Source organism: Chitinophaga horti (assembly GCF_022867795.2).
GTDB classification, from domain to species: domain Bacteria; phylum Bacteroidota; class Bacteroidia; order Chitinophagales; family Chitinophagaceae; genus Chitinophaga; species Chitinophaga horti.
The window spans coordinates 4,612,917-4,670,587 of sequence record NZ_CP107006.1; the positions used below are offsets into that span (position 1 = coordinate 4,612,917).

The 57,671-nt window shown below is 50.8% G+C and carries 39 protein-coding genes (2 of these 39 cut by a window edge); 16 read left to right on the plus strand and 23 right to left on the minus strand.

Features of this window, described 5'->3' with window-relative positions; translation table 11 throughout:
• The 3 genes in view from MKQ68_RS18525 to MKQ68_RS18535 are tightly spaced (at most 21 nt apart) and all read right to left on the minus strand, a layout consistent with a single transcriptional unit that may run on beyond the window.
• Nucleotides 1-208, minus strand: the 5' portion of a protein-coding gene (locus MKQ68_RS18525; protein ID WP_244842318.1) for a DUF5017 domain-containing protein. The gene continues 704 nt to the left of window position 1, outside the view; the window shows 208 of its 912 coding nt (coding positions 1-208); its start codon is at nucleotides 206-208; the stop codon falls past the left edge of the window.
• A gap of 21 nt (nucleotides 209-229) precedes the next feature.
• Nucleotides 230-2,257: a RagB/SusD family nutrient uptake outer membrane protein gene (locus MKQ68_RS18530; protein ID WP_244842319.1), complete on the minus strand. Its 2,028-nt coding sequence runs from the start codon at nucleotides 2,255-2,257 to the stop codon at nucleotides 230-232.
• A 10-nt stretch (nucleotides 2,258-2,267) separates the two neighbouring features.
• Entirely contained in the window at nucleotides 2,268-5,339 is a 3,072-nt protein-coding gene (locus MKQ68_RS18535; RefSeq protein ID WP_264280413.1) for a SusC/RagA family TonB-linked outer membrane protein, read from the minus strand.
• A gap of 322 nt (nucleotides 5,340-5,661) precedes the next feature.
• On the opposite strand from MKQ68_RS18535, the gene MKQ68_RS18540 reads away from it, so the two are divergent.
• Together MKQ68_RS18540 and MKQ68_RS18545 are read left to right on the plus strand one after the other, a co-directional pair.
• Entirely contained in the window at nucleotides 5,662-9,639 is a 3,978-nt protein-coding gene (locus MKQ68_RS18540; protein ID WP_264280414.1) for a hybrid sensor histidine kinase/response regulator transcription factor, read from the plus strand.
• Between the two features lie 76 nt (nucleotides 9,640-9,715).
• On the plus strand, nucleotides 9,716-11,725 hold the full coding sequence (locus tag MKQ68_RS18545; protein ID WP_264280415.1) for a polysaccharide lyase 8 family protein: 2,010 nt from the start codon (nucleotides 9,716-9,718) through the stop codon (nucleotides 11,723-11,725).
• Nucleotides 11,726-12,054: 329 nt separating this feature from the next.
• Here the strand turns inward: MKQ68_RS18545 and MKQ68_RS18550 are convergent, their stop codons facing one another.
• The 7 genes from MKQ68_RS18550 to MKQ68_RS18580 form a co-directional block, all read right to left on the minus strand.
• Nucleotides 12,055-15,471 carry a ThuA domain-containing protein gene (locus MKQ68_RS18550; protein WP_264280416.1) on the minus strand — a complete coding sequence of 1,139 codons (3,417 nt, stop codon included), beginning with the start codon at nucleotides 15,469-15,471 and terminating at the stop codon, nucleotides 12,055-12,057.
• A gap of 25 nt (nucleotides 15,472-15,496) precedes the next feature.
• Nucleotides 15,497-16,240 carry a ThuA domain-containing protein gene (locus tag MKQ68_RS18555; RefSeq protein ID WP_264280417.1) on the minus strand — a complete coding sequence of 248 codons (744 nt, stop codon included), beginning with the start codon at nucleotides 16,238-16,240 and terminating at the stop codon, nucleotides 15,497-15,499.
• Nucleotides 16,241-16,352: 112 nt separating this feature from the next.
• On the minus strand, nucleotides 16,353-17,075 hold the full coding sequence (locus tag MKQ68_RS18560) for a 3-keto-disaccharide hydrolase (RefSeq protein ID WP_264280418.1): 723 nt from the start codon (nucleotides 17,073-17,075) through the stop codon (nucleotides 16,353-16,355).
• 119 nt (nucleotides 17,076-17,194) lie between these two features.
• Nucleotides 17,195-17,590: a c-type cytochrome gene (locus tag MKQ68_RS18565; protein ID WP_264280419.1), complete on the minus strand. Its 396-nt coding sequence runs from the start codon at nucleotides 17,588-17,590 to the stop codon at nucleotides 17,195-17,197.
• A 102-nt stretch (nucleotides 17,591-17,692) separates the two neighbouring features.
• A complete protein-coding gene (locus tag MKQ68_RS18570; RefSeq protein WP_244842335.1) occupies nucleotides 17,693-18,751 on the minus strand; it encodes a sugar phosphate isomerase/epimerase family protein in 1,059 nt (352 codons plus the stop codon).
• Nucleotides 18,752-18,769: 18 nt separating this feature from the next.
• Nucleotides 18,770-19,930 (minus strand): Gfo/Idh/MocA family protein, encoded by a 1,161-nt coding sequence (locus tag MKQ68_RS18575; protein ID WP_264280420.1) that lies wholly within the window; start codon nucleotides 19,928-19,930, stop codon nucleotides 18,770-18,772.
• Nucleotides 19,931-19,949: 19 nt separating this feature from the next.
• Complete coding sequence (locus MKQ68_RS18580; protein WP_264280421.1) at nucleotides 19,950-21,227, minus strand: MFS transporter; 1,278 nt, start codon at nucleotides 21,225-21,227, stop codon at nucleotides 19,950-19,952.
• Between the two features lie 479 nt (nucleotides 21,228-21,706).
• Between MKQ68_RS18580 and MKQ68_RS18585 the strand changes: the two genes are divergently transcribed.
• The 5 genes from MKQ68_RS18585 (at nucleotide 21,707) to MKQ68_RS18605 (ending at nucleotide 27,966) form a co-directional block, all read left to right on the plus strand.
• The gene (locus MKQ68_RS18585; protein WP_264280422.1) at nucleotides 21,707-22,141 is read left to right on the plus strand and encodes a hypothetical protein; all 435 of its coding nucleotides are present in this window, start codon (nucleotides 21,707-21,709) and stop codon (nucleotides 22,139-22,141) included.
• Between the two features lie 204 nt (nucleotides 22,142-22,345).
• Nucleotides 22,346-25,681, plus strand: coding sequence for a preprotein translocase subunit SecA (gene secA / locus MKQ68_RS18590; protein ID WP_264280423.1), 3,336 nt, complete (start codon nucleotides 22,346-22,348; stop codon nucleotides 25,679-25,681).
• An 8-nt stretch (nucleotides 25,682-25,689) separates the two neighbouring features.
• The gene (gene deoC / locus MKQ68_RS18595) at nucleotides 25,690-26,349 is read left to right on the plus strand and encodes a deoxyribose-phosphate aldolase (protein WP_244842341.1); all 660 of its coding nucleotides are present in this window, start codon (nucleotides 25,690-25,692) and stop codon (nucleotides 26,347-26,349) included.
• Between the two features lie 11 nt (nucleotides 26,350-26,360).
• Complete coding sequence (locus MKQ68_RS18600; protein WP_264280424.1) at nucleotides 26,361-26,801, plus strand: SPOR domain-containing protein; 441 nt, start codon at nucleotides 26,361-26,363, stop codon at nucleotides 26,799-26,801.
• Nucleotides 26,791-27,966: a M20 metallopeptidase family protein gene (locus MKQ68_RS18605; RefSeq protein WP_264280425.1), complete on the plus strand. Its 1,176-nt coding sequence runs from the start codon at nucleotides 26,791-26,793 to the stop codon at nucleotides 27,964-27,966. Before MKQ68_RS18600 ends, MKQ68_RS18605 begins: the two co-directional genes overlap by 11 nt.
• A 136-nt stretch (nucleotides 27,967-28,102) precedes the next feature.
• Here MKQ68_RS18605 and MKQ68_RS18610 read toward each other — a convergent pair whose 3' ends face one another.
• From MKQ68_RS18610 to glyA, 6 genes are all read right to left on the minus strand, one after another.
• Nucleotides 28,103-29,578, minus strand: coding sequence for a TlpA family protein disulfide reductase (locus tag MKQ68_RS18610; protein ID WP_244842344.1), 1,476 nt, complete (start codon nucleotides 29,576-29,578; stop codon nucleotides 28,103-28,105).
• 12 nt (nucleotides 29,579-29,590) lie between these two features.
• Complete coding sequence (locus tag MKQ68_RS18615) at nucleotides 29,591-30,349, minus strand: hypothetical protein (RefSeq protein WP_264280426.1); 759 nt, start codon at nucleotides 30,347-30,349, stop codon at nucleotides 29,591-29,593.
• A gap of 8 nt (nucleotides 30,350-30,357) precedes the next feature.
• The gene (locus MKQ68_RS18620; protein WP_264280427.1) at nucleotides 30,358-30,732 is read right to left on the minus strand and encodes a GntR family transcriptional regulator; all 375 of its coding nucleotides are present in this window, start codon (nucleotides 30,730-30,732) and stop codon (nucleotides 30,358-30,360) included.
• A gap of 18 nt (nucleotides 30,733-30,750) precedes the next feature.
• Entirely contained in the window at nucleotides 30,751-31,602 is an 852-nt protein-coding gene (locus MKQ68_RS18625) for a hypothetical protein (protein ID WP_264280428.1), read from the minus strand.
• Between the two features lie 12 nt (nucleotides 31,603-31,614).
• Nucleotides 31,615-32,451, minus strand: coding sequence for an ABC transporter ATP-binding protein (locus MKQ68_RS18630; protein ID WP_264280429.1), 837 nt, complete (start codon nucleotides 32,449-32,451; stop codon nucleotides 31,615-31,617).
• A gap of 375 nt (nucleotides 32,452-32,826) precedes the next feature.
• Nucleotides 32,827-34,104: a serine hydroxymethyltransferase gene (glyA, locus tag MKQ68_RS18635; RefSeq protein ID WP_264280430.1), complete on the minus strand. Its 1,278-nt coding sequence runs from the start codon at nucleotides 34,102-34,104 to the stop codon at nucleotides 32,827-32,829.
• 139 nt (nucleotides 34,105-34,243) lie between these two features.
• On the opposite strand from glyA, the gene MKQ68_RS18640 reads away from it, so the two are divergent.
• The gene (locus tag MKQ68_RS18640; protein WP_244842350.1) at nucleotides 34,244-35,236 is read left to right on the plus strand and encodes a sugar phosphate nucleotidyltransferase; all 993 of its coding nucleotides are present in this window, start codon (nucleotides 34,244-34,246) and stop codon (nucleotides 35,234-35,236) included.
• A gap of 81 nt (nucleotides 35,237-35,317) precedes the next feature.
• Nucleotides 35,318-36,259, plus strand: a complete 942-nt coding sequence (locus MKQ68_RS18645) for an NAD(P)H-dependent flavin oxidoreductase (protein WP_244842351.1) — start codon at nucleotides 35,318-35,320, stop codon at nucleotides 36,257-36,259.
• A gap of 206 nt (nucleotides 36,260-36,465) precedes the next feature.
• Here the strand turns inward: MKQ68_RS18645 and MKQ68_RS18650 are convergent, their stop codons facing one another.
• From MKQ68_RS18650 to MKQ68_RS18680, 7 genes are all read right to left on the minus strand, one after another.
• Nucleotides 36,466-37,605, minus strand: coding sequence for a TlpA disulfide reductase family protein (locus MKQ68_RS18650; RefSeq protein WP_264280431.1), 1,140 nt, complete (start codon nucleotides 37,603-37,605; stop codon nucleotides 36,466-36,468).
• A 28-nt stretch (nucleotides 37,606-37,633) separates the two neighbouring features.
• A complete protein-coding gene (locus tag MKQ68_RS18655; RefSeq protein ID WP_244842354.1) occupies nucleotides 37,634-39,043 on the minus strand; it encodes a PKD-like family lipoprotein in 1,410 nt (469 codons plus the stop codon).
• A gap of 18 nt (nucleotides 39,044-39,061) precedes the next feature.
• Nucleotides 39,062-39,907, minus strand: coding sequence for a DUF4843 domain-containing protein (locus MKQ68_RS18660; RefSeq protein WP_264280432.1), 846 nt, complete (start codon nucleotides 39,905-39,907; stop codon nucleotides 39,062-39,064).
• A 14-nt stretch (nucleotides 39,908-39,921) separates the two neighbouring features.
• Nucleotides 39,922-41,397 carry a RagB/SusD family nutrient uptake outer membrane protein gene (locus tag MKQ68_RS18665; RefSeq protein ID WP_264280433.1) on the minus strand — a complete coding sequence of 492 codons (1,476 nt, stop codon included), beginning with the start codon at nucleotides 41,395-41,397 and terminating at the stop codon, nucleotides 39,922-39,924.
• Nucleotides 41,398-41,408: 11 nt separating this feature from the next.
• The gene (locus tag MKQ68_RS18670) at nucleotides 41,409-44,900 is read right to left on the minus strand and encodes a SusC/RagA family TonB-linked outer membrane protein (RefSeq protein ID WP_264280434.1); all 3,492 of its coding nucleotides are present in this window, start codon (nucleotides 44,898-44,900) and stop codon (nucleotides 41,409-41,411) included.
• A gap of 176 nt (nucleotides 44,901-45,076) precedes the next feature.
• Entirely contained in the window at nucleotides 45,077-46,114 is a 1,038-nt protein-coding gene (locus tag MKQ68_RS18675) for a FecR domain-containing protein (protein ID WP_264280435.1), read from the minus strand.
• Nucleotides 46,115-46,257: 143 nt separating this feature from the next.
• Entirely contained in the window at nucleotides 46,258-46,851 is a 594-nt protein-coding gene (locus MKQ68_RS18680; RefSeq protein ID WP_264280436.1) for an RNA polymerase sigma factor, read from the minus strand.
• A 228-nt stretch (nucleotides 46,852-47,079) separates the two neighbouring features.
• On the opposite strand from MKQ68_RS18680, the gene MKQ68_RS18685 reads away from it, so the two are divergent.
• The 7 genes from MKQ68_RS18685 to MKQ68_RS18715 form a co-directional block, all read left to right on the plus strand.
• Nucleotides 47,080-47,613: an RNA polymerase sigma factor gene (locus MKQ68_RS18685; RefSeq protein ID WP_264280437.1), complete on the plus strand. Its 534-nt coding sequence runs from the start codon at nucleotides 47,080-47,082 to the stop codon at nucleotides 47,611-47,613.
• 46 nt (nucleotides 47,614-47,659) lie between these two features.
• Nucleotides 47,660-48,781, plus strand: a complete 1,122-nt coding sequence (locus MKQ68_RS18690) for a FecR domain-containing protein (protein WP_264280438.1) — start codon at nucleotides 47,660-47,662, stop codon at nucleotides 48,779-48,781.
• Nucleotides 48,782-48,894: 113 nt separating this feature from the next.
• Nucleotides 48,895-52,317, plus strand: coding sequence for a TonB-dependent receptor (locus tag MKQ68_RS18695; protein ID WP_264280439.1), 3,423 nt, complete (start codon nucleotides 48,895-48,897; stop codon nucleotides 52,315-52,317).
• A gap of 27 nt (nucleotides 52,318-52,344) precedes the next feature.
• On the plus strand, nucleotides 52,345-54,180 hold the full coding sequence (locus MKQ68_RS18700; RefSeq protein WP_264280440.1) for a RagB/SusD family nutrient uptake outer membrane protein: 1,836 nt from the start codon (nucleotides 52,345-52,347) through the stop codon (nucleotides 54,178-54,180).
• Nucleotides 54,181-54,207: 27 nt separating this feature from the next.
• On the plus strand, nucleotides 54,208-55,500 hold the full coding sequence (locus tag MKQ68_RS18705; RefSeq protein ID WP_264280441.1) for an IPT/TIG domain-containing protein: 1,293 nt from the start codon (nucleotides 54,208-54,210) through the stop codon (nucleotides 55,498-55,500).
• Nucleotides 55,501-55,738: 238 nt separating this feature from the next.
• Entirely contained in the window at nucleotides 55,739-57,193 is a 1,455-nt protein-coding gene (locus tag MKQ68_RS18710) for a Gfo/Idh/MocA family protein (protein WP_264280442.1), read from the plus strand.
• Between the two features lie 9 nt (nucleotides 57,194-57,202).
• Nucleotides 57,203-57,671: the 5' portion of an alpha-N-acetylglucosaminidase gene (locus tag MKQ68_RS18715; protein ID WP_264280443.1), read on the plus strand. The gene runs 1,643 nt beyond the window's last position; only the first 469 of its 2,112 coding nucleotides appear in the window; its start codon is at nucleotides 57,203-57,205; the stop codon falls past the right edge of the window.

Sequence of the window (57,671 nt, forward strand, 5' to 3'; positions counted from 1 at the left end):
GCTTACCCGGTTCGCCGGAATAGAAAGCCAGGTTGCCGGTGCTGCCCGTAAAGACAAACCGCGTGGTATCACCCAGCTTGTACGTAAAGGTATCAGCTACCAGTTTCGACGGATCAAGGGTGGCGTTGAAGGACGGCGCATCGACTTTCATTTCCTTTGAACAGGAGACAGCGAACAATGCGGATATTAAGAAGCAGTAACGTTTCATCTCTAACAGTTTTGTGGTGGATTACCAGCCTGGATTTTGCACCAGATCTTTGTTCAGGTTCAGTTCATAAGTAGGTTTCGGAAGCAGCACGTGCCTGGCTGAAACGGCGCGCACACCGGCCAGGCCGTTCACATTACCGGTGGCGGTTACACTCGCACCATTACCTGTTGCATACGCCGCAAATTCAGCCATATCGTTGACGAAGTTGCCCCAACGGATCAGGTCTGCTTTTCGTACGGCTTCAAAACATAACTCACGCATACGCTCATCCCGGATCGCGAGCTGAAAACCCGCCTGATCCAAGCCGGCTGTAAGCTCATACTCATTACCACTGGTGATCGTCGCAGTAGCCGTTGCCGCCACACCTGCGTAGGTAAACACGGCGCCTGTCAACGCTGCGCTGGACGCACCGGTTGTATGGGTTGGCGGTGTATTGGTAGATGTACCTGCTGTTGTTACGGTGTACAGTCTGCCACCGTTGGTTACCTGTGTATTGGCTGCATACGTAACACCCGGCGTCCAGAAGGTGCCGATTACCACAGTTGGTGCTGCACTGTAGTAAGAGCCGGCAGTTAACGCGCCCGGACTGCTCAGGTAAATACCCGTTACCCGGTTGCTTGTAATCACCGACGTTGCCGTTGCACCGTTGCCGCCACCACCGGAAATCACGATAGCAGGTGCCGTCGTATAGCCTGATCCCTGGTTTGTGATGGTAAAGGATTTCACCACGTTGCCATTCATTAAACCGTATGCTCTTTTCCGCACTTCATTAATGTATGGATAAGCCGCACCCGGACCGTTTTCATGATTCTCTGCCTCTGCACGCATCAGCAACACATCCGAATAACGGATCACCGGCCAGTTGATGTTATAAGTACCGCCCACGCCATTGATGTTACGGACAGATTGCGGTGCCAGCTCACGACGGAACTTACCGGCGCACATCATCCATGGCGAAGTACGCGCTGCTTTCACGCGCGGATTACCGCTGTAGATATAATTCGCACAATTCCAGTCACGGCGGATGTCGAGCGACGATTTATTAGGTGTCGCGGTACTGGCCGGATCTACCTGGTAGGCATCGAACAACTTGCGTGTTACCCATACCCAGGCAGCAGATGAATAGGAGCTGGTGTCGGTAGCGACGATGGCAGATTGTATGCCTACGAAGTTGCCGATATCGTTACCGCTTTTATTCGGCACGCCCGGCGCAGCGCCTTGTGAGCCCAGTTCCCAGATGCTTTCTTTGATGTCGTACTGATCGCGCGACAGGTTCGTAAATACCTGGCGATAGTCCGGGTTCAACGCGTGCAGGCTGGAGTTGATCACCTTATCACAATAAGTAATTACATCTTTATATTTTGATGCGTCATGCTGCGGGTAACCGGCCCAGTATAAATATACACGTGCCAGCACGGATTGTACCGCAGTAAGCGTAACCACATCGTTGTAACCCAGCTTTGCGGAGGTATAATCTTTCAGCAACACTTCCGCTTCTTTCATATCCTTTTCGATCTGTTCGTACACTTGTTTCTGCGGCGCAGCCGGTATGTTCACTTCATTGATCGCAAGCGTTCTTAATACAAGCGGCACATCACCATAGTTGTGCGTCAGCAGGAAATAATAATAACCGCGTAAAAAAATCGCCTGCCCTTTAATGATATTGCGGCGGGTGGAATCCATTTCGGGTTTGTTGATATTTTCCAGCAACGAATTGATGTTGCGGATGCCTACATAACAGTACCGCCATATGCCGGCCACATACACCTGCGAAGCGTCATAATTGTAACGCAAGCCGCGTGTGTCGCCGTCCGCCGTGCGGTTCGACATTACTTCGTCCGTCGTGGTGGTAAAGTTGAAGCCCATTACCTGGCCATATAATTCAGAACGGATAAGGTTGCTGTAAATCGCGTTGAGCGACTGTTGCAGCTGCGCCTCCGTTTCGTAATAGTTCGTATTGCCGTAAAAGTCGGTTGGTTTTGTATCGAGGAATTTATTACAGGAGCTGAAACCTGCCAAAGCGATTGCTAATATCCAAATGCGTTTCATGTTCATCAGTTTAGAAGGTGACGTTTAATCCGGCTACATAGGAAAGGGCGTGAGGATACACGGCGTAGTCGAAACCGGGCGTGAGGTTGCCGTCCCTGCCGGACACTTCCGGATCGGTACCGGAGTAATTAGACCAGGTGTACAGGTTTTGTGCAGATGCATACAAGCGGACGTTTTTGATCTTCGCACGTTTCAACACAGCAGGAGGCACCGTGTAACCCAGCGATACGGTACGCAGCTTCAGGTAAGAACCATCTTCTATCACACGGGAAGAGTAAGCGGCGTTACCCATACCACCGGCACGGAACAACGTGTTGCTCGGGTTTGTCGGCGTCCAGCGGTTGGCGTAGGTGGCCAGCTGGTTCAGGTTCGGGTTGTTCACGATACCACCTTCAAACACATAACGGTTGGCATTCACCACATCGTTACCGTACGACCATTGTAACAATACGTTCAGGTCGAAATTACCGTACTGGAAATCATTACTGAAACCACCCGCGTGTTTAGGCAGGCCGCTGCCGATAATGGTGTAGTCCTGGTTGTTCACGTTGAGGTCACCATTCAGGTCGCGGTATTTGATATCACCCGGACGAATGGCCGTACGTGCGGAACCGTTAGTTGCGACATCTGACTTTAAAAGATAAGTCCCATTCGGCATCAGGTCGAAATCGCTGTATTGATATACGCCGTCGAATACCAGTCCGTACATCTCTCCCATCGGCCTGCCAATGGCAGAAATATACGGGAACAGGCTGGAGTAGGTTGTATTGAAGAACGTACCGTTGCCTGAAAGGATAGACGTTTGTCCTTCCGTGAGTTCCAGGATTTTATTTCTGTTGAAACTGATGTTAAAGTTGCTGCTCCAGGTGAATTTCTTTTGTTCTATAATGACGCCGGCCACGGTGAATTCCAGCCCCCTGTTTTGCAGTTTGCCGATATTTTTGAATCCAAGACCATTCTCTACACCAATACTGTAAGGCAATGCCGCGTTCAGCAGCAGATCGCGCGTAGTGCGGTGGTAAGCGTCGATCGTAACGGACAGGCGGCTGTTGCGGAAGAACGACAGGTCGAGGCCGATGTTGGTTTGTTCGTTCGTTTCCCACTTCAGGCTCGGGTTACCGGCAGAGCTGATAAACGCGCCGATAGCAAGCGGATTGTTGCCTGCAGCATACCAGAAGTTACGGTTGCTCAGCGTCAGTTGCGGCATGTAAGCGAAGTCGCCCACACGGTTGTTACCGGACGCACCATAACCGATCCTCAGTTTCGCATCAGAGATCACACGCAGCGGTTTCATAAACTCCTCGCTGCTGAAACGCCAGGCGGCAGATGCTGCGGGAAAGTAACCCCAACGTCCTCCCGGTGCAAACTTGGAAGAACCATCGGCACGAACAGAGGCGGAGAATAAATACCTGGATTGATAATCGTAATTCACACGGGCCACTGCCGACGCCATTGTCCAGGAGGATGCAGAAGAGGTGAGCGAAGTATTGGCGGGCGGCGCCAGGTCGATGGCATCCAGGCCGAGTTCTTCGTTTGGTATTTGTGTGGCAGACAAGCGCCTGATGGCAGATTTGTTCCCCTGCGCTTCAAACACTGCCAGCGCGGTAAAATTGTGTACTTTGTTCCAGCGTTTCCGATAATTCAGGCCCGCTTCACTTCTCCATGTGGAGGATGGACGAAACTCGATAGAACCATTCACGCCATTAGAACTCCATTTACTGCCCGATTGCGTTTTCGAGTTATTGAACACATCTATCTCACGGTTCCAAACGTTCATACCGCCCGCAACCCGCAGCGTAAGGTCTTTTATAAGTTTGTATTCTGCATAAGCATTCGCGTTCAGTACATGCTCTTTATTAAGTGTAAGCTGATTGCTGATGTGCTGGTACGGGTTTACACGGTAGTCCTGGTTATTCGCCAGTTCGTTACCCGGATCATAAAACTCATCGATCAGGTTTACACCACTGTCGCGGCCAGATATGCTCGTGGTCGGACGAAAGCCCCATACCGAATACAAGGTGGTAGCCGATGCATAAAAGTTAGCAGCGGAAATGGGCACACCAAAAGCTTCGCTGTAGGCATAGTTCGCATTAAGCCCCACCTTCAGCCGGTCGCTCACGGTTTGGTCCAGTGAGAAGCGGCCCTGGTAACGTTTAAAACCACTGTTGATGATAATCCCTTTCTGGTTATTGAAGTTGCCGGAGAGTGAGTACTTCGTTTTATCCGTACCACCGCGTACCGCAATATCATGGTTCTGGTTCTGACCCACCTGGTAAACATAATCCTGCATGTCCAGCGACTCCACATTGCGATAATCCTCCAGCGTGACGCCCTTGGCCAGGTAAACAGAATCATAAATAGCGGGATTGATATCGCCTACATAGCGTACAAACTCGTAGGCATCCATCATTTTTTGTTTCTGCGGATTCTGTTGCCAGCCGTAATAGGCGTTGTAAGTCACCTGCGGGGCGCCTGTTTTACCTTTTTTGGTGGTGATGAGGATAACCCCGTTAGAACCACGCGCACCGTAGATAGCGGTGGCGGAAGCATCTTTCAGGATGTCGATCGACTCGATGTCGGCCGGGCTGATCGCATTGGCATTCGCGTTTTCGGTCGGGAAGCCGTCAATTACATACAACGGCGAGTTATCCTGCGAAATAGACCCTGCCCCGCGGATGGTGATGTTGGCCACCGAACCGGGCTGACCGTCGTTACTCGCTACGGTTACACCCGCTACGCGACCGGCCAGCGCCTCGTCGAACGATTTTACCGGGGCCTTTGAAAAATCTTTCATGTTTACGCTGCCCACGGCGCCGGTAAGATCTTTACGGGCCTGGGTGGCATAACCTACTACCACCACGTCGCTCAGACTGCCCACCTTTTCCTTCAGGCGAACGGCGTATTCGGTTTTATTATCCACCTTTACTTCGGTGGTTTCGAAGCCCACGTAAGAAAATACGAGTGTGGCGCCGGAGGCTACCGAAATGGTAAACCGGCCTTGTTCGTTCGTATTGGCTCCTGCTTTGTCATTTTTAACGGAGATGGTTACGCCTGGTAACAGCTCGCCATTTCCATCCCGCACCGTTCCTGAAATCGTTTTTTTCTGTCCAAATAAAATAAGAGGAAATAGTAGCATCCATAAACTCCCCCAAAAAACCTTCGCGGCATACCGGGACGTTGGTACAACAATTTTTGTGTTCATCATAATTTGTGGAATTTATGACCTGGTTGATTTTTTCACTTACCTGCAATTATGTAAATCCCCGGCACACAGCGGGGCGAGAATCGTAAATGAATAGGGTGAATTTTATAAACACACCACAACAATTTGATTATCAAACCGATAAAATACGACTTCTGTCGAAAAAACTCCCTTTTTTCCCGCCATTGCTTATATTAGGGGCATGATTTTCCGGCGAATGTTCCTGGTATACCTGCTGATCGCGGTCGCTTTTTCCACAAAAAGCCGGGCGCAAACAGCCAGTTTCCAGCACCTCACCGTGGAGGACGGGCTGTCGCACAACGCCGTTTTAGCCATCACGCAGGACAGCCAGGGCTTCCTTTGGCTGGGTACCCGGTATGGCCTCAGCCGGTACGACGGGCAACGTTTTAAGATTTACAGGACCAACCCGGAAGACAGTACCTCCCTGCCGGACAACCAGGTGGTGTCCTTATATATAGATAAGCAGCAGCAAATGTGGGTGGGCACCACGGCCGGCGTTTCGAGGTTTAACCCGGTTACCGGTAAATTTACCCGGGTGTCCCTTTACAGCGGGCGACAAACAAACATCAACTGTATTTACCAGGATACGAAGGGGCAGTATTGGTTCGGCGGCAATAACGGGCTGTACGTGTCCAACGGCACATCCATCCGCAAACTGGAACCGCCGCAACTCGCGGGCTGGGTCATCCGCGCAATTTACGAAGACCGGAGCGGCAGCATCTGGATCGCGACCAATACCGGGCTGTCCAAAATTACCGGCGAGCAGGTGCAAACCTTTCATCCCGGCGAGGGCGCTCTGGCCGGATTGTCCATGAACTTTATTACCGCCATTGCCGAAGATCCTTCGGGTAAATTATGGATAGGCACCCAGACTGCCGGCATCGATATTTATGATCCTGCTACCGGTAAGATGACGCATCTTGGTCACCCGGGCATCGTGAACAACATCGTGCGCCGCATTGTACGCGACCGTGAAGGTAAAATGTGGGTGGGCACGCAGGAAGGGCTGAGTATTATTGATCCGGCCACCATGCAACAGCAATCCTATCAGCATGAGGCAGGAAACATCGCCAGCATCAGCCAGAACTCTATTCACAGCATGTACGAGGACGGTAACGGCTCTATGTGGCTGGGCACCTACTTCGGCGGCGTGAATATGTCGCACCGGTACGGAACGGCGTTTACCGCCTGGCAGAACACACCGCGGCTGAACGGCGTGAGTAACAACGTGATCAGCAACATGCTGGAAGATGCGCAACATAACCTGTGGATCGGCACCGAAGGCGGCGGTTTAAACTACCTCGACCGCAAAACGGGTAAGTTCACCTGGTACAAACACGATCCTACCGATCCGCAAAGCCTGGGCTCCAACCTGGTGAAAGTGGTGTATGAAGATAAAGACCATCATATATGGATAGGCACCCACGGCGGCGGGCTTAACCTGTTACTACCCAACGGCCGGTTCCGGCGCAGCTTTTACAGCGCCGGCGATCCAAGTTCTTTTTCGCGGGAGATCACGGCGATGCTGGAAGATAGTAAAGGGCGTTTCTGGGCCGGCGCCAACGACCGGTTACATTTATTACACCGGCGCGGCGAGGAGCTCGTAAAAGAAAAGGACTCATCACTCATCAGCGATATCGAACGTACTTCCATCCGCGCCTTGCTCGAAGATGCAAAGGGGCGCATCTGGATTGGAACTATTTCCGGTATTTATATACTGAACGGCGACTCGCTGCAACGCCTGCAGCCCGGTTATGTAAATGCCATTCAACAGGATTCGCGTCATAATATATGGATCAGCATGTATTACGGCGGGCTTATCCGCTATAACAAAAACCTGCAAGAGCAGCGCCATTATACCGAGAAGGACGGACTGCCCAACAGCAATGTGCTCGGCCTGCTTGAAGATGCGCAACACCTGCTCTGGATCAGCACCGACAATGGCCTGGTAAAATTCGATCCTGATAAAAACACGTTCCAGACTTATACGGTAAGCGATGGGATTGCGGGCAATGTATTTAACTACAACTCCTTTTTAAAAGACAGCCGTGGCGAATTACTTTTCGGGGGATACAATGGCATTACCAGTTTTTACCCCGAACGGCTAACCGTCAATAACCACAAGGCTCCCATCCGGTTTACCGGGCTTAAGTTGTTCAACAACCCCGTGGGCATCGGGGATGCCAGTAAGTTGCTGGAGCAGGATATAGCCTTCACCAAAGAGCTACGCTTTCGTCCCAACCAGGAAGTTTTTACGCTCGACTTTGCGCTGCTGAACTTTGTAAAAAGCAACAAGAACCGTTACGCTTACCGCCTCGAAGGGGCCGACCGTGACTGGATAGAAACCGCTGTTCCTTCGGTTACGTACACGAACCTATCTTCCGGCCAATATACGTTTTGGGTAAAGGCCGCGAACAACGATGGCGTGTGGAGTGAGCCGGTTAGCATTGATATTACCGTACTGCCGCCCTTCTGGCGTACCTGGTGGGCGTACAGCCTGTACGCGATCGTGGTGGCGTTGCTGGTCTTCGGTATTTCCCGCTTCTTCTTCCTGCGGGCGTTGCTGCGTAAAGAAGAAGAACTGCACCAGGTGAAACTGAACTTTTTTACGCACATCTCCCACGAAATTCGCACGCACCTTACCTTACTGATGGCGCCTGTTGAAAAGATGCTGGACGATAATAACACCACCGCCCTTTCCCAGATGCGCAGTAACGCCGACCGGTTATTAAAACTGGTGAGTGAGCTGATGGACTTCCGCAAAGCAGAAAGCGGCCATCTCACTTTACGCGTGCAGGAGCAAGACCTGATCAGCTTCCTGGACGGTATATACACCAGTTACCGCGAATTGTCGCTGGAGCGGAACATCAGTATCAGTTTTACACATGATATTGAAAATGTACCCTTGTACTTCGACCCCGGTCAGCTCGAAAAAGTGTTCTTTAACCTGCTCGGTAATGCGTTTAAGTTTACGCCTGCCGGCGGACGTATTCAGCTGCATGTGGCCACTGCCCGTAACAGTGTGACCGTTACCGTTACCGACAACGGCCGTGGCATTGCCGCCGATCATCTCGATAATATATTTTCCAACTTCTTCCAGGTGCAGGACCATGGCGTGCAGAACACCGGTTACGGCATTGGGCTGGCACTGTCGCGGCACATTGTGGAGCAGCACAAAGGCCGCCTGGAAGTAAGCAGCGAACCGCCCACCACAGACAAAGAAGGCCGCACCACCTTTACCGTTACCCTGCTGCAGGGCAAACGCCACTTCGAAGGCACCCAGCACGTAATCGGCGAAACCGTGCAGCATGAACATGTAGCACCGATAGCCACCACTGACTTTAACGATACAGATGTAGCTCCGGCAGCACCCGGTGATGCTACGTTCACTATTCACATCGTGGAAGACAACCCGGAACTGCGCGCACTGGTCCGCGATATCTTCCGGGACCAATACCATATACTGGAAAGTGCCAATGGTGCCGATGGCCTGCAACTGGCTGGCACCCACATCCCCGACCTGGTGATCAGCGACGTGATGATGCCCGATATGGACGGGCTGCAACTTTGCCAGGCGCTAAAAACCGATGAACGCACCAGCCACATCCCGGTGGTACTGCTCACCGCCAAAAGTTCGCAGGCCGATCATGTAAGCGGCCTGGAAACCGGCGCAGACCTATATCTCACCAAACCTTTCAGTGCTCAGGTATTATCGCTCAACGTACGCAACCTGCTTGCCTCCCGCGAAAAGATGCGCGAACGCTTCAGCCATCAGTTACAGGCAGCCGAACCCGCACCCATCGCCGTGGCCGAAGCGGTGCCCAACAGCGTCGATACGGCTTTCCTCGAAAAGGTAATGGCGCTGGTGGAGGAATACATGGATGATCCGGACTTTGGGGTAGACATGCTTGCGAAAAAGGTGGCCATGAGTCAGCCAGTGTTATATAAGAAGCTGAAGGCCGTGACCAACATGTCGGTAAACGACTTTATCAAATCCCTGCGATTAAAAAAAGCGGCGGAGCTCATCCGCACGAAAAAACATACCGTGTACCAGGTGGCCTACATGGTGGGATATAGCGACAGCAAATACTTCAGCCGCGAGTTCCGGAAACAGTTCGGCAAAACGCCTACCGAGTACGCCGGTCAGCCCGAATTATAATTTTCTCCCCTTTTATTTTGAAAAATCACCCTGCCTGCGAAGTGCCGTGGGTTATTTTTGTGGCACATCGAACGTTATGAAAAAACTATTCATTTTCCTGTTGATACCACTGCTCGCCGCCAGTACCTTGCTGGCCCAGTCGGAGTATACCACTATTTTAGATCGCATCCGTAAAGACATGATCCCCGACGCGGCCAACACGGCCCGCCAGGATAAGATCATCACCAGCGTATTAATGACCCTGCAGAAGGATGGTTCCTGGGCCGACATCGACTACGGCCGCGACACCCGCGACTTCTCTGCCGGCACCCACCTGAACCGGGTACAAACATTCGCGCAGGCGTATATCAATACGGCCAGTACCTATCACCGGCAGGCGGCCCTGCTGAACGGCATCACCAGCGCGCTCACCTACTGGGACGAAAAAGACCCGCAAAGCTGGAACTGGTATCACAACCAGATATTCAGCCCGCAGCACCTGGGCGAAATCCTCATCCTGCTGGAAGGCACCAGTTTCCCGAAAGAGCTGCGTGGCCGACTGTTACAACAGATGGAACGTGGCGACCCGCGCAAATGGACCGGCGCCAACAAACTCGACATCGCGACTCACTATATTTACCGCGCCTGCCTTACCGCTAATGACACCCTCATGCAGCTGGGCGTATCCGAAGCATTTTATCCCATCCGGCTCACTACCGAAGAAGGTATTCAGCACGACTACTCGTACCAGCAACACGGTGCGCAGTTATACGTATATGGCTACGGCGCGGTGTTCGTGGAGGGCGAAACCCGCATCGCTTACTACCTCCGTGGCACCTCTTACGCGTTATCCGGGGAGCAGCTGGATATATTCAGCAACTTCGTCCGCAATACGTTCTTAAAAGTTAGGCGCGGCAAAACCGTGGACTATGGCACCGCTGGCCGCAGCATCAGCCGACTGAACGCTTTAGCTCCCGGCGGTACCGCCAACCTGCAAAAGCTGAAGGAGCTGGACCCGGGCCATGCGCAGGAATATGAAGCCGCCATTGGGCGCAACTTCGGCAAACAACCCGCCTCTTACGGCGTGAAAGCTAACCATACGCAATACTGGCGATCAGATTATGCTACACATACCCGCCCGGGCTACTTCATCGGTGTACACGGCACCTCGCCGCGCACGGCTAAGCAGGAAAACGGCAACGATGAAAACCTGAAAGGATATTACTTATCGGATGGTTCGTACAGTCTTAACACCACCGGCGGCGAATACCTTAATATTTTTCCCGTGTGGGACTGGAGTATGATTCCCGGCACTACCGTTCCCTATATTACCAACATCCCCATCCGCAAAGCCTGGGGCTTCAACTTTGGCACTACGCCTTTTTGCGGAGGAGTATCCGACTCGCTGTACGGTGCAGCCGCCCTGGACTTTTCTGATTACAACACACAGGCGCGTAAAGCCTGGTTCTTCTTCGATGAGGAAGTGGTTTGTTTAGGTGCAGGTATCACCTCCACCGCCAGGGAAAATATATACACTACCGTTAACCAATGCCTGCTGGCGGGCAAAGTGCAAAAGGGCAAACAATGGTTCACGCACAACGGCATCAGTTATTACTTTCCTTCGGCTGCCAATGTGCAGCTGAGTACCGCGACGCAAACAGGCGACTGGTACTCGATCAATAAAAATGGTATTAAAGATCCACAACGTAAGGAAGTATTTAAACTCTGGATCGATCATGGCCAGCAACCGAAAGACGCCTCTTATGTATACTACATCCTACCCGGCCAGGATATGGCATCTTACAATGCCAAAGCCGTAAGCGTGTTACAAAACACGGCGGATATACAGGCGGTATATCACAACAGTTTAAAGATATGGCAGGTAGTATTTTACAAAGCCGGCACCTTCAACAACCAAATTACCGTCGATCGTCCCTGCGTGCTGATGATACGCGACAACAAGTTATCCATTGCCGACCCTACCCAATCAGATTCGCCGGTGCAAGTAAGTATTCAACTGCCCGGCATGCAGCAACCACGTCATATTACCTGCAACATGCCGTCGGGGGCGTTTGCAGGAGGAACGATGAAGTACGATATCCGTTAAAAAAAGAGAGGCTGCCTGTACGGGCAGCCTCTCTTTTTATTGTTATTTACTTAGAAACGCGAAGACTGCACACAAAGTTTGCTTCCCTTCGGTTGCAATGACGGCGCGAGATAGGCGTCAGTTAAATCGTCATTGCGAATGAAATGAAGCAAACCTCCCCTCTTATCTTTGCGCGAAGACTACACACGAAGTTTGCTTCGCCCTGCTCGCAATGACGGTGAGGAGACGGTCGTTCCCTCCCCGTCATTGCGAATGAAATGAAGCAAACCTCCGCTCTTATCTTCACGCTCGCAATAGCGGCGAGAAGACGACGAAACTACGCACTAAAATCACTTCGACACCAACTTAAAACTATACAACAACACCGCCGACTGTATCGCCGGATCCTGCGCTTTCACGACCAGGTACAAGCTGCGTGGCTTGTTACCCGTCAACGTCGCAAAATTGACAGCTGCGATATTCAGCTTACCGGCCGATGCGCCGGGGCCTAACACCGTTTCGCCGAGTTGCTGGCCGGTGGGGCTATCGAGGTGCGCGGTCACTACGTAACCGGTGGTCATCGTAGAATCCTGCACGGCGTAGTTAAACTCGATGCCGTTCACTTCTGCAAAGTCAATGTCTTTGTATGACAACCAGCCTTGTTTAGACGGCAACACGAAACGTTTACCTTCCACTTCCATAGACGACATCCCATCTGCACCATCGTAATGATCGGCGATGAAGATCGGGTTGCGCAGTTCTACGTTGGCGGTGCCGGTAATCGGACGAATGCCTGCGGCGCCTTTATCGGTATAGCTGGCCACAAGGTAGAAAATACCCTTTTCTTTCCATTCGCCACCGTTCAGCGGGTCTACGCTGCCTGTAAGCGGCAACGACGGTGATTGCTGCACGCCACCTGCCAAAGAAAGCACCCACTCAGCGATCTGTTTCGCTTCGCCGGTGGTGATCGTAGGATGCGCCGACATGGCTACTTCGCCCCATACGCCTGCGCCGCCGCGAATGATTTTTTGTGCGAGGTAATCCATCGCCTTCGGATCATTTTTATACTTCTCGCTCACTTGTTTAAAGGAAGGCCCGATTGACTTTTCATCTACTTTATGACATGATTTACAATCGCCGGATTCCACCATGTTTTTACCGGCAATGGCACCGGATATTACCTGGTGGCCTTGCGGCATGGCCGCTTTATCCCGGCCTTCCACATACATCGGTTTGATGTACACGTTTGCCATATCAAGTGTACTGTTCGCAGAGTTGCCATCTTCCTTATCGGTAATGGCCACGGTATAATTTACCTTCTTACCGGGGAAGTAGAACATACTATTACCACTCACGTTCACTTTTACATCCGGCGTTTCATTGCCCGCGTACACCGCGACAACGTTACTTTGGGTATGTGCCCCTTTATCGTCGAACACTTCTACGGATATCAGGTACTCACCCGGTTGGCTAAACGTAAATTCAGCCTGCGGATCTTTCGTTTCTTTCCTGTTGCCGTCGCCGAAATGCCAAACGTACGTGATCGGATCGCCGTCCGTGTCTTTGGAACCTTCGGCGTTCACTTTCACTTTAAACGGCAGGCCGCCGGTAATTTTATCCACCTTCAACTTCGCTACCGGTGCCCGGTTGCCGCCGTTGTAATCGATGCGGGTGAGCGCTGCGTCCGGGTTTTTCGAGAACCATCCGCTGCCGTATTCTAATACGTACAGGCGGCCGTCCGGACCCATTTCCATATCGATCGGTGCATGGAATTTAGTGCCTGGCATGAAGCGCTCCATCTTCACATAGTTGCCATCTTTATCCATCGTTACCGCCATGATCCAGTTACGGATCCAGTCGTAAATAAACAGCTTGCCATCGTAGTAATCGGGCAGGCGTGTTTCTTTCGGATACAGGTCGCTGTAATAAACAGGACCCGCTTCCGCATTACGGCCACCCGCGCCTACGAGCGGGAACTCTTCCGACTTACCGTAAGGGTACCAGATGAATGCCGGGCGTGCTGGCGGCAGGTCTTTTAAACCTGTATTATTGCGGGATATGTTCACTGGCTTTGCAGGGTCCCAGGCCGGGCCGCTTTCGCCGGTTTCATAATTAAACTGGCGATAAGGTTTGTTGTTACCAATGAACAGCGGGTAACCATAGTTGCCGGGCGTTTTAGCCTGGTTTACTTCATCGTAACCACGCGGGCCACGCTCTTCAATGTCGTTTGCCGCATCCGGACCTACCTCGCCCCAATAGAGATAACCGGTTTTCTGGTCAACGGAAATACGGTACGGGTTGCGGGTACCCATTACATAGATCTCCGGTTTGGTGTTAGCGGTGCCGGGTTTGTACAGGTTGCCATCCGGAATTTCATAAGAACCATCTTCTTTCACACGGATGCGCAGCACTTTACCACGCAGGTCGTTCGTATTGGCAGAGGTCCTGCGGCCGTCGTATTGCAAGTGACCCGGACGATCGTCGATCGGGCCGAAGCTCTTTGTCGTGTAAGGCTGATTGGGTTCATCGAACGGTGTGGTATTATCGCCGGTGGAGAGGTACAACAGTTTGTCCGGACCAAACGCGATAGACCCGCCCGTATGGCAACAAATCTGGCGTTGGGAATAAAACTGCAATACCACCTTTTCAGAAGCGAGATCAAGCTGGTTGTTTTCGAACTTAAAGCGCGACAAACGGTTTACAGAGGTATCTGCCGGTGAGTAAAAGATGAACACGTAATGGTTCTTCTCAAAATCCGGGTCGGCCTGTATGCCCAATACACCTTCTTCCGCATTCACACCTTCTACGTTCGTTTTGTGATATACATTCAGAAAACCCACCTGCGACAATGTTTTCGTACCGTTGTTGTACATCAGTATCTCGCCACGGCGTTGTGCTACGAGGATGTCGAGGTTGGGTAGTATAGTCATTTCCGTTGGTTCGAAAAACTCGCCGCCGGCCAGCACCTGGCGGCTAAAGCGATCTTCCTGTGGTACGCGAACGGCGCTGGCTTTAGAATAATCCAGCACTTTATTATCACCGATCGCGTATTCAATACCACCTAACAGGTGTTTCAGGAAAGCGGCTTCCGTGTAAGATTCTTCTGTGTGACCAAGACCCGTGTAAAACGCGCGGCCACCATCAAAGTCATGGTACCAGCTGATGGGATGTTCCGCCCCCATTTTACCGCCGGTATAACTCTTCTCGTCCAGGTTCATCAGCACCTTTACCTCTTTGTTGAAGTTTTTATAGTTATACCATTCGTCGGTGTGCTCCCATACTTCGGGCAAGTCTTTGGTCGCCGCAAAATTCTTTACCAGTACATTGATCTTTGCCTTGTGTACACCCGGTGGATGGCTTTCGAAATAGCCGCCTACCAGTTTACCGTACCAGGCCCAGTCATATTCGGTATCAGCTGCGGCATGTACGCCAACAAAGCCGCCGCCGGATTGAATATATCTTTCAAAATCCGCCTCCTGGAAGTTATTGAGCACATCGCCGGTAGTCGATAAAAACACGACGGCGGCGTACTTCGCCAGGGAGTCTTCATTAAACTTCGATGCATTTTCCGTGGTATCTACTATAAAGCCATTCTCAGCACCCAGCTTCTGAATAGCCCGTATGCCGGCAGGGATGGCAGCATGGTGAAAGCCGCTGGTCTTTGTAAACACCAGTATCCGCGGTTGGCCTTCGCGCGTTTTTTTACAGCCCGCCAGGAAGGCGAATACCGCCAGCGTGGCCAGGAAAACGAGACTTCGTATCCTCATAACGATCATTAGATTTTAGTGAAATTTATCGCTTCTTCTTAGGGAATTGTTTGCCCATTGCATATTCGAGTCCGCCCAATACGTGTTGTAGAAAGGCCGGCTCTGTATAGGAGGCCTTTGTGTGTCCGAGTTCTGTGTAAAAGCTGCGGCCGCCATCGAAATCGCGGTACCAGCTCATAGGGTGATCGTCGCCGTTTTTGCCGCCTTCATAAGTGCTTTCATCTATTTTGATGAGGACACTCAGGCCGGGTACGATGCTTTTAAAGTTGTACCATTCATCTTTACGTACCCAATCGTTGGGCAGATGTTTGGTAGCAGGGTGTTCGTGGTTCACTACTTTTAAAGTGGCCGTTTGCTGTGCGGGGTGACTGAGAAAGTAAGCGCCCACCAGCTGGTTGTACCAGGGCCATTCATATTCTGTATCGGTTGCAGCGTGTATGCCTGCATATCCGCCGCCTTTGCGGATGTATTGTTCCAGCGCGGCCTGCTGGCCGTCGTTGAGGATGTCGCCCGTAGTGTTAAGGAACACGATCGCGGCATATTGTTTCAGGTTATCGGGGGTAAACTTACCGGCATCTTCCGTTGTATCCACTGCAAAACCATTTTCCTCGCCCAGCTTTAACAGGGCCAGTTTTCCCTGCGGGATCGCATCATGCCGGAAACCCGCGGTTTTTGAAAATACCAGGACTCTTGGTTTTGCCTTCTTCTTAGCGTTTGCCACACTTACCATGGCCACGAGGGCCAACAACAGGAGCGTAATTTTTCTCATCGTGTTATGTTCGGATTTTAAGTAAGGATACTATCGAAAAAACAGGTGTCCCCCGGGGATTGACTCACCACAGAGGACACTCAGTTCAATAAACGCTATTGCATTAATATAATTACAGCTGGCGGATCTTCAGATTGCGATACCATACTTTATCGCCATGGTCCTGAAGCGCGATCTTACCTTTCGGATATTCGCCAAAGCCTTTCCAGGTTTTGAATTTGCTGTTGTTCAGCAGCTCCTGCCACTCGGGTGTACCCATGGTAGTTTCTGCCGTTTTTTCACCGTTCAGGAAGAGAGTAATTTTACCATCTTTCTTAATGATTTTGGCTTTGTTCCACTCACCTACGGGTTTAGCGTAGAATTTAGGAGCCGCGATCATATCATACAGTTCACCTGAATTGTGTTTTTTGTTTTTACCGTCCGGGTGGCCGGCATCGTCGATTACCTGCATTTCAGGACCGGTAGAATAAGTAGCGCCGTACTTTTTGTCTTCGTTTACGCCGAACATCACACCGCTGTTACCGTTGGGTGATATCTTCCATTCGTATTCGAACTCGAAGTTTTCATAATCTTCGTTAGTTACCAGGTCGCCGCCGGATGCACCGGATGCTTTCGCATCAGTGTCCAGGAACAGGGTACCGTCTACTGCTTTCCAGGCGGGCGTGCTGCCGGGTTTAGCGTGAAACTGGTGCCAGCCGGTGAGTGTTTTACCATCGAACAGCTGTTTCCAGCCTGCTTTCTTTTCTTTTTTGCTTAAGCCGGTTCCGTCCTGGGCCGTTGCACATGCGCTGACGATCATGCAGGCAGCCATGGCGGAAAAAACGATACGTTTCATAAGAGAGTATGCTTTAGTACTGTTAGTTTATTAGTGATCGGTCGGGAACAAACGCTCCCTTTATTCCAGTCTGTGTACCTGGAACATGCATGACGTGATTTATAAAGGCACTAAAAGGCTTACTTACCGGTAGAAAGGATGTATTTCACCATTTCTTTCGCATCGTCAACAGGAATATCCGGGTGCGGCGTCATTGGCACTTCGCCCCAGTTACCTGTACCACCTTTAATGATTTTGTCCGCCAGCATGGCTATATTCTCTTCTGTGGCAGGATATTTTTTTGCTACGTCGATGTAAGCCGGGCCTACGAGTTTCAGTTCCACCTTGTGGCAGGTAAGGCAGTCTTTTGCGGCAATCAGCGTTTCACCTTTAGAAACTACTGGCGCGGCCGGCGTTTCGTTCGCTGCGATTTTCACCTCATCAGATTTGGCTTCTTCCTTTTTTTCGCCACCGCCGCCACATGCCGCGATAAACAATGCACTTATTACAAGCGGCGTTAAAAACTTCTTTGTCATGTTGATCGTAATTTTTGTCTTCCTTGATTTTACAGGCCGGGGAAATTAACACTTAAAATTCAAAACCTGCCAAATCTTTACATAAGCGAGAAAGCGCCGGGGTTAAATCCCCAGCACTTTCTTATTAAAAGCTTCATCAGAGCCGGTTCCGGCGAAATCGTCGAAGGCCCTCTCTGTTACACGAATGATGTGATCTTTGATAAAAACAGCCCCTTCTTTGGCGCCGTCTTCCGGGTGCTTCATGCAGCATTCCCACTCCATTACGGCCCAACCGCTGAAGTTGTATTGGGTCAGCTTGCTGAAAACACCTTTGAAGTCTACCTGACCGTCGCCCAGTGAGCGGAAACGACCCGGACGGTCGATCCATGACTGGTAGCCGCCATACACGCCGGAACGGCCTGTAGGATTAAACTCCGCATCTTTCACATGGAACATCCGGATCTTTTCATGGTAAATATCAATGTACTCCAGGTAGTCGAGGCATTGTAATACAAAGTGGCTCGGATCGTACAGCAGGCAGGCCCGGTTATGGTTGCCGGTCGCTTCGAGGAAACGCTCGTAGCTGATGCCGTCATGTAAATCCTCACCCGGATGAATTTCGTAGCAAAGGTCTACACCGTTCGCATCGTATTCATTCAGGATGGGCAACCAGCGGTTTGCCAATTCCTTAAAGCCGGTTTCCACCAGCCCTGCAGGCCTTTGTGGCCAGGGATACACGGTTTGCCAGAGCAATGCACCGCTGAAGGTCGCCGAAGCGTTCAATCCCAGGTTTTTACTGGCTTTAGCCGCCAGCTTCAGCTGGTTTACGGCCCATTCGGTGCGTGCCTTCACATTACCCGCGCCACGCAGTTCTGCAGGCGCAAAACCGTCGAACAACTCGTTATACGCAGGATGCACCGCTACCAGCTGGCCCTGCAGGTGGGTCGACAGCTCGGTGATTTCCATACCGGCTTCTTTTACGACGCCTTTCAGCTCGTCCGCGTACGTCTGGCTTTCAGCTGCTTTTTTCAGGTCAATCAGGCGGCTGTCCCAGGTAGGGATCTGCACACCTTTAAAACCCAGGCCGCCGGCCCAGTTACAGATATCTTTCAGGTTATTGAACGGCGCTTTATCGTCTACGAACTGCGCCAGGAATATACCCGGACCTTTAATCGTTTTCATAATACCTTCCGCTCTTTTTTAGATTTCAAATTTGGTCCATTTCTCTGTGCTGGCAGATGATTTCACTACCGTGTCGATGAACGCCATACCACGAATGCCTTCTTCCACACCCGGGATGTCGAGCGCTTCAGCTGCAGGAGTGGTGCCATCGATGCGGGCGCTTACCTGCAGGGCAAAGTTGCGGTACAGGTTGCCGAATGCTTCGAGGTAACCTTCGGGGTGACCGCCCGGCGTGCGGGTATTGTGTACTGTGTAGCTGGAGAGGTTACCGAAACCAGTGCCCTGGCGGTAGATCTCCGTGGGTTTGTCGAGCCACCGTACGATCAGCGTGTTTGGTTCGTGCTGCGCCCATTCCAGGCCGCCCTTCTCGCCATAAACGCGGATCTTCAGTGCGTTCTCTTCACCTGCAGCTACCTGCGATGCCATGAGTACACCGGCAGCGCCGCTGTTGAATTTCAGGAGTACGGCGCCATCGTCGTCCAGCGCGCGGCCGTCTACCATGATGTTCAGGTCAGCACACAATTTTTCTACCTGCAGGCCCGATACATATTCGGCCAGGTTAAAGGCATGCGTACCGATATCGCCGAACGCGCCGCTTTTACCGCTGCGTTTAGGGTCTGTACGCCAGGCTGCCTGGGCGTTACCTTCACGCTCGCTCAGTTTGCTGAGCCAGCCCTGCGGGTATTCTACCCATACCTTACGGATCTTGCCGAGGGCACCTTCTTTTACCATCTGGCGGGCTTGTTTCGCCATTGGATAACCGGTGTAAGTATGTGTTAACAGTAACAGCTGGCCGGTTTTAGCCACCTGCTCTTTCAGTTGTTTTGCTTCGTCGAGGTTCAGCGTGATCGGCTTTTCCACTACTACGTGAAAGCCCTTCTCCAGCGCCATCATCGCCGGCTCGAAGTGAGCGAAGTTTGGCGTAACGATGGTGATAAAATCCAGCCTGTCTTCCGTGCGCGCCGCTTCTTTTTCCAGCATCGTTTTGTAATCGGTGTAAGTACGGTCCTCGTCGAGGAACAACATACGGCCCGATTCTACGGCGATTTCAGGATTTACGCTCAATGCGCCTGCTTTCAGTTCAATCAGCCCGTCCATATTGGCGGCAATTCTGTGCACGGCTCCGATGAAGGCGTCTTTACCGCCTCCGATCATGCCCATTCTAAGTTTACGGTTCATATCTCTTGATTCTACTTTTTTATGCTGTTTGCAAATGTGGCTTCTGACGGCCTCTCATATAAAATACCAGCCCTGTAAAGGCCACCACTAATATAATGGGTATTACCAAAGTGGCGTTAATGATTTCTGGTCCGGCCACTGCCTGTGCCTGTGCAAATGCGGCTGCTTCGGGCGTTCCGGCGGCTGCACCGCGGTAAGCATCCAGGCTGGCATTCGCCGGCAAGTTACGTGCAATAATGCCATCATAAAAGGAGCCCATAAAAATCATGTAAATCGACACGGCAAACATGCCCGCGCCACCAACAAGATTCATACCCAATGCGCCCGACTTCGGCACGTTCTCGGAAACAAAACCGATCATCGTAGGCCAGAAATAAGTAACCCCAATGCCAAAGATAATCGCTGCGGCGAAAATAAGGTTACCGCTTACATGCCCCAGCATGTACAGGCCGATCGCCGAAAATACCGCGGAGGCGAGTAGTACGCCCGCCGGTGCCATACGATGGATCAAAGGTCCTGCAAATGCGCGTCCCAGGGTTTGTACCCCTGCGGTGAGCGCCAGGATGAGGATCGCATTTTCCGTTACATTCTTTAACAACACATCGATCCACTGGCCGGTAAACAGCTCGGTGATCGCGGTGCCGAACATCATGATAAAGATAAAAATAAACAATGGCGATCCAAGCGCGCGGTACATTTCCTTGTCGCTCACACCCGCCGCCACACGCTCTGTCACCGGCATTTCCAGCTGCAGGAACAGGTATCCGTAGATGATGGTCGGAATAATCATCGTCGCCACCTGCCACTCATAGCCCAGGTTCAGATAATTTTTGAACAAGAAAACGATGAGTGTACCCACCACGATGCCGCCCGGGAACCAGAGGTGAAAGTGACTGAGCTTCGTGGTCTTATTATTAGGATAAATACTGGCCACCAATGGGTTACAAGCCGCTTCCACCGTACCATTGGCCATGCCTATGAACAACGTGGAAATAAACAGGCTCCAGAAGCCATTGGCGAAGATCGTGAGCACGATACCGATCAGGTGCAGCGCAAAAGCCGCCATGAGCAGCCGTTTCATCCCGATAGAATCTACAATGAACCCACCAATCACCACCGCCAGCGGAAAGCCCCAGAAGGCCGTTCCGGCGATAATACTTAACTGGCTTACATTCAGGTTAAATTTCACCCCTAACTCGCCCAGTATACCAGCACGGATGCCGAAGGAAAGCGAGGTAACAAGGAGGGCCAGGCAGCTGGCAACAAATAGTTTCGAAGGCTCTATTGGCTTTTTCATAACGGGAGCGGATGTTTTTTTACGTGATTTGTTCGGGAAAAAGGAATCCTTTAAATATATAAAATGATTTTTTCATTTTTCGGCAAACAAACAAGTCGTTGATCTTAAGAGGATTGTAAGAGGATCGTAACTAACTGTAACTAAAATGTAGCTAATTAGCACTAAAACACAGGGGTTTCAGTTAGGTTTTAGTTAGGATCTTCTTGAGATCCTCTAAAGATCCCCGGTGCAGTCGGGAGGTCTCTACAATGCGTAAACTACCGCCCATCCTGCGGTAGTGTCCGGTGCTGGCGGGGGTAACGGGGGATGACCGAGCGGTGGGTGCGATTACAGCCTTTGGAGCGCTTTGTCACCAGTTCCGGCTGTATTCGCCACTATCTGCCAGTTCAGAACAGGAAGTGGCAGTTGAAGGGAGTGGCAACGGCGACTAAACAGGATTACCGGAAGCTGGTAAAAAAATTGCTAACTTAGCGCCAGTAATGAAACCGACGCTCATATTATACATCGCCATCGGCGCCTTCTTTTTGCCCGCCTGTGCCACTCAGACACAAGCCGAGCTGATTGAGGCAACCTGTATGCGCGTTCTGGAAAGTATCGAGCGGGGCGACTTTGAAACGTTCCGGCGCCTGCAGGGGCAGGGCGAAAAGGGGGCCTTCGATCAGTTTGTTACTTATTACCGGCAGCATCACCTCCATAAAAGCAAGCTGGTGCTGCGTAAAAGCCATAAGGACGGCGAACTGGTGCAACTGCACTTCCTGCCCGGAAGTGACGCCGGCATCAGTAATGCCAGCCTTCCTACCGGTATTGCCACCCCATCGACGGCCAACGTCAGCCGATGCGACGCCGCGCTTGAACAGTCGGGGCATCACCGGGATCACCCCACCCGCGCCGGCCCTTCCACGCTGCTCGCCTAGCCGCATTTTTGACAGTGCGCACCGCGTACCGCCCGGCTTTTAAGCGTGAATCTACGCTCCCATCCGAGGCCTATGCCATCATGGCATTACACACTATCCGCGCACAATATTTGACTGAAAGTAAGAATGCGGAGAAATGCTGTATATTGGCGCTTCGGCAAAAAGTAAAATAATATTTGATTCATACGTAACTAATCATCAAACATGTTAGGTTTTTTAACAAAGCTTTTCGGAGGACATAAGTCTGATCGCGACATCAAGACCATCCTTCCCTTAGTGAAACAGGTAAACGAGGAATACGAGAAGCTGAGAACCCTGCCTATCGACGACCTTAGACACAAAACCACCGAGTTTCGGGAAAGAATAAAAGCGCACCTGGCTGGTATCGACGAACAAATCGCCGGTAAAAAATCTGCGGCAGACGAACTGGAAGACGTTTCCCAGAAAGACGCCATTTATCGCGAGATCGACGCCCTCACCAAAGACCGCGACAAACAAATCGAAGAAGTATTGGAATCACTGCTGCCCGAAGCTTTCGCTACGGTGAAGGCAGCTGCTTACCAACTCACCAATAATACAGATATCGTTACCACGGCTACTGACCTCGACCGTCAGCTGGCAGTAAGACGCGATTACATCACCATCAACGGTGATAAAGCCACCTGGAAAAACAGCTGGATGGCAGCCGGTACACAGGTTACCTGGAACATGGTACACTACGATGTACAGCTGATCGGTGGTACGGTACTGCATACGGGTAAAATTGCGGAAATGGCTACGGGTGAAGGTAAAACCCTCGTATCTACGCTGCCCGCTTACCTCAACGCATTATCAGGCGAAGGTGTACACATCGTTACGGTGAACGACTACCTCGCCCGTCGTGACTCTGAGTGGAACGGTCCGTTGTTCGAGTTCCTCGGTATTACGGTGGATTGTATCGACAAACACCAGCCTAACAGCCCGGAACGCCGCAATGCGTACCTGGCCGATATCGTTTATGGTACCAACAACGAATTTGGCTTCGACTACCTGCGCGATAACATGGTGCACAGTCCCGAAGAAATGGTACAGCGTAAACACCACTACGCCATGGTGGATGAGGTGGATAGCGTATTGATCGACGATGCGCGTACGCCACTCATCATCTCCGGCCCCATCCCCCGCGGCGACGAGCAGGAGTTCCATGCATTGAAACCCCGCATCCAGGCACTGGTAGAAGCGCAGAAACGCGTCACCATCCAGTCCCTGAACGAAGCGAAAAAACTGATCGCAGAAGGTAAGGACGATCCTAAATCCGGGGGTCTGGCCCTGATGCGTGCATGGCGCGGTTTACCCAAAAACAGTGCGCTCATCAAATACCTGAGCGAACCCGGTATCAAAGTATTACAACAGAAAGCAGAAAACTATTATATCGCCGACCACCAGCGCGAAATGCCGAAGGTGGATCAGGAACTGTACTTCTACATCGACGAGAAAAATAACAGCGTAGACCTTACCGAAAAAGGTATCGCGCTGATCACACAAGGCGGCGAAGACCCACACTTCTTCGTACTGCCGGATGTTGGCGCACAGCTGGCGGAAATCGAGAACACCGATCTGCCTGCGGAAGAAAAACTGCAACGTAAAGATGTATTGCTGAAAGACTTCGCGATGAAGTCCGAACGCATCCACTCCATCCAGCAGCTGCTGAAAGCATACACCCTGTTCGATAAGGACGTGGAGTATGTGGTAATGGACGGTAAAGTAAAGATCGTAGACGAACAGACAGGTCGTATCCTCGACGGCCGCCGTTACTCCGACGGCTTGCACCAGGCGATCGAGGCGAAAGAGAACGTGAAAGTGGAAGCGGCTACGCAAACCTTCGCTACCATCACTTTGCAGAACTACTTCCGTATGTACCACAAGCTGGCCGGTATGACCGGTACGGCAACCACGGAAGCCGGTGAGTTCTGGCAGATCTATAAGTTGGATGTGGTAACCATCCCCACCAACCTGCCTATCACCCGTAAGGATAACGAAGACCTGGTTTACAAAACCAAACGTGATAAATACAATGCGGTAATCGAAGAAGTAAAGCAACTGCAGGCTGCAGGCCGACCGGTACTGGTAGGTACTACCTCCGTAGAGGTATCCGAACTGCTGGGTAAGATGCTCACTTTCCAGAAGATCCCGCACAATGTACTGAACGCGAAACAGCACGCCCGTGAGGCCCAGATCGTGGCCGAAGCAGGTTTGCCCGGCGCGGTGACCATCGCCACCAACATGGCGGGTCGTGGTACGGACATTAAACTCGGACCCGGCGTTAAAGAAGCGGGCGGTTTGGCCATCATTGGTACAGAACGTCATGAAAGCCGCCGTGTTGACCGCCAGCTGCGTGGTCGTGCAGGCCGCCAGGGCGACCCCGGTACTTCCCAGTTCTTTGTATCCCTCGAAGATGACCTGATGCGTATGTTCGGCTCCGACCGTATTGCTTCGCTGATGGACCGTATGGGTTATAAAGAAGGAGAAGTGATCCAGCACAGCATGATCACCCGTTCGATCGAAAGAGCGCAAAAGAAAGTGGAAGAGAACAACTTCGGCATCCGTAAACGCCTGCTGGAGTATGACGACGTAATGAACAAGCAGCGAACCGTGATCTACTCCAAACGTAACCACGCCCTGTTTGGCGACCGCCTGGCCATCGACATCGACAACGCCTTCTACGACGTAGCGCTCAACATGGTCACCACCCATCGTGAAAGCGGCGACTTCGAAGCGTTTAAGCTGGATGCGATCATGGTATTCGCGGTAGACACTTCTATCTCCCAGGAAGAATTTACAAAAGACCCTGTGAATAATATCGCTGAGAAACTGTACGGCGAAGCTATTCACAACTATAACCGTAAAGGCCAGGAAATTGCGCAGAACATGATGCCGGTAATCAGGCAGCTGCATGCGGAAAGAGGCCATATGATCGAAAACATTTCTGTTCCATTCACAGATGGCCGCAAAGGCATTAACGTACTGGCAGGACTGAAAAAGATCGTGGATACGGAAGGTAAAGAAACCATCAACGCGCTGGAACGCAGCATTACCCTGGCCCTCATCGACGAGGCCTGGAAAGAGCACCTGCGTGCGATGGACGACCTGAAACAGTCTGTACAGAACGCCGTGTTCGAGCAGAAAGATCCTTTGCTGATCTACAAGTTCGAAGCCTTCAACCTGTTTAAACAGATGGATGGTGAAACCAGCCGCGAGATCGTAAGCTTCCTGTGTAAAGCGGGCATTCCGTTACAGGCAGAAGAAGATCCGGAGCAAATTCGTGAAGGCCATGAAGAAAAGACCGACATGAGTAAGATGCGCGCCAGCCACCAGGAGTTTGAAGAGCAGCAGCAACGTGCAGCAATCGCACAGCAGCAGCAACAGCAGCAGGAGTACGTTTCCCAGGAAGAAGACCTGCGCCCGGACCCGGTACGTGTAGGCCCCAAAGTAGGCCGTAACGATCCTTGTCCCTGTGGTAGCGGCAAGAAGTTTAAACAGTGCCATGGTAAAGACCTTTAATGTTGATAATGAACATTAATTCGTATATCGACCACACCGTGTTAAAACCGGTGACCACGCTGGACGACGTTAAGAAACTATGTATGGAAGCGGTAGAATACAGCTTTGCGGCTGTATGTATACCGCCTCCATTCGTAAAAATAGCCGCCGACATGCTCGGCAGCACCCATATCAAAGTAGCGACCGTTACCGGCTTCCCCTTCGGTTATTCGGCCCTGGAAGCCAAAGTGGCGGAAACCGTGCTTGCCATCGTGGATGGCGCTCATGAAATTGATATGGTCGCGAACCTGCTGGCCATCCGCAATGGCGACTGGGCTTATCTCGAAAAAGAGATCGGTACCATTCTGCCGCTGGTGCGCAGTAAGGGAAAAGTGCTGAAAGTGATCATCGAAAGTGGCATATTATTGGAGGAAGAGATCACGAAATGCTGCGAAATTTACGGCCGTTACGGGGTTGACTTTGTGAAAACCTCCACCGGTTACGCCGAAAAGGGCGCTACCATCGAGGCCGTAAAACTGATGCGGGCGAACCTGCCGGCCAATGTGAAAATAAAGGCCAGCGGCGGGATCAAAACCTTTGAATTTGCCAAAGCACTGATCGAGGCCGGTGCAAGCCGTTTAGGTTGCAGCGCCAGCATTGACATTGTGAAGCAGGCAAATGCCATCTGAAACTGAAAAACATGTATAAATTACTATCCCTCGCTGCCCTCCTTCTCTTTTCGGCAGCAGGCCTTAAAGCACAGGACAATACAGTAGCCGACAATACCGGCTCCGTAAAAGTGGTAAAAGATAGCCGTATAGATATACTGGTAAGAAAACAGGTGTACATCAATACCCTCGCTATCCGCAACCAGCCCGGCTTTCGTGTACAGGTGATGACCACCAACAAACGTAACGAGGCGAATGATGCCAAGGCCCGGGTAATGCAGCTGTTCCCCGACCACCGCACTTACATCGACTACCAGGCCCCTTATTTTAAGGTGCGCATTGGCGATTTCAGAAGCCGCGAGGAAGCGACGGAGCTGCGCAACAAGTTAACGAACCAGTTTGCAGGCGGCGTTTTTGTGGTGCCTACCACCATTAATGTTTCGCCTGATAAAGAGTTTATCAATGAAGACTAGAATTAAGGCCCTCGCTGCGGAATACGCCGGCGACCTTATAGCCGTAAGGCAACACTTACACGCTCACCCGGAGCTGTCTTTCCAGGAATATGAAACCTCCGCTTTTATCCAGCGCAAGCTGGACGAATTTGGCGTAAAGTACCAGCCAGGCGTGGCGGGTACAGGCATTGTGGCATTGATAGAGGGTAAAAATCCCACTAAGAAAGTAATTGCCCTCCGGGCGGATATGGATGCGTTGCCGATCATAGAGGCCAACGACGTTCCCTATAAATCGAAGCACGAAGGCGTGATGCATGCCTGCGGGCACGATGTGCATACCTCCGTGGTACTGGGTGCGGCCCGCATCTTACAACAGGTAAGCGATGAATTTGAAGGCACGGTGAAAATCCTGTTCCAGCCGGGTGAAGAAAAACACCCCGGCGGCGCCAGCCTGATGATCAAAGACGGTGCGCTGGAAAATCCAAAACCCGACGCAATCCTGGGCTTACACGTACACCCGAATATGGAAGCCGGCAAACTTGGCTTCCGGGGTGGTAAATACATGGCCAGCGCCGACGAGATCTACATCACCATCAAAGGCAAAGGCGGCCACGCGGCGGCCCCACACCTGACGGTCGATACGATCCTGATCGCCTCGCACCTAGTGGTGAGCCTGCAACAGATCATCAGCCGTAACAACAATCCCTTCTCCCCTTCTGTATTGTCTATCTGCGCCTTTAACGGCGGGCATACGACCAACGTGATACCCAGCGAAGTGAAGCTGATGGGCACCTTTCGTGCGATGGACGAAGTATGGCGCTTCAAGGCCCACGAACTCATTTACCGCCAGGCACGCGAACTGGTACATTCCATGGGTGCGGAAATAGATATCGACATCCTGGTGGGCTACCCCGTGGTAGATAACAACGAAGAGGTAACTGCACGGGCACGCGCCTTCGCAGAAGATTATATCGGTAAAGACCAGGTAGAAACGACGGAACTGAGAATGGGTGCGGAAGACTTCGCGTTCTATTCCCAGGTGATACCCGCCTGCTTCTTCCGTTTAGGTACGGCTAACACCGCTGCCGGCATTACGTCCGGTGTGCATACGCCTACCTTTAACGTGGATGAACGTGCGATCGAGATCGGCATGGGCACCATGGCTTACCTGGCAACACAGTTTTAAGCTTATTTAAGAAGATACGTTTCGGAGCCGGGCCATGTGCCCGGCTTTGTTATTTCAGGACCGTAAGGCATGAAAAAACCGGCTATGAGAACAGAGCCGGTTATTGTGATGATCTATATTATTGCTTTACATACTTCTAATTCGTGCGGGGTTTCTTTTTGCTGAGCGCCTGGTCCAGCATGTTGTTGTTATCGCGCAACAACTCGGAATACCTTGGAGCATTATTGTCAAGAATGATGCCATTCTCATCAATAAGAAGGTAGTGTGGGATGCCTGCAATGCCATAGGTAGTGACCACCGGCGTACGTACGCCATCGGGTGCAAAGAGGTTCACCCCGTCCAGCTTATATTTGGCTAATGTTTCTTTCCATTTGTCGGGTTTGGCGTCGATACAAATCGTCAGAAAAACGACCGGTTTTTCTTTATACCGTTCATGTATTTTAACTGCCGACGACTCGATGTCTGCGATACAAGGCCCACAGTATACACCCCAGAAATCAACATATACCAGTTTGCCTTTAAAGTCGGACAGGCTTACCGCCTTGCCCTTATCGTCCTTTAGGGTAAACACCGGTGCTTTGGCACCTGGTTTCAGTTTGAGCATCTTCGTACGGAAGGCGACCAGTGAGTCGCGGTAAGCAGGTACCAGCGCTTCTTTCAAAAATTGCTGATACACCACATCTACCTTATCGAACGGCTCGTGCATGTAGGCCCCCATGAGAATTTTGGTTACCGCCCAGTCGCGGATGCTCAAAACATCGAAAGCCGCCATGGCATTGTGATAATTGCGGGCGATAGGGTTAAAAGGGATAAAGCCGGGGGATTTATATCGATCGTCATTGTACGCGCCGCCGTTCTTCATGGCATACTCGAAACGGATGTAGTTATCGAGGAAGCCGCGGTACTCACTGCTATGCATCAACGCATATTCGTCCGGGAACTGGTAGGCATCCGGGCGCAGGATGTAGCGGACCAGCTGTTCGTTTGCGAGTAGCTCCGGGCTGGCCTCCAGCCGGAACTTTTGCAGGGATGCGCGGCTTTTCAAAGGTTCCAGGTATTGGTAGTATTTATCTACAAAGAACTTTTTCGAATTGCGGGTGAGCGGCGCGGCGGCGATGATCTTTAGATCTTTGTTATACTGCGCGTTGATAACGGCTGCCGCCGCCGAGTCCCGCACATCATTTTTATACAAACCTTGTATGGCGTCCCGATAGGCATACAGTGAATTATTTAACTGCTGCATTAGGTCAATTTCCTGCTGGCGGTAAGGTCGGTTGGCCTTTAAAACCATGGAAGCGTTGATGCGGGTATCGTCCCAGGTAAGCGTGAGCGTATCGCCCGGTTCCACAAAGGTGCGGAACATGCTATCGTCAAGGATGAAGGCAAAGTCCTGTATTTCGTGGAGCGGGTAGGTAACGGAGAAGTTGCCTTTGCCATCTACCGGTATGCCTTTTATAGAAAAGTCGAACATACCGGAGAGGCCAGCTTCGAAGAAGTCGGACTTAAAGTTGGTAGCATGGCCTTTTAACACGAATTGTTTCGGTGCCTGTTGGGCATAGGTCGGGAGTGTCAGGGCGAGTAACGCTCCCAACAGCAGTCGTTGGATGTTCATATGTAGCGTGTATTATTGCGTGATCGTAGCGAGGTGTTTGTTTACGAAAGATGCGCTGCCGGTGAAAACAGTCGTCGAAGAGCTGTCGAGCTGACCGGCCTGCAGGTGCCCTGCATATTTTTCGAACAGGTGCAACTGGCAACCTGGTCCCATGCTGTAAAAGAGGTGAGCCGGACCAGCGTGATAATCAGGCAGAGTGACTTTCACGTTTCGTTCCATATCAATTTTCATTGCCCTGTTACCCTGGAATACGCTGATGTCTACCGTCGCATCGCGGGCGGCTAATACCGATGTATCTGCTAAACTGAAATTGGTGATGCTGTAATTATAGTTGTACAGCTTCATACCGGATATGTCCGGGGATACGATGCGTAGTGAGTAGTAACCTCCGCCCGGAAGCACCTTCCTGCCATCGAAACGCACGAACAACGTATCATTTACCTGGTGAAAAGATGTTTCCTTTTGCAGGTATTCATTTATCTCGATCGCGTGCATCTCCCCTAACTCAATTCGTACCGGCAGCATTTCATTCTGCGGCAGAAAATAGCTGTAGCGCGTGCTATCCGTATCGGTCAGTTTCCCGTTTACGACAATGTAGTGAAAAGGTTTTAGCCGGGTTACGTTCACCTGCTCTGTAACAAGGGCTACATAACCGGGCGACCTGTCGCCATTGCCTTTAGCGAAGGCCTCGGCCAGTAGTACATTATATAAAATGAAGCCGGCAGGCACCATGGCGCAAAAGATGACCAGCAGTATATTACTTTTTTTCATGGTGATCGTTATTGTTGCTGTTTAGCTGCCCGGTAAGCATCGTAACGGCCTTTCAGCTCGTCCAGCTCAATACCCAGCAGGTACATTTTGTGAAAAAAGGAGGGTAATTCTTCCTCAAGAAATTGTTGGCGGCGATCGCCTGCCAGTTTTTGCAGCGCATCCGGACTGATATAATAACCGAGGCCGCGCCGCGTATAGATAATACCTTGCTGCTGCAGGTGTTCGTAGGAGCGCATCACCGTATTGGGATTCACTTCCAGCCGCACCGCCAGCTCGCGCACCGAAGGCACTTTTTCTTCGGTTTTCAGCTCGCCCAGTTGTACCTGGTCACAGATGTAATCAGCGATCTGGAGATATATTGCCTGTGATTGATTGAATTGCATAGTAATGGGTTAGAGGTACTACAATTGCTGGTCCTTCAGCTTTAGCCATACTATGTAAAGCAGGAATATAGCGGTAAGCAGCACATAGCCGTTAAACAGCCAATTGCCCGCCGGGGAAAGATTTACCGCATAATGCCAGGGCATCACCACGCCATTGCCATGTTTTATATCGACCATAAAACTGGCCGCGCCTAACGGATCTGCACTTTGTAAACGCGTGCCAACTATGGGACCTGGATAAAACTGGGCCAGGTTATCTACTTTGGCCGTACGATTGCCGATAATAGCACTGAACGTCGACGTACTGATGGCAGAAACAACGATGGCCAGTACGATCATGACGCAGGCAGCTACCATAAAGGAGAACCGGCGCAGCATTAACGAACATAACAGTACAAAGGCCTGCGATAACCAATATAGAACGGTGAAGAATACAATCGTTTTAAACGTGGCCACCTCCAGCCTGGATATGCGGAAAGAAAATTTCACTTCGATCAGATGCGCTGCGTAAAGGTTGCTGCAGAACATCACAAAAAACAGCACCGGGAAAATCAACATGTTGTATGTTACCGCCACCAACAATTTTTCTTTGGCAGAAGCCGGCAACATCAATCCAAAAATACCTTCGGAACGATGCCTGTAGTTATTCAGCAGCGAACTGGAAAACATACTTCCGGTAAGCAGCACGCCCAGTATGCTGATGATCGACACTACGCCGCTGCCCAGGCCACGGTCGGCCGTGAATACAGCGAGCAACAGCATGGAAAACTGCAACAGGAAAATGACCAGCACAGCGAACAGATAGAAGCGCCGGTTTTCGATCCATTGCTTTTTGAGTAGTAATACGTAACGGGCAAAAGAAGATGACATAAGTGATACGCGTTAGTGATTAAACAATGCCAGCATCTGCTGCTTTTCTGACATGAGGCCGTTAAAGAACATTTCCATATCGATACTCGAAGGCACGCTCGTGTTGTTGGGCGTTATCGTGATGTACCCTTTTAAAGACCCTTCGTGGTAGATGGGTTTTACATCGCCGGTGAGCGTCATTTGCTGGCTGAACAGCAGCCGTTCCGAGATCTCGTCTACGGAGGCGTTGAACAGGATGCGATGCTCGTCCAGCACGATGATATGATCGATAAGGTTATCCAGGTCTTTTACCTGGTGCGTGCTCATGATCATCAGCTGATCGTCCTGCAAAGTACCGGCGATCACCTTACGGAACTGGCGTTTGGACGGGATGTCGAGACCATTCGTGGGTTCGTCGAGCAACAGGAGCTTTACGCGGGTGGCCAGTGCAAAACTGATCATTACCTTTTTGGCCTGGCCGAAGCTAAGGCTGGAAAGATGCGCATCCGCGGGCACCTCAAACTGTTCGAGGTACTGGTAAAACGCCTGCTTGTCAAACGCTGGATAAAAGGCGGCATCTACGGCAATGAGCTGGTCCACGGTAATGTTTGGCACCTGGAAAGTTTCCGGCAGGATGAACACCTGTTGCAGGAAAGCGGGCTTACGTTCGCCGGGCTTAAAACCCAGTACTTGCACCTCGCCAGCCTTGGGGAACAGTAGTCCGCACAAAGCATGCATCAGGCTACTTTTGCCGGCGCCATTACGACCTAACAGGCCATAAATGCGCCCGGGGGCGAGTTGGAGGGTAACGTCCTCCAGGACGGGGTTGCCTTTACGATAGTAAAAACTGAGGCGGTTAAGGGAAATCATTTGCTTAGTGGTTTGATTGACTGTACTAGTTAACTAGTACACCACAAAAGTACAGTGTTTTTTGAATTGTCCAAATGTTTTGGGAGAAAAGCGCGAAAAAAGTGGAAGTGTGCGACGCAACGGCGGCTGAGGAGGGTGGAGGGAGGTGGTTACATAAGCATTAATCAGTGGTACCCATTGAAACAGGTGGGAGACGGAGCGCCACGGGCCTGTGCGTACACTTGAACAGGCAAGGAATGCAGGTGATGTATACACCGAACAAATGAGAAGAAGCGCCGGGGCGAATAGCAGATGGGCTATTGGATACAGGCTCATATACAAAACAAAAAGCCGGCTTCCTGCGAAACCGGCTTCTTAACGACATACAGCAATAGCTTACAATTCGGGGTACAGCGGGAACTGTTTCATGAACTCGTTCACTTCGCCGCGTACTTTCGTGATGTTGGTTTCGTTGTCGGCATCTACCAGCAGGCGGTCGATCCACTCAACGATGTTGCCCATGTGATCTTCTTTCAGGCCGCGGGTAGTGATGGCAGGCACACCTACACGGATACCGGAGGTAACGAAAGGAGATTTATCATCGAAAGGCACCATGTTCTTGTTTACGGTAATGTCAGCTTTCACCAATACCTGTTCAGCTTTTTTACCGGAGATATCTTTATTACGCAGGTCGATGAGGATCAGGTGGTTATCGGTACCGCCGGACACCATCTGGTAACCTTTGTTCAGGAACGCTTTAGCGAAAGCCTGGGAGTTACGGATCATCTGTTTTGCGTAGGCATCATACTCGTCGGTGAGGATCTCGAAGAAAGACACGGCTTTGGCAGCGATTACGTGCTCGAGCGGACCGCCCTGGATACCAGGGAATACGGCAGTGTCGATCAAAGAGCTCATCATGCGGGTTTCACCCTTTGGCGTTTTAAGGCCGAACGGATTTTCGAAATCTTTACCGAGCATGATCATACCACCACGTGGACCGCGGAGGGTTTTATGGGTAGTCGTGGTAACGAAATGGCAATGTGCGAACGGAGAGTTGAGCAACCCTTTGGCGATGAGACCTGCAGGGTGCGCGATGTCGGCCATTACGAAAGCACCGATTTTGTCGGCTATTTCGCGGATGCGTTTGTAATCCCAGTCGCGGCTATAGGCAGATGCACCGCAAATGATCAGCTTCGGCTTTTCGGCCAGGGCAACCTTTTCCATTACATCATACTCTACGAGGCCGGTTTCTTTATTTACGCCGTAAAACAGCGGCTGGTACAGTTTACCGGAGAAGTTTACGGAAGAACCGTGCGTAAGGTGACCACCCATGCTGAGGTCGAGGCCCAGGATTTTATCGCCGGGCTGGAGGATGGCGAGTAATACAGCTGCATTGGCCTGTGCGCCGGAGTGAGGCTGTACGTTTACATACTCTACCCCGAAGATTTGCTTAGCCCTGTCGATGGCCAGCTGCTCGCTGAGGTCCACCACTTCACAACCGCCATAGTAGCGGCGACCAGGATATCCTTCGGCGTACTTGTTGGTCATCACGTTACCCATGGCCTGCATTACCTGGAGGCTGGTAAAGTTTTCAGAAGCGATCAGTTCTATGCCATGACGCTGTCTTTCCAGTTCCTGGCCGATGATATCGAATATTTGCTGGTCTCTTTGCATGCTGTAAAATTTGCCGCAAAATTAACAGTTATTTATATGAAATGCTAATGAAAGCAGTAATTCGTCATTTTGTAGTAATTTGGGCGCAATTCGGACGAAAGCGTCATTTAGCAGATAGTCAGTATAATCTAAGTCATCAATGAAAGCAATTATTCCTGTGGCGGGAGCAGGCACCAAACTCCGGCCGCATACATATACGCAACCGAAAGCCCTCATTCCCTTAGCCGGTAAAACTATCCTTAGTATCATCGTTGATCAGCTGGTGGAAGCCGGTATTAACGAGTTTGTATTCGTGGTAGGTTACTTGGGCGAAAAGATCCAGCATTATGTAGAGAACAAGTATTCTGAGCTGACCTGCCACTTTGTGCAGCAGAACAGCCGTGAGGGCACCGGCCATGCCATCCTGTTAACGAGAGAGGTGGTAGCCGGCGATGAGATCCTGATCGTACTGGGCGACACGATCGTAGAAACGGACCTGAAAGAAGTGATATCGGCAGACGTTTCGCAACTGGGTGTGAAGAAGGTCGATGATCCGCGTAACTTCGGGGTAGCGGAAATGGCGGAAAACGGTATTATTTCCCGCGTGATAGAAAAACCGCAGATCCCTAAATCGAACCTGGCATTGGTGGGTTTATACAAGATCCGTGAATCGGAGCAGCTGTACAAATGCCTGGAGGATAACTACCAGCGCCAGATCAAGTCGCACGACGAGTTTCAGCTGACGGATGCTTTGGAGTGTATGATACAGCATGGCGTAAAGTTTAACGCATTTAAAGTAGCCAACTGGTTCGACTGCGGACGAAAAGACACCTTGCTCGACACCAACGCCATCCTTTTAAAGAAATATAAAGCGGCCAACAACCCGGTGCTGCCTTATGAAAATACGATCATCATTCCGCCGGTAAGTATTGGCGAAGGATGTAATATTAAAAACTCGATCATTGGTCCGAACGTAGCCGTGGGCGACAACACCGTGATCAGTTATTCGATCGTGAAAGATTCGATCATCGGTTCGTTCAGTAACCTGTACGAAGTGGTGCTGAAGTCTTCATTGATCGGCAGCGACGCGAACATCCGCGGACTGAGCCAGAGCCTGAACATTGGCGATAATACCGAAATTGACCTGGGATAATCCTTTACCTGTACAAGATAGTGAGAAGCCGGCCTGGAATGGGCCGGCTTTTTTATGGGATATAATTCGTTACATTTAAAGATGAACAACCGTATTACATCGTTATTCGGCATTGAATACCCGATCATACAAGCCGGCATGATATGGGCGAGCGGCTGGCGGCTGGCCAGTGCGGTGAGCAATGCGGGCGGACTGGGAATACTGGGCGCAGGCAGTATGTACCCACACATATTACGTGAGCATATCCAAAAATGCAAAGCTGCTACCGATAAACCCTTCGGCGTAAACCTGCCCCTCCTGTACCCTGATATTGACCAGCATGTAAAGATCATCCGGGAAGAAGGCGTGAAGATCGTATTTACATCGGCCGGTAATCCTAAAACGTGGACGCCTGTACTGAAAGCCGCCGGCATCACCGTGGTACATGTTGTTTCCAGCTCCAAATTCGCGCTGAAAAGCCAGGAAGCAGGCGTAGACGCTGTTGTGGCCGAAGGCTTTGAAGCGGGCGGCCACAACGGCCGCGAAGAAACGACGACGATGGTATTGATACCGGCCGTGCGTGATGCGGTGACGATTCCATTGATAGCGGCGGGCGGTATCGCAGACGGCCGTGCGATGGCGGCGGCATTTGCGTTGGGGGCGGAAGGCGTGCAGGTGGGCAGCCGGTTTGTCGCTACGCCGGAGGCATCCTCACACCTTCACTTTAAAGAAGCAGTGCTGAAAGCACAGGAAGGCGATACGCTTTTGTCGTTGAAAAAACTGGCGCCCGTGCGGTTGCTGCGGAATGCATTTTATGATGCCGTGCGCGAGGCCGAAGCGGGCGGCGCGAGCGCAGAGGCCATGCAAAGTTTACTGGGGCGTGGCCGTGCGAAGAAAGGCATGTTCGAAGGGGAGCTGGAAGAAGGCGAACTGGAAATCGGGCAGGTGAGCGCGTTGATCAAAGAGATTACACCCGCGGCAGATGTGGTGAAAGAAATATGGGATGGGTTTAACGCTACACGCGCGAGGCTGGCCGGATTATAACGCATTGTTCTCGCTATTGGTCGAGATTACTGAAACGTCCTAATAACTGCCAGGCTGCAGCAACGCCTCCCTGGTGATCGTTGAAATGCCTGATAAGAGAAAAGCCCCGCAGCTTAGGCTGCAAGGCTTCTCTGGGTTTCCCGACAAAGGGATGAGGCGATTAATCTTTACTGGTTGGTCACTTTTGCGATGATTTGTCGTTAAGCTTAATTGGCGATCACCTCGGAAAGTTTCTTTTCCAGCTCCGCACCGCGGAGGTTCTTAGCAATTATTTTACCGGCAGGATCGATCAGGTAGTTCGTTGGCACGCCGCGAACGCCGTACATACGGGCCACGTCGTTGTTCCAGTACTTGAGGTCAGACACGTGCGTCCACTCCCCTATACCGTCTTGTTCGATCGCTTTAAGCCAGGCAGCTTTGTTGCCTTCCTTATCGAGCGATACACTCAGTACCGTAAAGTTGCGGTCTTTAAATGCGTTGAACGCCTTTACCACGTGCGGGTTCTCCTGGCGGCAAGGGCCACACCAGCTGGCCCAGAAGTCGAGCAGGATGTACTTACCGCGAAAGTCAGAGAGCTTGACAGGCTTGTCGTTCACATCGTTCTGTGTAAAATCCGGCGCCTGCTTACCTTCTACCAACGCTTTTTCCTTATTCATAGACTCTGCAAACTCCCGGCCCGCAACGGTCATGCGCAGTTCGTCGCTCAGGCCGTTGAACAGTGGTTCAATCACATGCATGTCCATGTTATTCATCACCGACAGTTCTTTTAATGCTACGATGCTGAAGAAAGATTTCGGGTTTGCTTTGATGAACTGCTCCTGCAAGGCTTTTTTTTCATTGATCGCTGCGCGGAAACGGGTATCCAGTTGTTTACGGAACGCTTCCTCTCCTTTCTGCTCATCGGGCACCGCGTTGAAGTCGCGGTTGATGCCTGCCATAGCCGAGTCGAACGGGGAGATGAACGCTTTGTAACGGTCATACTCTTTATTAGCCGGAGACGTAATCTTTGCAGCTTCCAGCTTCTCCTGTCCTACCACCGAAATGTTTCCCTTCTCGAGGTACAGCAGGTGGCGGTCCATGTTCATCATGCCCTGTCCCATTCCTTCGCCGGTATGGTCAAGTACCATCATGGCGAGCAGTGGTTGACGTACGTTGCCTTTAAACGTAAACGCGCCATCCTTTAACACTACGGAGTCGAGCGTATTATTGCCGTCTTCGCGTTTATCCAGGTACACTTTCGCAGGTGCGTTCAGCTTCCCGATTTTTCCTTTGATCACATATGCCCCGCCCTGTGCAAAAGCCATTAAGGGCGCTGCGCATAATGCCGTTATCACTAATCTTTTCATCTATCTCTCAATTAAGTTTTGCACTGTTCTACTCGCGGATCACCACATCTCTCGGACTACCGGGAATGCCTTCTATTTTCTTGATAAATGCACCGTTACGGCCTGTGCTTACATCGAGGTAAACAACTTCGCCTTGTACACCAACGAGCATCAGGTCGCCGTTGTTCTGTACTTTGATCATCGTAATTTCTTTACCGCCGAAGTCATAGTTTAAGGCCCTTATTTCGTCGTTCAGCGGGTTGTAGCGATACACCTTACCTTCAGAGCTGAAGTAGAAGTCTTTCTCAATACCCTTTGACCATACGGTGTTCGGCTTGATGTAGCCATTCAGCGGAGAGGTGCGAATTTTACGGGCGCGGAATTGGTCGCTGTTGGTAAAGTTGAGGCTGAAGTAAAGTTCTTTTACTTTTTGACCCGCACTGTCCACGAAAGCGTATAAGTCTTCATCGGAGAAACGCTCCATGTGGATCATGCTCATCTTCAGGTCTTTTGGATTGAAGAGCGAATCGCGCACGGTGTAAGTCGTATCTACATAAGACCTGCCGGCGAAGCGTACGAATGCTCTACGCGTGTTATCGAAGCCAAGGATGTAAGACTGTGCTTCCGTCATATTCTCGATCAGCTGAGGTCCTACGTTGTAACGGCCGTTTACCGGTGCGCCAAAGAAGCCGAAGGTGCTGGCAGTAGGAGCGGTTTCAAACGCGCCAAACCATACCAGGTTATTGATCACCGCCATGAGCGTTCCATCGTTCAGCACTTTATACTTTCCGTTAGAAATACTGGTGGGCGTGGTGAAGAAAAACTGTGACAGGTAACGTACACGTGCAAGCGTATTTACATTCAGCTGCACACCGCCATTTTTAGTCGTAAGCCAGTAGTTAGATACCGAGCCGTTGTTATTATAAAGGCTGCGCATTACCAGTATCTGTTGTGCGCCGGCTGGCAAGTCTTCGCCATGCATCGCTTTATATAGGTCCGCCTGCACACTACCGTCCGTTTTAACGAAAGAGAAATGTGACTTATCAGCACTTTCGCTCAAGACCAGTACACCTTTGGTGAACTCCGTATTACCCTGAATCCCGAATTTATAGAAGTACTTCATACCGGTGCTGCTATCGGTCAGGATCATTAAACCGGGATAGTATTTAGAGCCGAAACCGAATACCGTACGAAGTGATTTACCTTCATACTCATAAGACCTCATTTCGTCGCCTACCAGGACCTTCCAAAGGATGGAGTAGTTAGTCTTCCCGGAGGCCAGCTTTACCACGGGCGTGATAATAAGGCTATCGCCTACCAACGCCTGAAAGGTACTATCCGTCAATTGTTCCACGATAGGATCGGGTACGTCTTTATAATCATAGTCGCCCAGATCGCGTGAGCAGGATGTAAGAAAAAGTGCGACGCCTGCTGCTATGTATACAAATAAATTCTTCATGCAAAATGATTTGGTTGATTACATCTGCGGGATAATCCTGTTACCCGATTCGTCGATAAAATAATAGTTGTTATCGCTGGCATTCAGCCTGAAGGTGTACCTGGTGGCAGGGTTACCTACGTTGTAGAACTCCTTCGTAGTACTATTGATCGTTTCCAGCGTGTATCCTTCATCTTTGTGACCATCGATCCACAGTTGCGGGTCGCGGAGGAAGCCGCCTAAAATACGACCAAACGTAAGCACACGCGGGATCTGTTCCCATTCGGCAGGCGAGTCGGGCAATTTGGTTGCCTTAGTGCTTATAAAGAACAGTTCATGTTTGATACGGGAGTAACCGCCCAGCATACCGCCCCAGGCATCCCACCAGGAGGGTTTCAAAAGTTGGTTAGAGAAAATCACTTTTGCAGTATCCCATCCCTTCACGTTAGGGGCGAAGTCGTCGGAAGCGACCAGTTTCAACTTCAGCCTTACACTGCCGGTCTTCAACGCAGGATCGGTATTGAGCAGGATGATCGGCACCTGTTGCGTACCAGAGTCGGCGGGCAGTATGTAGTCACTTTTCAATGCTTCGTAGTGTGTACCGGCTATTGCAGTAGTAGCGGAGTCGATCACGCCGAGTTTAAACTTGCGGTCAACCGAGTCGCGGTTACCGGAAATTCTCACCGGCAGCCAGATCGTGTCGGAGCCCTTTTCCGGGAACAACGCGAAAGAAAACGACACGCTGTCGGTACGGACATTCGTGTTCCTGTTCAGGAAATCGAAATATATGTTATCGGGTGCATCGTACGTCATTTCCTGGGCTGCCTTTTCGCAGGCGCAAAACAGTACAGTGCAGATTAAGGCCAGTTTCAAAAGATGTTTCATCTTATTAAATATTTTTACCGGTTACCGTATGCTATTTCATCGTCAGGGAAAGGAAGTACGAACTTCTGCCTGCTGGCGGTAATCACGTTACCGCTCTGGCCGGGGTAGTTTACGTTCAGGCGTTTGTACATATACCATATCTGGCCTTCACCGTAAAACTCCTTACGTGCTTCTTTCATCAGCTCGTCCATAAATTGTTCTTTGGACGGATAGTTTAATTCTACACCGATACCACGGTTGAAGCGCACCGTGTTGAAGTAACCCCAGGCCTTTTCGGCATCGGTATCAAACGTACATTCTGCCGCGATGTAGTACATTTCGCTGAGGCGGATGCAGGGAATCAGCAAAGGATGCCTGTTCGGATTATCCACCCGTTTGTATTTTTCCAGGCGCATGTAAGAACCTGCGGAGCCTGACTGTTCGCTGAACCATTGTTTATAACGGTTATCGTCGCCACCTGCACCGCCGGTTTCATAAATAGTGCGGCTTTCGGAGGGTGATAAGGTTAAACTTTGATCTTCGCCCCGGCGAAGCAGATCATTGATGCGATCATTCAGGTATCCCGGAGCATACAAGCCGAAAATCACTTCTTTGTACATGATGCGATCCCTTTTTTGTTCGTCTGCATTCACAAAATCGGCTTTCACCGTCCATGGGAACTTTTGGGAGTCGATAATTTCCTGTGCATATTTAAGTGCGTTTGCCTTATCACCTTTGTACAGTGCTACACGGGCCATGAGTGCGGTTACCGCATAGTAGTTCAACCGATGACGACGGTTTTGCGTAAACAGCTGGTTGTCGCGTGCTTCGGTAGAGGAATCGGTAGCGAAGTCATAACCTACTTTATAACCCGGCGATCTGATCGGATCGTATTCTGCCAGCAGCGTACGTGCTGTTTCCAGGTCGAGCATCACAGAGTCGATCACACCTTTAACTGAATACAACTTTGGTACTTTGTTGGAAAACACTGTTGAGTAAGGCACACCTGGCTCATTGGCACCCGCGAGGTAGGATGGTGCGAACAGGCGCAGCGCATCGAAGTGGCAGTAAGCACGGTAGGCGAGCGCCTCCCCTTTTACCATCGCATAAGTGGCGGGTGTAAACACATCTTTCTTTTTATCAGCATAAGAAAGAATGATGTTACTGTTCGCCACGATATTATATAAGCCTAACCATATCTGATCGCGATAGCCGATGAAGGTAGCGTCTCTGTAATTAAACAGGCTGGTTTGGCGATAAGTCCATGCATCCCGGGCGCCATGGGTATAATTCTGTGCCAGTACTTCCGGCAGCGCGATGGTGAGATCGCGGCCATACAGGTTATCAATCACCGCACGGCTGTAAAGACCGTTAACGGCATCCTTAAAACCATCTTCTTTGCTGAACAGCACGTCCTGTTCCACTTCCGACTCCGGTCTTACGTCCAGCCACTTTTTGCAGGAACTGAGCGTGGCTGCCGCTGCTATTATGAGGATTAAATACTTTTTCATCAATAATCTTTTTAGAACCTGGTGGATAATGAGAAAATGAAGTTCCTTGCGAAAGGATAGTCAATTCCTCTTTCTGCTTTGATCGTGGACCAGTAGGCCAGATCGTTCATCGTAATGGAGCAACGCAGGCTCTTTACTTTCAGGCGGGAATAGAAACTTGCCGGCGCATCGTAAGAAAGGAACACCGATTTAAGCTCTACCCTGTTTTCGTCCTGGATGAAGCGGGAGCTGGTACGCGTAAGGTCCCTGTTCGCGATGTCTTTATAAAACACCACATCACCAGGTTTTTTCCAACGCTGCGTCAGCGCGCGGCTGTCAACGTTATACCATGGGTTCGCATTCTCCACACGGTCCACCAGTGTCTGGTTGTAATAGTCGCCGCCGAACTTCGTATAGAAGCTTACTTCCAGCATAAAGTTGCCCAATACCACGTTACCACCGAAGTAACCGTCCAGGAATGGGGTAGAGTTACCTACCGCTACGGTGTTACGTACATCATAATCATAAGTCCGTTTACCGTCCAGGGTGAGATATACTTCGCGGCCGTTCTCCGGATCGATGCCCAAAGACCTTACGGCGTAATAAGTGTAAACAGATTCACCTTCTTTATAGCGCAGTAACGGGATTGATTTCAGTTCGTCTTTTTCGTTCTGCTGCTTGTCAACGTCTTCGTTGTAAGCTTTGAGCGCGTCGGAGATTTTCGTGATTTCGTTACGGTTGTGCGTAAAGTTAGCATTCAGGTTTACGGAGAAGTTTTTGCGGCGGATTACGTTGGCGCGTAAGTTTGCCTCCCAGCCTTCGTTCACCATTTCACCCATATTCTCTTTATAAGAACCAAAACCGGTGGATGGCGGCGTATTTACGTCGGCCAGCAGGTCTTTGGTGTGCTTATAATAGTAACGGGGAGAAAAATAGACCCTGTCTTTGAACAGGCCGATTTCCGCACCGAGGTCGTAGTTATTGGTACGTTGCCATTTCAGCGCATTGTTACCAAAAGCGGTAAACACAGCACCTACACCGGTAGAGTACCAGTCGCCACTATAGTAAGAGTAAGTAGTATTGGACAGGTAAGCAGGGAAGTTTACGTCGCCGGTAAGACCTGTCGTAGCGCGCAGTTTAAACTGGCTTACAAAAGTGTTACGGAGAAACGCCTCGTTATGCAGGTTCCAGCCCATACCATACGACCAGAACGTAGCCATCCTGGATTCTGAACCGAACTTGGAGGAGCCGTCTGTACGAATGGTCGCATCCATCAGGAAGCGGTTTTCATAAGAGTAGTTAATGGTACCGAACCAGCCGGCCAGCCGCTCCTCTGATCTGTTACCGCCCGGTGACTTCTCAGCATACCTGCGGGCGAAGTTAATGCTCGTAAAACGGTCGTTGGTGAAACCGATGGCCTCCACAGACTTAAAATCGTTTTTGCGCATTTGCATGCTCGTACCCACAGCCACGTTAAATGCATGTTTCGCAACCTGTTTGTTATAGTTCAACGTGAGGTTACCATCTACCTGTGTTTCATTCAACGCTTCGAAGTTGTACTGACCACGGTCCAGTATCCTGTCCAGCGGATCGTTGAAGAACTGGTTACTCATCGGTGATGCGAACTTGTTCGTCTCGGTAGTACGTTTCGTTAGACTGATGTTTCCCATCAGCTTCAGCGAAGTATTAATATTATACTCTGCGGAGAAGTTATCGATAAACTCGAGGTATTCGATGTTATGGAAGTTACCTGTCTGACCTTCCCACAGCGGGTTAAGCGTGGTAGAAGTGGCGGCAGCGTTACCATTTGACGCATCGCGGAAATTCCATTTGTCCACTTCGCGGATCAGGCGGCCCAGGGAGTCACGCATCGGGTAATATGGGTTCGCATTCACGAAGTTGGAAAAAGAACCATAAGGCGACTCGGTGCCCTTTACCTGCGAGATGGTGAAGCTATTGCGGAACATCACCCGGTTCTGATCCAGGTTATAAGAGAGCTGCGTACCCAGGCTGTAACGTTCGCGGCCGGAACCTTGCATTACGCCTTTATTGGTTTGGTAACGTGCATCTACACCGTAACGGATCGTTTTAGAACCGCCTTGTACGGAGAGCGAGTGTTTATGTCCGAGGTCGTTCGAAATCGGCTGCGCTAACCAGTAGGTGTTTACACCGGCCAGTACGTTCTTGTATTTTGCATAGTAACGCGCCTGCAGATCGTCTGAATTATCGACCCCGTTCTCCGTATACAAACCTGCCAGCTTTTCGTACTCCAGCTTATCCTTTGCGTTCAGCACTTTATACTGTGTAAGGTCTGGCGTGTTCAGGTTCATTTCGTAGTTATAGAATACCTGCAGTTCACCTTCCGGTGGGGCTTTGGTGATAAACACCAGTACGCCGTTCGACGCGCGGGAGCCGTAAACCGCAGTAGCGGCGGCATCTTTCAGCATTGTTACGGAAGCGATACGGTTAATGTCCAGGTCCCAGATGGTTTGTATACCTACCTGGTAGCCATCCAGCATGAACATCGGCATATTGGTTACCGTGGCCATCTGGTTACGGCTCAATTCAACACCGGTGCCGGTAGGCAATGCGGTAGAACCACGCATGTTAATATTCGGCAGCTGGTTCGGGTTAGAACCGGCCAGGTTGTTTTCCAGCAGTTTGAACGAAGGGTCGAACGACTGGATACTTTGCAGGATGTTCTGGCTATTGAAGCGTTTCAGCTCCTCACCGGTAATGGTGATGGCAGAACCTGTATAGTTATTTTTATCGATCTTCTGGTAGCCGGTGATCACCACGTCTTTCATGGACTGGATATCATTCTCCAGTTTTACGTTGATGACCCTGCTGGCGGTGATAGTAAACTCCTGTTGTTTGTAGCCGATCATACGAAACACCACGATGGCGTTTTCGCGAACGTTGCTCAGCATGTATTTACCCTCATTGTTGGTGGTCATACCCGTGCTGGTACCTTTAATGAAAACGGAGGCGCCCGGGATGGCACTGCCGGAAGCATCGGTAACGGTACCGGATACGTTAAATACTTTTACCTGCTGCACTACGTGATCTGGCGCGGAAATAGCGGTTGGCGCATTAGCTCCTACCGGTGAAATGTCGTTGGCACGCTGCGGGTTGTTCGCTGGCGTGGCAGTTGATGTCTTTTCTTTCTTGTAGATAATGTAGTGGTCGGAGGCGGCTTGTTCGGCTTCGAGGCCCAGTGGTTCCAGGAACTTGTTCAGGTAGTCGATCAGTTTAACGGAAGCAGCTTTAGCGGCGGGCGCTTTGGCGCTGATGCCGTTTACCGTGTTGCCCACATAATTGATCTTCACTTTGTAACGTTGCTCCATATCGGCGAGCACATTACGCAGCGGCGGCCCCTGTTTAAAGTTCATGGCAACGTCCTTTTGCCAGAAAAACTCTGCCGGCACATAGTCGTGTGCCTGAGCCGTGGTGTAAGTTCCCAGCTGCAACAGCAGGGCGAGGGCGATCCCTCCTTTTACACAGCCGGCGTTAAATTCTGCCATAGCTTTAGATTTAGGTTGGTTGTCTTTTTTACAGTTGTTACGATAAGTCATCTTTGCATTGAACTTAATAATCACCGAAACATTTTGTTAGTTGCAGACAAGGCATAGCCCGTCCGCACATATTGCAGAATTTTTTTCCCGAAAGTCCCTAATTGACTGAATGCTGTTTTTAACTCCTATTGCTGGCTGATCTCGTAAGTATCTTCCCCTGTTTTACTGATTTTAATCTCGAATGATCTCGCTAATGTTTTAAAGAACACACCGATGTTATCCATCGGAATGCTGCCCGTAAAAGTTTGCCCGTTGAGGGCCGTGTCTTGCAGGTTAATAGTAACGCCCATATTATCGTGCAGTGTTTTGATGACTTCCGCGATCGGTGTGTCATGAAAGTTAAGCACATTGGTGCGCCAGGATGAATATTCTTCCGGGTTTACGCGTTTGGTCGCCAGTTCCGCAGTAGCGGCGGAGTAAACGATCATATCGCCCGGTTTCATGGTAATAGGTGTTGTTTGATGTGATGCCGGCACTTTATCGCCGTTAAGGGTGAGTTTAACCACGCCCGTATTCAGCACCACCTGCGTTTTTACACGCCTTGTATTTACGTTAAACTCGGTGCCCACCACTTGTATATCCACATCATTGGTATGTACTAAAAAGTGCTGGTTATTATTTTTATGCATCACGGTAAAAAAAGCTTCGCCATTGATCCATACCTCGCGGTCGGATTGGCCATCCCAGTTTTTACCATAACTGATGCTGGAATTTACGTTGAGTCGCACCACCGAACTATCGGGCAATACCACCGTTTTCATTTCTCCCATCGCGGTAGAGAAAGTACTTTTCCCTGCCGGATAAAAGATAAATGCAGCAAAGGCAGCTACGATCACGACCGCAATAACGGCAGCGTAGGCATAAGCGCGGCGGAAACCCTTACGGGCCACCGACAGTTCTGCCGGAATATGACCGTTCCCGCTATCGATGCTGTGGCTGATACGTTGCCATACCTCCGACGCATCACCCGTTTTTGCCTGGACGCCCTGCTTACCTATCAGCAGCAACACTTCCCGGGCCTGCATCACACGCACCCGAAGGGCCGGATGGTCGCTCATCCACTGCTCCCAATAGGAGGTGGCGGCTTCGTCCTGCTCTAACACCCATAGGCGAAAAGATGGATGCTCTAAAATTTCTTCGATGGAATAGTCCTTTGGCGTCATTTTGATACTTATCTATACAAAGAGAGAAATGATTGATTTCTTATCGTGTTTTTCCAACTATTTTTAACTTTTTTCTAATTCATTCAAAATGAAGCAGTTCGTAGCGTACAAAGTTGGCGGTGGGATTAACCAGGCAATGAATGTTACCGGCTTAGCGCCAGGTACAACAGGATACCGGCCAGCAAAAGCAGCTGGTCGCTGTTCTTTTTCAGGTAATTAAGGGCTTTGGAAAGTAACACGTAAGTGGAATTTACGCTGAGCGACATCAGTTCGGCGGTTTGTTTGGTATCGAAACCTTCGTAGTAGCGGAGGTAGAGAATTTCCTGCTGGCGTTTGGGCAACTTCTCCATCACTTTGGCCAGCTTCTGCCGGCGCTCCAGGTCGGCCTGGCGGCCGATCATTTCCTCTTCATGCGAACCGGTATGCTGACCGGGGGCAGTATCATTATCAAATAACCGTTGCAGCGTACCTTTTTGCGAGTGGGCCGAAATCCTGCGCTTGAGGCTGGCCATAAGGTAGTACTTAATATTATCTGTTACAGATAACCGCTCCCTACCCAGCCAGATGCTCACGAAAAGGTCGTGAATACAGTCTTTCACGAGGCTTTCGTCCGGGTTAAACCGGGCACCATAATTAAAAAGGGAATGGAAATAACGATTGTAGATGAAAGCAAGGGCTTCCTTATCACCTTCAATTACCTTGGTCCAAAGCGCTTTATCATTCAGGTTGCCGTACAACTCGTCCGGATTTAAATTTTGATTTGTTCTATTTACAGAATTGCTGTTCAAACTTGTCTAAAGATAGCAACACGTTGGTTAGTATCCAACTTCTGGGCCGAACCTGCCGGAATAAGCGGAAAAATAAATTTTTATCCCTACCTTAATCGCCGAATGTTCACTGCGGATGCGGACCGCCTACAGCAAGCGTCGTTACACAACCACCACCGTTATAAAAAGCGCCATTTAATGCATCAATACCAGGATACTGATCTGATCCAACGGCTCAAAGAAGGCGACGTTTCGGCGTACGATGCATTATTCCTCAAATACTATAAACTACTCTGTATCAATGCCTACTGGTTCCTGCAAAATGAACAGGAAGCTGAGGATCTCGTACAGGGCTTTTTTATCGACATATGGGAAAAGCAGCTCTATCACCAGTTTAGCGGCGACCTTAAGGGCTACCTGCATACTGCCGTAAAAAACCGCTGCCTGAATCACCTTAAAAAACAGCAATCACAAGCCGAAAAGCAGGAAGCCTACGGCCTTTTGCAGGACAGCTCCGACGCTCCACCTGAAGACGCCGGGCCGGACTACCACCGGAAACTGCAACACACACTGAACGATATGGAGGGGCAGAAGAAGGTGGCGGTACACCTGGTATATATGGAAGGTAAACGCTACAAGGAGGCGGCGGATGAAATGGGGGTAAGTGTCAATTCTTTCAAAACACACCTCAAGCGCGGACTGAAAATGTTGAGGGAGATCATGAAAAAATAGTATTGCGTTCACCCATTCGGTCAAAAAAGTTGTAGTACAGTTATAAATGGAACAACAGGAACAGATTTTTCACCTTTATATGCAACACCTCGCCGGCATGCTGTCGGCCGAGGAAACCGCTTATGTGACGGAACAATTGGCGCACAATCCTTCCTTTAAAGCAGCCTGGCAGGAACTGGCGGCCCGGGGCGAAGCGATGGGCGTACAACAATTTGCGGATCGGGTAAGCGCTCCGGCCGCATTGCAATCAGTAAAACAACAAATCACCCCTGCCCGCAAAGTATTCCCGATCTGGCGGGTGGCCGCAGCGGCGGCTTTATTGTTATTGGCAGGATCGGCCGTGTGGTTGTTATGGTTGCGACCACAGGCGACGCAACCTTCCGGCCTGGCCCATATCAGGGCCGATAAACAACCCGTTCGCCTGCAACTCGCTAACGGAGAAACGCTTACCCTGAACGACAGCAGCCAGCGGACCATCACACTCGGCAACGTTACACTTAACACACAACAGGGCGCACTCGCTTATTCCTCAGAAGATACGACGACCAATACCCTGCTGGTACCGGCAGGTGAAAACTATAAACTGGTACTGTCCGACGGTACCGAAGTGCGCCTGAACGCCGCCACTAAACTCACTTTCCCTTTCCATTTCGGTATAGGCGCCAGAAAGGTATATGTGGAAGGCGAGGCCTATTTCAAAGTCGCTAAAAATGCTGCGCAACCTTTCCTCGTAAGCACACCGCTTACGGAAGTACAAGTGCTGGGCACCTCTTTTAACATCAATACTTATCATCCCGGTACGGTCAGCACGTCCCTGGTAGAAGGCAGCGTGATTACGCGCAGGGGCCAGCAGCAGGTGCAGTTGCAGCCGGGACAGGCCGCAAACTTTTCCACGGCTAAAGGATTTTCTACCGGTAGTTTCGATGAAGAAGAAGTACTGGCCTGGCTAAACGGCATCTATTATTATCACCAATGCCCGCTGGCAGACCTGGCGACGGTAGCCTCCCGCTTTTACGGCATCACCATCCATCTTGATAGAACCAAATATGCAGGCGTAGCGGTAACCGGGTTAATGGAGAGAGACAAGCTTGCTGAATTTCTATCCGACCTGAAAACCACCGCCCGTGTAAACTACCGGCTGGAGAGCAAAGAACTCTGGCTGCAATAAAAAAAGTTTCATCTGCTGTCACCCACCTTCGCAAGTTCACTGTAGTTATGCTGAAAGGGCATTATCAACCAAAATGCTACAGAATAGTATAACGTTTTAAAAGAATCTTCCACATGCTAAATTGTATGCGCAATTGCCGGCCGGCTTTGCGACGGGTATTGTATGCCCTGTTGCTCGCCTTGTGCCTCCAACCAGCCTATGCACAGGTAAAAGCGCCCTCCTTACAGGCGCCGGTGACTGTTTCGGGCAAAAACATCTCCTTACTGGAAGTATTCCAGGCCATTAAAAAACAAACGGGATTTACCCTCGTTTACAACAACCAGCTACTGGACGATGCGCAAAAGATCAGCATCAACTTTAAAAAGGCACAGCTGCAGGAAGTGTTGGACTACGTGTTAAAAGACCGCAACATCCGGTTCGATGTAAAAAGTAACCGCATCGTGCTGGACAAAAAAGATGCGCCCCTGCCCGCTCCCACGCAAACTACGCCCGCCGTTGCCGCGACTTCGGAAACGGTGAAAGGCCAGGTGATGGATGTTAAAGGCAATCCGCTGCCAGGTGTAACTGTTACCGTAGCCGGCACGAGCCGGGGCGCTGTAACAGATGAACTGGGCATCTTCTCCATTACTGCCAGCAAAGGCGAGGTGCTAAACCTGGCCATGATGGGCATGAACCCGGAGCAGGTGGTAGTGAGCAACGCCCGCACCCTTAAGATCTCCCTAAGCGAAAAAGTGGACGACCTGTCCGAAGTAGTGATCGTGGGATTTGGTGCGCAAAAGAAAGTAACCGTAACCGGTTCGGTAGCGACTGTGAACATGCAGGACATGCAAACCCCGGTACGTTCGCTGTCCAACGCGCTGGCGGGCAAAGTAGCCGGTGTGATCTCTATGCAAACTGCAGGCGGCGAACCGGGTTATGACAATCCGCAATTCACGATTCGTGGTGTAGGCACCTTTACCGGTAGCGCCAGCCCGCTGATTGTGGTAGACGGTGTACAACGCGATGACGTGAACAGCTCTTTCGGCGGCGCTTTTAACAACATTGATGCGGAAGACATTGCCAGCATCTCTTTATTGAAAGATGCATCGGCTACCGCCATCTTCGGTGCTAAAGGCGCTAACGGCGTGTTGATCATTACCACAAAAAAGGGGGTTGCCGGCAAACCTAAAATATCTGCCAAGGTGGAATCCGGCGTAACAGGCCTTACCAAACTCCCTAAAATGCTGGATGGCGTGAGCTACATGCAGCTGCTGAACGAAGCCCGGGCAAACGATGGTTTACCTGTGGCCTATTCCGACGAGCTGATCGCCAAAACTGCCAGCGGCCTCGACCCCTACCTTTATCCCAATGTAAACTGGATAGATGCGATCTACAAGGACTGGGCTTCGATGACCAATGCAAACGTTAATATCAGCGGTGGCGGGGAAGCGATGCGTTATTATGTATCCATGTCGTTCTACGACCAGGAAGGCCAGTACAAAGTGGATAAGGATGTGAACAATTACAACCCAAACCTAAACTTTAAACGATACGACTTCAGGTCTAATATCGATCTTAATATTACCAAAACAACCTTACTCTCCCTGAATCTGGCCGCGATGCTGGTTAACAGCCGCTACCCCGGGCATTCAGGACCATCCATCTGGTACAATGCTTTTGCGACCAACCCGGTTGCCTTCCCCATCAGCTATGGCAATAACCAATGGGCCGGCCCGCGTAACAATGGTGGCAATAATCCTTTCAACATGGTGCAGAACGCCGGTTATGCGACGGAGTTTAAACCATCCGTTCAATCCATCCTGTCCCTTAACCAGCGCCTAGATCATGTACTGAAAGGACTGAGTGCTACCGGTCGTTTTTCGTTCGACAGCTACGCAGAATTTAACAACCGTCGCTCTGGCCCAAATGATCTCTGGTTTGCAGGTTCGCGCGATACGGAGGGAGGCCTCATCTTGGAACGCGTTCGTAACGGCGCCACCTACCTCGACTACTCCTCCAGTTCCCTGGGCGAACGCGTGATGTACCTGGAAGGCAACATTAACTACGACCGGGCTTTTGGCGAGCACACTGTTGGCGCCTTGCTCGTGGGTTCTATGCGTAACCGCCTGCGGGGTTCAACCTCCGACCTCAAAAGCGCCATTCCTTACCGTAACCAGAGTACCGCAGCAAGATTCACCTATAACTATAAAGATAAATACCTGGCAGAGGTGAACGTTGGCGCTACCGGGTCGGAAAACTTTGAGAAAGGTAATCGCTGGGGATACTTTCCGGCCATGTCGGCCGGCTGGGTAATTTCCAAAGAAGACTTCTTTAAATACCTTTCCTCTACAATTTCCTTGCTGAAAGTGCGGGCTTCGTGGGGTGTTACAGGTAACGACCAGATATCTGATCAGCGTTTCGGATACCTCACCTACATTGGTGGCGGAAATGGTGCCTGGTTTGGATATTCTCCCCTGGCAGTTCCTGGTGTTTCCGAATCTGTATTGGGCACACAGAACCTGACATGGGAAAAGTCGAACAAAACAAACTTTGGCCTGGAACTAGGCCTTTGGGGTAAGATTAACGTTGTAGCGGATATTTTCCAGGACCAGCGTAGCGGCATCCTGATCAACCGTAATTCTATCTCGCCCATTGCAGGTTACAACGGCCTCGCTGTGTTTGCCAACATGGGTGAAATGCGCAACCGCGGCATCGATGGCTCCATCGAGTATAATGATCGGTATGGAAAAGACTGGACACTTCGTTTATTCGGCAATGTTACTTATGCAAAGAACAAAATACTTTATGCTGACTATCCAAAATTGTTGTTTGAGTATCAGCAATTCGAAGGCACCCAGTTCCAGGAGTTTTTTGGTTATAAAGCCATTGGCCTGTTCACCGACCAGGGCGATATCGACAAAAGTCCCGACCAGTTGCGCCCTGTTAAACCCGGCGACATTAAATACGCGGACCTTAACAACGACAATATCATTAATACCAACGACCAGACCTATCTTGGCAAATCACGCTTCCCGCTGTGGTCTTATGGATATGGCATTAACCTTGGATGGCGCCGCTTTGATCTTTCCGCACTCTTCTCTGGCGTAGCAGATGTGGGCATCATGGCTAACGGTAATGACATCAACATGAACGATGGCACTGCAGCTGGCGTAGGTATCGTACCCTTTACCGGCATCGGTCAATACCCTGCCGCGATGTTAAGCAACGTCAAAAGCCGCTGGACGGAAGACAATCCGAGCCAGAACGTAGATTATCCACGACTGACGCAAACCAATACTACCGACAACAACTACGTAAACAGTACCTGGTGGCTAAAAGACGGCAGCTTTATGCGCCTGAAACAAGCATCTATCGGCTACATGATCGTTACTCCGCAAATGAAGAAGAAAGGAATAACCAGCCTGCACTTATATGCAGCGGGTACTAACCTGCTTACCTTTTCGAAGTTCAAATTATGGGACCCGGAACTGGGTAACGTAGGTGCGAGGTATCCATATTCCAAAACAGTGACAGTAGGCCTGCGCGCGCAGTTCTAATACAGGACCATCTAAAAAATTAAAGGGATGAATACGCAGAAAATAATTCTTACGATATGGGCACTCGCGGCCGGCGCCGGACTCACCTCCTGCCACTACCTCGATCAAAAGCCCGACAACCTGCTCACCGAAGATCAGATTTGGCAAACCCGGGCGAATGCCGAAGGCTATCTGCATAATATTTATAGCTACATCGCCAACACCAACGGCGACGACTGGGCAAGCGCCGGCGGGTCTGACGAGTCATCGGTTTGTTACAATACAACGGACGTAAGGCAAATGGCCAATGGCAACTGGAACGCTGCGAGCGGCTACTTCTATACATGGCCAGGCTATTATGCAGGCATCCGCAAATCGATCGTATTTGAACAGAACATTGATAAAGTGCCAAACTCTCAACTGAGTATGGAACTGAAGGCGCAATACAAGGCGGAAAGCCGCTTCCTGCGTGGATTTATGTACTGGATGCTCCTTCGTCAATACGGTCCGTTCGTGAAAGTAGACGGCCTCATTGCCCGCGATGCGGACTTTCATCAATACCCCCGCGCACCGTTCGACACCTGTGTTGCTTACATCGATCACCTGATGGACCAGGCAATGGTTGACTTACCTCCTAAGTGGGACGCGGCCAGCAACTACGGCAGACCGACCAGGGGCAGCTGTTTAGCGATCAAAGTAAAAACGGGCATGCTTGCCGCCAGCGAATTATGGAATGGCAACCCTGCTTTTGCTGACTTTAAGAACCCGGATGGTACGCCCCTTGCAAGCACCACCTTCGACGCGAACCGTTGGAAAGTGGCGGCAGACCGGGCCAAAACGGTAATTGACGGTAAGTATTTCAAACTGTTTACTAACCTCGATAACGGTGGCACTACCTTCGATCCCTACTTGTCTGTTCGCGATCTGTTCCTGACTAACTGGAATGATGAGATCATTTTCGCTAACCTGAACTGGTGGACCTGGGGCTTCACTAAATGTGCTTCTCCCGGCCCGGGCGGCTACGGCATGTACAACCCGACACAAAACCTCGTAGATGCATTTGCGATGGCTAACGGCAAAGACATCAGCGACCCTACCTCCGGTTATGTTGAAACAGGCTTTGCGCAAAGTAATGGCACGACTACCTGGAGTCATAAGGCTGGTGACTGGAACATGTACGCCAACCGCGAACCACGTTTCTACGCCAACATCCTTTACAATGGCCGGCCTACCGTTCCCGCGCCTACCGTCGATGATAAAAACTTCTATTCTTCACCTGCTAACGCAGATGGCAGGGGCCGTACAGAATTTTACTTTTCCGGCAAAGCAGGTCAGGCCAACAACAGTGGCAACATTACCGGCTACCTGCCGTTGAAGCGGATCAGCGCGAACGATAACATCCGTACCGACCAGGTAGCCTATCACGGCCCATGGATCTTTTTACGCTATGCCGAAATACTGCTCGACTATGCGGAAGCACTGAACGAATATGACCCTGCTAACGGCGACATCGTTACTTACCTGAACATGGTGCGCACCCGTGCGGGCCTGCCAGGCATAGAAACGCTGTATCCCGGAGCAGTTGGCAACAAAGAAGAAATGCGCAAACACATCTTAAAAGAAAGACAAGTGGAACTGTGCTTCGAATCTGATCGCTACTTCACGCTTACCCGCAGGCTGCTGTCCGGCAAAGACGCCAACCTGAACATTTACTGCCTGGATGTAAACGCCAATGATAATGGTCAGGGCTTTGCATTCACCGGTTTGTACAAACGCACCCTGTTCCAGAAGCGTCACTGGGAAAACAAAATGTACCTCTTCCCAATTCACCAGGGCGACATTGAACGCAACAGGGCGTTGACACAAAACCCAGGCTGGAAATAACATCTGTTCACAAATCAATTCATCAGCATGCGCAAAATATTTTTGTTCAGCATATTGGCCAATGTGTTGCTGCTTGGCTGTTCTAAAGAAGAATTAGGACACAACGCATCACAACCAATGACCATTACCAGCTTTACTCCCGGTGAGGGAGACGGCGGTACATCCATCCTCATTACGGGCACTAACTTCTCTTCGGACACTTCTGAAATCGAAGTGACCATTAACGGCAACAGACTTGTACTTACCGGCGCCAACACCGAGCAGATCATGGCCGTTGTGCCAAAGAAGTGCGGCTCCGGCCCTGTCACGGTGAAGATCGGCAGCAACACCGTTACCAGTACAGCCACGTACAACTACATCTTTACCCGTACCGTGAGCACCCTCGCAGGCGCAGCCGCAGCCGGTTACAATAATGGGAAAGGAGACCTTGCACTGTTCAACTTCAGCGGCGCAACCTGGTACAGGAGCCTGGGTATTTCCATAGATGACAACCTGAATATTTATGTAGCCGACCCGGGCAACCATTGCATCCGCAAAATCGATCCGGATGGTAACGTAACATTACTGGCGGGCAAACCGACAGCGAGCGGATATGCAGACGGTAGAGGGTCAGATGCGATGTTCAGCTTACCTTACTCCACTGCGGTTGACGAAGAAGGCAACGTATACGTAGCCGACCCGGGCAACTGGGATATTCGTAAGATCAGTCCGGATGGCACCGCCGTTACGCTCGGCTGGGGCACACAGGCACCGTGGGCCGTAGCGTACGACAGAACGACCAAATCTGTTTACTATATCAGCTGTGACTTTAACGGCACTGTATACAAACTGGAAAACGGTAACTCTACTCCTGTAATCAGCGGCCTGGTGTATCCCTGCGGCATGGCTTTCGATAATAAAGGCAGCCTGTTTATCAGCGGCCACGGCACCTCCGTAGTGTACCGCTATAACACTACTACCTGGAAAGGCGAAGTAATCGCCGGTAAAGAAAACGAGGCGGGATACATCAACGGCCCCGGCCCTACCGCGCGTTTCGCTTATCCATGGGGACTGGCAGTTGACAACCAGGGTAATATATACGTGGCCGGCAACGGCACTACCGACGGTCTGGCCAGCAATGCAGACCAGAGCATCCGTTTTATAGAGGCTAACACCTGGAAAGTGAGCACCCTCGCAGGCGGCAGCACACAGGGTTATGTGAATGGCATTGGCGAAGTAGCTTCCTTCTCCGCACCAACAGGTGTAGGCGTCGACAAAAACGGCGTAGTGTACGTAATCGACAAACACAACAACCGCGTTCGTAAAATCATCTCTGAATAATATTAATGGGCGGTGGCTACTGCCACCGTCCACCTTTCACCACAATGTACTCCGGGACTATGAACAGCTACCCGACCCGCACCTGCAGCCGGCATCGCCTGCGAAAACCGGCGGGGTGTTTATTGCTGCGCAAGTAAATGGCAGTAAAGACATTGACGGGCAGCCGCGCAACGGTGGTACACTTATCGGCAAAGGCACCCGTCAACTACCCTCACCTCAACTTGGAAAAACTCATACTATGCAATATAACAATCGTCGTGGCTTTCTGAAAAAGGCGGCCGCAGGCACCGGGGGACTGTTACTGGGCAACATGTTCGGATACGCCTCTGCAGGCGCATTGAACGAAGCCGTGCAGGAGAGTGCGCGCAGAAGCAAGCATCACAAACAACTATTTAATATGTGTGGCTATGCAGCACCTAAGCTGCCCGTCGTACGCATCGGTTACGTAGGCATCGGCAACCGTGGCGGCTGGGCCGTTGAGCGAATGATGAACATTAAGAACGCGGAGATCGTCGCCCTGTGCGACACCCGCGAGGTGGCAGTAAAAGGCAAACAGGCGTCGCTCAAAGCCAAAGGCCGTCCCGCAGCGACAGAATACTTCGGCGACGTAAACGCTTACAAAAAGCTTTGCGAAAACCCGAACATCGACCTGGTGTACATCGCAACTCCCTGGGAATGGCACGCGAACATCGCTATCTACGCCATGGAGCATGGCAAACACGTAGCACTCGAGGTGCCCGGCGCCATTACACTTGAAGACTGCTGGAAACTGGTGGAAACCTCCGAGCGAACGAAGAAACATTGTATGCAACTCGAAAACTGCTGCTATGACTTCTTCGAAACACTCACCATCAACATGGCGCAACAAGGACTGATGGGTGAGATCGTGCACGGCGAAGGCGCTTACATACACACGCTGCTCGACGGCTTTTTCCATAAACCGCGTAATGCCGACGATGCGCCAGGCTGGCGCTGGAAGGAGAACCTGAAAAACGGCAATCTTTATCCTACACACGGCCTGGGCCCCGTGGCGCAAGCGATGAACATCAACCGGGGCGATAAAATGGAGTACCTCACTTCTATGTCCACCAACGACTTTATGATGGAACCATTGGCTGAAAAGCTGGCTGCGGGCGGCGATCCGTACTACCAGCAATTCGCTGGCAAACACTATCGCGGCAACATGAATACTTCCGTCGTGAAAACGAATAAGGGCAAAACGATCATGATCCAGCATGATGTATCTACCCCAAGACCGTACAGCCGCCTGCACGTATTAAGCGGCACGAAAGGTTACGCGCAGAAATATCCTGAACCGGGCAAGATCGCTTTCGGGCACTACTTCCTGGAAGCAGATAAAGTAAAAGAACTGGAAGAAAAATACACACCTGAAGTGGTAAAGCACGTAGCGGAAGCGGCCAGGGTGATCGGCGGCCACGGCGGCATGGACTTCATCATGGACTGGCGCATGATCGACTGTTTGCGCAACGGCCTGCCGTTAGACATTGATGTATACGACCTCGCCTGCTGGAGCGCCATCACGCCGCTTACTACCTGGTCTGTCACCCACCGTTCCAACTCCATCGACGTGCCTGATTTTACGGGCGGCTCCTGGAAACTGAACAAACCTGTGGACCTCAGTCTGCGTGGTGGCGGCAATACAGCCGTGATATCACTCAACAAAGAAAATTAGCATCTACCAATGAAGAAAATATTTCACCTGCTGTTACTGGCTTTGCCGGTGCAGCTAACAGCCGCGGAGTTTAGCGGTGTGTATCAACTTGTAAAACGCCGCGTACCCTGGCTGGAGAAACATATTACATTCGAACAGGCCACCAGCAACAATGGACAGGAAACGTTCACATTGCAGACCAGGCAGCAAAAACTGGTTATCAGCGCCAGCGGTCCCAATGCGGCGGCCGTTGGCCTTAACTGGTACCTGCGTAACTATTGCCATCGCAGCATGAGCCACATGGGCGACAACCTGTCGCCGGTTAAAAAGCTGCCAGTAATCAGGGTGCCCGTTACCGTTAATGCTAGCGCCTTGTACCGGCACGCACTAAACTACTGCACCTTCAACTACACCATGAGTTTTTACAACTGGGCCGACTGGGAGCATGAGCTGGACTGGATGGCGCTGAATGGCGTAAACATGATGCTGGTAGCGAATG

Excerpts from the sequence above, each read along its gene's own strand:
- MKQ68_RS18555 (WP_264280417.1), bottom strand. The coding sequence starts at position 16,240 with ATGAGAAAAATTACGCTCCTGTTGTTGGCCCTCGTGGCCATGGTAAGT.
- MKQ68_RS18645 (WP_244842351.1), top strand. The coding sequence starts at position 35,318 with ATGAACAACCGTATTACATCGTTATTCGGCATTGAATACCCGATCATA.
- MKQ68_RS18655 (WP_244842354.1), bottom strand. The coding sequence starts at position 39,043 with ATGAAGAATTTATTTGTATACATAGCAGCAGGCGTCGCACTTTTTCTT.
- MKQ68_RS18640 (WP_244842350.1), top strand. The coding sequence starts at position 34,244 with ATGAAAGCAATTATTCCTGTGGCGGGAGCAGGCACCAAACTCCGGCCG.
- MKQ68_RS18690 (WP_264280438.1), top strand. The coding sequence starts at position 47,660 with ATGGAACAACAGGAACAGATTTTTCACCTTTATATGCAACACCTCGCC.
- MKQ68_RS18575 (WP_264280420.1), bottom strand. The coding sequence starts at position 19,930 with ATGAACCGTAAACTTAGAATGGGCATGATCGGAGGCGGTAAAGACGCC.
- MKQ68_RS18585 (WP_264280422.1), top strand. The coding sequence starts at position 21,707 with ATGAAACCGACGCTCATATTATACATCGCCATCGGCGCCTTCTTTTTG.
- MKQ68_RS18630 (WP_264280429.1), bottom strand. The coding sequence starts at position 32,451 with ATGATTTCCCTTAACCGCCTCAGTTTTTACTATCGTAAAGGCAACCCC.
- MKQ68_RS18580 (WP_264280421.1), bottom strand. The coding sequence starts at position 21,227 with ATGAAAAAGCCAATAGAGCCTTCGAAACTATTTGTTGCCAGCTGCCTG.
- MKQ68_RS18705 (WP_264280441.1), top strand. The coding sequence starts at position 54,208 with ATGCGCAAAATATTTTTGTTCAGCATATTGGCCAATGTGTTGCTGCTT.
- MKQ68_RS18570 (WP_244842335.1), bottom strand. The coding sequence starts at position 18,751 with ATGAAAACGATTAAAGGTCCGGGTATATTCCTGGCGCAGTTCGTAGAC.
- MKQ68_RS18710 (WP_264280442.1), top strand. The coding sequence starts at position 55,739 with ATGCAATATAACAATCGTCGTGGCTTTCTGAAAAAGGCGGCCGCAGGC.
- MKQ68_RS18625 (WP_264280428.1), bottom strand. The coding sequence starts at position 31,602 with ATGTCATCTTCTTTTGCCCGTTACGTATTACTACTCAAAAAGCAATGG.
- MKQ68_RS18545 (WP_264280415.1), top strand. The coding sequence starts at position 9,716 with ATGAAAAAACTATTCATTTTCCTGTTGATACCACTGCTCGCCGCCAGT.
- MKQ68_RS18660 (WP_264280432.1), bottom strand. The coding sequence starts at position 39,907 with ATGAAACATCTTTTGAAACTGGCCTTAATCTGCACTGTACTGTTTTGC.
- MKQ68_RS18560 (WP_264280418.1), bottom strand. The coding sequence starts at position 17,075 with ATGAAACGTATCGTTTTTTCCGCCATGGCTGCCTGCATGATCGTCAGC.
- MKQ68_RS18605 (WP_264280425.1), top strand. The coding sequence starts at position 26,791 with ATGAAGACTAGAATTAAGGCCCTCGCTGCGGAATACGCCGGCGACCTT.
- MKQ68_RS18695 (WP_264280439.1), top strand. The coding sequence starts at position 48,895 with ATGCTAAATTGTATGCGCAATTGCCGGCCGGCTTTGCGACGGGTATTG.
- MKQ68_RS18675 (WP_264280435.1), bottom strand. The coding sequence starts at position 46,114 with ATGACGCCAAAGGACTATTCCATCGAAGAAATTTTAGAGCATCCATCT.
- MKQ68_RS18565 (WP_264280419.1), bottom strand. The coding sequence starts at position 17,590 with ATGACAAAGAAGTTTTTAACGCCGCTTGTAATAAGTGCATTGTTTATC.
- MKQ68_RS18615 (WP_264280426.1), bottom strand. The coding sequence starts at position 30,349 with ATGAAAAAAAGTAATATACTGCTGGTCATCTTTTGCGCCATGGTGCCT.
- MKQ68_RS18665 (WP_264280433.1), bottom strand. The coding sequence starts at position 41,397 with ATGAAAAAGTATTTAATCCTCATAATAGCAGCGGCAGCCACGCTCAGT.
- MKQ68_RS18550 (WP_264280416.1), bottom strand. The coding sequence starts at position 15,471 with ATGAGGATACGAAGTCTCGTTTTCCTGGCCACGCTGGCGGTATTCGCC.
- MKQ68_RS18670 (WP_264280434.1), bottom strand. The coding sequence starts at position 44,900 with ATGGCAGAATTTAACGCCGGCTGTGTAAAAGGAGGGATCGCCCTCGCC.
- glyA (WP_264280430.1), bottom strand. The coding sequence starts at position 34,104 with ATGCAAAGAGACCAGCAAATATTCGATATCATCGGCCAGGAACTGGAA.
- MKQ68_RS18610 (WP_244842344.1), bottom strand. The coding sequence starts at position 29,578 with ATGAACATCCAACGACTGCTGTTGGGAGCGTTACTCGCCCTGACACTC.
- MKQ68_RS18600 (WP_264280424.1), top strand. The coding sequence starts at position 26,361 with ATGTATAAATTACTATCCCTCGCTGCCCTCCTTCTCTTTTCGGCAGCA.
- MKQ68_RS18620 (WP_264280427.1), bottom strand. The coding sequence starts at position 30,732 with ATGCAATTCAATCAATCACAGGCAATATATCTCCAGATCGCTGATTAC.
- MKQ68_RS18650 (WP_264280431.1), bottom strand. The coding sequence starts at position 37,605 with ATGAAAAGATTAGTGATAACGGCATTATGCGCAGCGCCCTTAATGGCT.
- MKQ68_RS18530 (WP_244842319.1), bottom strand. The coding sequence starts at position 2,257 with ATGAAACGCATTTGGATATTAGCAATCGCTTTGGCAGGTTTCAGCTCC.
- deoC (WP_244842341.1), top strand. The coding sequence starts at position 25,690 with ATGAACATTAATTCGTATATCGACCACACCGTGTTAAAACCGGTGACC.
- MKQ68_RS18540 (WP_264280414.1), top strand. The coding sequence starts at position 5,662 with ATGATTTTCCGGCGAATGTTCCTGGTATACCTGCTGATCGCGGTCGCT.
- MKQ68_RS18685 (WP_264280437.1), top strand. The coding sequence starts at position 47,080 with ATGCATCAATACCAGGATACTGATCTGATCCAACGGCTCAAAGAAGGC.
- secA (WP_264280423.1), top strand. The coding sequence starts at position 22,346 with ATGTTAGGTTTTTTAACAAAGCTTTTCGGAGGACATAAGTCTGATCGC.
- MKQ68_RS18700 (WP_264280440.1), top strand. The coding sequence starts at position 52,345 with ATGAATACGCAGAAAATAATTCTTACGATATGGGCACTCGCGGCCGGC.